Below are 53,889 nucleotides of genomic sequence, written 5' to 3' on the forward strand. Positions count from 1 at the left end.
GCCAAGTATCATGAATGATACTTGGCCACACGTTTTTGGATGGAAGTCAACAAAAATAAGAAAATTATCTAAAAAAAGAGGGTACACTTTAAAATGTATCCTCTAAGACTGCCATTTCTTAACTAAATGACATTGCGCTGCTCGGCTCTTTTTTTTATTTGGCAAACAAAAAGGTGAAGCGTTATTTTGCTTCACCTTTTTTGCATGAAAGAGCGGAAATAAAAAAGCCGATGGGAACCCATCAGCTCATAGAGATTTCCAGCACGTGTTTTGACCATTGCTCAAGACTTTCTTTCGTATCGGGCCAGACAATCAATCCGGTTTCCTCGCACAAATCAAAAAAATCTTGCGAATGCTGGTTGAAGTTGACTAGAACCGCTTGCACGCCCGAAGCGTGAAGCTGATCCACGACTTGAGCCAAATCCTCGAAATTTGCCTCCTTGTCCGCTGTTTTTCCATCCGCCGGCAGTTTTAAGCCTTTTAAAGCCGTTGGCTGACCATTCAAAAACACTCCGAGATCCGGATGGAACGATAGATCCTTGATTCCAATCGTCGCTTCTTTGGCGGCGATCACGTTGCCGCCTTCCACCAGTCTCGCTTCCACGATATATAAATAAGGGTCGGCGATCCCGTTCCATAAATTTGGACGCTCGAGAGTCAGCGACAGCTTTGGCGACGCGCTGCACACGCTTGACACAATGCGGTTTTCATCGTCAAACAAGCGGACTTCGATCATGTGGTTTGACGTGTTGGCTGTCCACCCTGTTTCAATGGATAAAACCGCGTGATCCCCTTGCAAAACAGATGAAACTTCAAGACGGTTATTTTTCATACTCTTAAGAACTCCTTAATTAATCTAAAAACCATTGTAGAGGAAGCGGAGAGGATTCGACATTGCGAAAATTGAGATAGAGATTGTTGAAATTGCTATTCAGATAGAAAAATAACATCTTTTCACACAGTTTTGATTCTTTCTAAATCTTGCTTTAGCTTATAATAAAGAGGAATGGGGAATCGCGTTTTTATCAAAGCGACTTTCGCAAAAAACGCAATGTTCTCCACAAATTAAACAATTTTAAGAAATTGGCTTGCGACCTATACTAACAGTGTAATGAAAGCGCAACCAACAGGAGGTTTAAAAAGAATATTATGGAAATGACATTAAGATGGTATGGACCTGGACACGACACGATTTCGCTGGAGCAAATTCGACAGATTCCAGGCGTAACGGGCGTTATCACAACGCTGTATGATAAAATGCCAGGTGAACTGTGGACGCAAGAAGAAATTCACGACTTGAAACGTTATGTAGAAGAGCATGGACTGAATTTGTCAGGAATTGAATCGGTCAACGTGCATGATTCAATCAAAACCGGCGCACCGGACCGCGATAAATACATCGACGCCTACATTGAAACGTTGGAAAACTTAGGAAAAGAAGACATTCATTTGGTTTGCTACAACTTTATGCCTGTTTTCGACTGGACGCGTACCGAGCTTGCCCGGGTGTTGCCGGACGGTTCGACGGCGCTGGCCTATAACCAGACGACGGTTGACAACATGGATCCAGCCAACATGTTTGACTCGATTGCCGGGGATATGAATGGAACGGTTATGCCAGGATGGGAACCGGAACGGATGGAGAAAATCAAGGAACTCTTTGAAATGTACAAAGACATCGACGAGGAAAAACTGTTTGAAAATCTCGTTTACTTCCTTGAACGCATCATGCCGGTTTGCGACAAATACGACATCAACATGGCGATCCACCCGGATGATCCAGCTTGGCCGGTATTCGGACTGCCACGCATCATCACGAGCAAGGAAAAAATTCTTCGCGTGATGAAGGCGGTCGACAACAAGCACAACGGTGTGACATTCTGCGCGGGCTCGTACGGAACGAACATCAAAAACGATTTGCCGGAAATGATTCGCGCGCTCCCTGGCCGTATTCACTTCGCACACGTGCGCAACTTGAAATTCAACAGCTTCTCGCCGCTTGATTTCGAAGAAGCACCGCACCCAAGCCAATGCGGAACGTTCGACATGTATGAAATCGTCAAAGCGCTGCATGACATCAACTTTGACGGTCCGATCCGTCCAGACCATGGACGCATGATCTGGGGCGAAGTCGGCATGCCAGGATACGGATTGTACGACCGGGCGCTGGGCGCGACGTACATTCTCGGATTGTGGGAAGCCATTGAAAAAAACCAGAAATAATTGATCAAAAGCATTGAGTAAGAAAGAAGGCAAAATACGATGAAATTATCAAATACAGGATTAAAAGACCGTCAGCCTTGGATCGAAGCCGGATACGATCTTCCGACTTACGACCGCGAAGCGATGATCGCCAAAACAAAAGCGGAGCCAACCTGGATTCATTTTGGCGCCGGAAACTTGTTTAAAGCCTACCAGGCCAACGTAGTGGAAACCCTTTTGAACGAAGGCGTTTTGGACCGCGGACTGATCGCGGTGGAAGGATTTGACGAAGCGATTCTGCAAAACTTCCGCGACCACGACACGCTCGCGCTGCTCGCCACGCTCAAATCCGATGGAAACGTGCAAAAGACGGTCATCGGCTCGATTGCCGAGTCCGTTTTCCTCGATCCGAAAAACGAGGCGGAATTCGCCCGGATGAAGGAAATCTTCCGCGCTCCAAGCTTGCAGATGGCGTCGTTCACGATTACGGAAAAAGGCTACGCCCTCACCAACGCGGCAGGCGAAACGCTCGAACCAGTCAAAACCGATTTCGAGCAAGGACCAGCCATGCCGGTTTCCTACCTGGGAAAAGTGTGCGCTCTGCTTCTGGAACGCTACAACAACGGCAAGCTGCCAATCGCGATGGTCAGCATGGACAACTGCTCGCACAATGGCGAGAAACTGAAAAACGCGATCATGGCTTACGTCAAAGCATGGAACGAAAACGGCTTTGTCTCCGATGAATTCGTACAATATGTCGACGACGAGAACCAGGTAAGCTTCCCATGGTCGATGATTGACAAAATCACGCCTAGACCGGATGACAAAGTGAGCGAAATCTTCAAAAAAGACGGAGTCGAGGACATGGATCCAGTCAAGACATCGCGCGGATCATTTGTCGCGCCGTTTGTCAACGCGGAAGAAACCGAATACCTCGTCATCGAAGACCAGTTCCCGAACGGTCGTCCGGCGCTCGAAAAAGGCGGGCTGATTTTCACGGATCGCGAAACCGTCAACAAAGTGGAAACGATGAAAGTCACGACATGCTTGAATCCGCTGCATACGGCTCTGGCCGTGTTTGGATGCCTGCTCGACTACACGCTCATCAGCGCGGAAATGCAGGACGCCGATCTGGTTGGCTTGATCAAAGCCATCGGCTACAAAGAAGGACTGCCGGTTGTCATCAACCCGGGCATCCTGGATCCAAAAGAATTTATCGACACAGTCATCAACGTGCGGTTCCCGAACCCGTTCATGCCGGACGCTCCACAGCGAATCGCAACCGACACGTCGCAGAAATTAAGCGTTCGCTTTGGTGAAACAATCAAATCGTACGCGCAGGACGAAACGCTCGATCCAGCGAACCTGGAAGCCATTCCACTGGTGTTTGCGGGCTGGCTGCGCTACCTGATGCAAATCAACGACAACGGAAACCGGTTCGAAGCCAGCGCGGATCCGCTGCTTGACGAGCTGTATCCACTCGTATCCGGCATCCAGCTTGGCGATGTGGTCACCGTCGAAGATCTCAAGCCGATTTTGACGAACGCCAAAGTGTTTGGCATCGACTTGATCGAATACGGCATGGCCGACAAAGTCGTTGCACTGTTCAATCAAATGAACGCAAAAGAAGGCGCGATTCGTTCGACGCTCCACGAAGTGGTGGAAAAGGTGAGCAAATAATGAATAAAACTTTACAGCGATTCAACGAAATCGGGATCATCCCGGTCGTCGTTCTCGACCATAAGGAAGACGCCGCGCCACTAGCCAACGCCCTGTGCGAAGGCGGTCTTCCCGCCGCGGAAGTGACATTCCGCACCCGTGAAGCCGCCGCCTGCATCGAGGCGATGAAAGCCGCCCGTCCCGACATGCTCGTCGGCGCAGGTACGGTTTTGACGACAAAACAAGTCGACGAAGCCATCAACGCGGGCGCGCAGTTCATCGTTTCCCCCGGATTCGATGAGGAAGTTGTCAAATACTGCATCGAAAAAGACATTCCGGTCACACCGGGAACGTGCACGCCAACCGATGTCCAAAGAGCGTACCGCCTTGGACTCGATGTCGTGAAGTTCTTCCCGGCCGAGCCGGCAGGCGGTCTGGCGATGATCAAAGCGATCGCGGCGCCTTACAACATGATGAAATTCATGCCGACCGGCGGCATTTCCGAAAAGAACATGGATGCGTATTTGAAAGAGGACGTCATCCTGTGCATCGGCGGCAGCTGGATGGTGAAAAAGGACTTGATCGAGGCGAAAGCGTTCGATCAGATCGAAGAAATGACGCGGCAGGCAGTCAAAAAATTGAATGAGGTAAGAGGATAAAATGAAAAAAGTCATTACATTCGGAGAATTGATGCTCCGGCTCGCGCCGGCAGGCTACACGCGTTTCGTGCAGGCCGATAGCTTTGGCGCGACCTACGGCGGCGGCGAAGCCAACGTCGCGGTATCGCTGGCCAACTACGGCCACGACGCGCATTTCGTCAGCAAACTGCCAGCCCATGAAATCGGGCAGGCGGCGCTGAACTCACTGCGCAAATACGGCGTGAACACAAGCGACATCGTGCGCGGCGGCGAGCGTGTCGGCATTTACTACTTGGAAAAAGGCGCCAGCCAGCGTCCAAGCAAGGTCATTTACGACCGCAAAGACAGCGCGATCGCGAAAGCGAACCCGGAAGACTTCGACTGGGATCAAATTCTGGACGGGGCTGAATGGTTCCATACGACGGGCATCACGCCGGCGCTCAACGACGAGGTGGCGGCCATCACGTTGGAAGCGATGAAGAAATGCCATGAAAAAGGCATTCCGGTATCGTGCGACTTGAACTACCGCAACAAGCTGTGGAGCAAGGAAAAAGCCAACAAAGTGATGAGCGAGCTGGCGAAGTACATCGACGTGTGCATCGCCAACGAGGAGGACGCCAAAGACGTGTTTGGCATCGAAGCGGCGAACACGGACATCCATGGCGGCCAAATCAACCACGAAGGCTACAAAGACGTGGCCAAACAGCTGATGGACACGTTCGGCTTCCAGAAAGTGGCGATCACGCTGCGGGAAAGCATTAGCGCGAACCGGAACTTGTGGAGCGCGATGCTGTATGATGGCAACGAGTACTGCTTCTCGAAAAAATACGATTTGAACATCGTGGACCGCGTAGGCGGCGGGGACTCGTTTGGCGGCGGATTGATCCACGCCTTGATGGAAGGCAAAAACAGCCAGGACGCGATCGAGTTCGCGGTGGCGGCCAGCGCGCTGAAGCACTCGGTGGAAGGCGACTACAACCTGGTGTCGGTGGACGAGGTCGAAAAGCTCGCCCAGGGCGATGGTTCGGGACGCGTTCAGCGATAAGAAAACCGAAAAAAAACAAAAATACCAGCTCTAACGAGCTGGTTCTATTCTATGTTTTTCCCGGAACTCTTTCGGGGACATTCCATATTCTTTCACAAAGGCCCGGTAAAAGTTGGAGTAGTTTTTAAAACCGGCCTGTTCGCATGCTTTAGTGATGTCGGTGTCGGAAAGAATGGCGCCACACACTAAATCCAATCGTTTCTTAATGATATACTGATGAACCGACATCCCCACGTGGGACTTGAATAAATGCGAGATGTAGTATTTTGAAATATAAAAGGTTTGCGCCAGCGACTCGAGCGAGATGTCTTCGTCGATGTGCATTTTAATGTAGTTGAACAAGCTTTCCGCCAAACTTTGTCCTTCTTTTAATTCATAAGGATGGTCTTGTTCGTACAGCATTTGATTGATGGTGAGCAGCACGTCGCAGCAGCAAAGACGCTCCTGCACATGTTTGCCGAACTCGTCGTAATGCATGCTTTCCAAAAGGCGCAAGATCTTGGACTGGATGTTGTACGAAGTGATTCGGTCGAGGTGGTAATGGTAGCGTTTCTCGTGAACGACCGGTTTTTCCAAATAGCCAAAGCTTTGATCCAAGCCGACCATGCGTTTAAAAAACGGCTCGGAAATCCAAAGCGTGAAGCGACGATACGGGGTTTTGCTCGTGTCGATGTGGGAATAATGGAAAATTCCGGGAGGGACGATGACCAAATCCCCCGGCTCGAGTCGATACGTCGAATCGCCGACAACGGTCGTTACGCTCCCTTCCAGAAAAAAAAGAATCTCGTAATAATCATGTTTATGCGTGCTAACCCGGTGAAGATTGTTGTCCGTATAGTAATACAATTCAAAATCCGGCTCGATCATATTTTGCCGCTGGTTAAATTCAGTTCGAAGTTTTTCTTTCATAACCCTATCTTATCAAAAAGACGGGATGAATATCATTAAGGTGCACACATGAGGTAAAAAAGTGAAAAAAGCAAGTGAAGAAATCAAAATATACCACAACGAGAACGGGCCGACGATCACGACGGTCGACCAGCCGGTTCTTGAAGCCGACGGGTTGTTTTTTAAAGACCTGGACGGCAGCGGCGAGTTAAAAGTCTTTTCCGACTGGCGCAAAAGCCCGGAAGAAAGAGCGCAGGCGCTCGTTGACGACATGTCCGTAGAGGAAAAGATCGGCCAGTTGTTCGTGACGAGCCGCAACCCGTTCACAAAGGAAATCGGCCAGCTGGAAAAAAGAATGGCCAAAGAAAAAGGCGTTGATCCGGAAAGCATCGTGAAGGTATCCGATGAAACAGGTCTGCTTGATGAGAACACGCTGGAAAACGCGTCGATTTTCGCCGGATACACGATTCCGGGCACGACGCAGTCGATCCGGGAAGACAAGATGCGCAACTACATTTTGCGTGACAACCCGCAGCCGGACCACTTGACGGACTGGTTGAACGAGCTGCAAAAAACAGCCGAAAACAACGGGCATTTCATCCCGGTTATGGTAACGACCAACTCCCGTAACGAAAACGGAAAAGTCGTGTTCGGTATGAACGACGCGGTTGGCGTGTTCCCGGCATGGCCTGGCACGCTTGGTATCGCGGCGGCGGTGCTTGGCGCCAACGACACGGGCATCGTCAAGGAATTTGGCGAGGCAATCCGCCACGAATGGAACGCGGCCGGTTTGCGTAAAGGCTACATGTACATGGCCGATGTTGTGACGGACCCAAGATGGCAGCGAATTTACGGTACATTTGGCGAAAATCCGGAACTGATCGCGAAGATTTTCGAAGCCCTTGTACCAGCGGTGCAGGGCGGCGAGAACGGCGTGACGACGGATGGCGTGGCGCTGACGGTAAAACACTGGCCGGGTGGCGGCGCGCGTGAAAACGGCTTCGACCCGCACTACAAAGAAGGGCAGTGGAACGTGTACGCGACGGAAGACTCGCTGACAAACTACCACACGAAAGGGTTCATTCCGGCCATCGCGCACAACGTGGCGTCGATCATGCCATACTACGCGAAGCCGTGCAAGGAGAAATCGGCGGCGCAGCATGGATTGAACGGCGAGGAGATCACATGGACTCCGGTTGGATTCGCGTTCAACCACTATATGATCCAGGAGCTTTTGCGCGATCAGTTTGGTTTCAAAGGCTACATCAACTCGGATTCGGGTATCATTGACAACATGAGCTGGGGCGTGGAAGCGCTCGACCGGCCGGAGCGGGTGGCGCTGGCCATCAACAACGGCGTCGACTTGATTTCGGAATCATATGGTGTTGAACTGGCAAAAGAGGCATACGCCCGCCGCACAAACGGCTACTACGACACGCACGCCATTCCGGAAGGCTACACGCTCAAGCAAATCACGCTGGATGACGCGGCTATTTCCAGAGCGGCAAAGCGCACGCTGACGGAGAAGTTCGCGTTGGGCATGTTCGAAGATTCGTACCGCGATCCGAAAGAGTCGAAGGCGGCCATTTCGGAAAGCGAGGACTGGGAAAAGGCGATGGAAGTACACCGCCAGTCGGTTGTCCTTCTGAAAAACAACGGCGTCCTGCCGCTGGAAACGGAAGGCAAGAGCGTCTATGTCGAAGGCTTCGACCAGACGGAAAAAGCGAGCGAGGCGTGGACGAAGGCTCTGCGCGAAGAGCTGGCCAAGGAAAACGTGACGCTGACAGACGACTATACGAAAGCGGACGTGGCGATCCTTATGGTTTCGCCACAGTCCGGAAACTACTTTACGGCGACGAAAGGCTTGCTGGAAATCGACCTTTGCGAAAACAAAGTCGTAGCCGACTTTAGCGAGGAAGGTTTGCCTCTGGAAACGACGCACGAGGAAACGACGGCGGCCGGCATCGGACGCGTGAAGGAAATCAGCGAGAACATCCACGCGCGCGGCGGAAAAGTCGTGGGAACGATCAACATCACGATGCCTTGGATCGTACAAAACCTCGAGCCGTATTGCGATGTGCTGATGGCTGGTTTCGACACGTACACGAAAGCGTACTACGACGTGCTGTTCGGCCGGTTCGCGCCGGTTGGCAAGCTGCCGATGACGCTGCCGAAAAACGACGAAGTCATCGCGGTCAATGAAAAAGGCGTATGCATCACGCCAAACGACTTGCCAGGCTACGAGAAGGACAAGTACCTTCCGGATGCCTTGAAAGACGAAAACGGCAAAGGCTACGCCTACAAGGACGCGGCCGGAAACTACTACGAGTACGGTTTCGGTTTGACGCTGTAGTCGATACAATACAACAAAATAAGCAAAGAAATGGTGGATAGACAATCCACCTTTTTTTGTTAATTAGCCACAGTTATATACTGATGCAATAATCGTTGCAAATTTATGACATATATAAAAAGTTAAAAAAGAATTGACAAAATAAAACAAAGACAGTTAAAATTACGGTATAAAATTAAATGAATTGTAGGAAACCTACAATCAGAAAGGAAAATTGAGTATGGGAAACATGAAAAAACTGACCGGCGCGGCCCTGGCGCTGACGATGTTGTTGGGAGGCACGCCGATCTGGGCGCAGACCGATGACAGCTCGACAAGTACGGATGTGGACAAATCCCCGACCATTACCGATTTGAAGCAGAACACGCCATACGGAACCGGAACTACAGTAGTGGATGCCGATGGAATGGAAACAACGACTCTTTTATTCAAAAAAGATGTTTCTGAAAAGATGTATGAGGAGTTACAAAAGCCAAACGCGGTAAGAGACATTATCGAAAAGGCGGGATTTGATGTCCCGAAAGACGCGAATGTTGTTTTGCTTGGCGCCGGAGACTATGAGAGTTATGTTCAGAAACTTCCTGCAAATCGTCCTGTCGGCGTTGGATCGACCAGTGCCGAAAAAGTGGATCTTCCGGAAGGCGGCATGGACTTCGAGTTTAACGTATGGCCGCAATATCAGGAACTTTGGAAAGGCTTGAAGGCCGGTGACACCATTTATGTCATGCACCAGTTGAAGAACGGCGCCTGGGAAGTCATGGAAGCCACACTGGAAGAAACTGAAGGAGAAGCGGCCATTGATACGTAAAAAGGCTTGAAGTTCAAACTTCATTTAGATAGTCTTTCCCCGATCGCGTTCGTCAAAGTCATGTCCGATGGCACCGTTGTGAAACTTGACAAAGATGAAGTGGAAAAACCAGCGGATTCGTTGGCCGGTTCCACAAAAACCACGGGTGCCAAAAAACTTGTTTCTGTGAAGAAATCGCCAAATACCGGTTTCTAAAATCAATGTTCGAAATCATCTACCGTTAAGACCTTGGTTGTCGTCAAGGTCTTTTTGGTTGCTTGTTGTGTGAAGAAAGAAAGGGAAGAGAACGATGTTGTTTCCAAGTGAGATTTTTTTGTTTCTTTTTCTGCCGCTTGTTCTCGTCCTGTACTTTGGACCGCTGCGAAACAAGCCGCAAGGAAAGAACTGGCTTTTGTTGGCGGCCAGTTTGCTGTTTTACGCGTACGGCGAACCCGTGTTCGTGCTGTTGATGCTCGTCATGATCGGGATTCATTACGGGGCTGGCTGGCTCGTATGGAAGATCCGGACCCGACGGTTGAATCTTTCGCCGCGTCTTGTCATCTTTTTGACTGTCGTGCTTGACCTGCTTATTTTAGGCTACTTTAAATACGCGGATTTTCTCATCGGCAATTTGAACAATGCGCTTGGATGGAATTTGGAATTGACCGGCAACCGTATTCCGGTCGGGATCTCCTTTTTCACGTTTCAAGCCATTTCGTTTGTCGTAGACATGGCGAGGGATCCCAAGCCGAAAAAGCCGCTCATCCAGGATACGGCGCTGTACATCTCGTTTTTTCCTCAGCTCATCGCCGGGCCAATCGTGCGCTACAACACGGTCGCCGAAGAAATTCGCAAACGCCATGAAAACCTCGACGACTTCGCCCGCGGCGTGAACCGCTTCATCATCGGCTTGGGGAAAAAGGTGCTGCTCGCCAACCAGTTCGCCGTCGTCGCCGATGCCGCGTTCACAACCAACGCCGTCAATTCCGTTTTGATGTTCTGGCTAGGCGCGTTTTCCTATACCCTCCAAATCTTTTACGACTTTGCCGGGTATTCGGACATGGCTATCGGACTGGGCTGGATGTTTGGCTTCCACTTTGAGGAAAACTTCAACTATCCGTACTTGTCCCGCTCGGTTTCGGAGTTCTGGCGCCGCTGGCACATGTCGCTCCAGACGTGGTTTCGCGACTACGTGTACATTCCGCTAGGGGGCTCGCGCGTCAAGACCCGCTCCCGGCTCGTGTTCAACTTATTTGTCGTCTGGCTGCTCACCGGCATCTGGCATGGCGCCAACTGGACCTTCATTTGCTGGGGACTCATGTACTTCCTGCTTTTGCTGCTGGAACGCTTTACGAACATCCAGCAGCGGCTCGGCAAGTTTTCCTGGCTGTACACGTTTTTGTTCGTCATGCTCGGCTGGGTGCTTTTTCGAAGCGACTCCATCACCCAGGCCATCCACTATTTAGGCGGGATGGTCGGCATCGGCGCGAAAGGCTTTATGGGCGAGGCGTTCGTGCAGTATTTGCGCCAGTACGGCATTTGGTACGTGGCCGGCATCGTGTGCTGCTGTCCGGTCTTTCCTGTTATTGAACGGGCGTTCCGCAAAAAGCCGGCCTACCAGCTCGTCGCGGGACTGGCCACGCTGGCCATTTTCGCCGTCAGTGTCCTGTACATCTTTTCCAACGCGTACAACCCGTTTATATACTTTAACTTTTAGAAGGGAAAACAGAAAATGAATCCAACGAAGAAAAAGAAACTCCGAAAACGAAGCACACCGGGCGAGCGCATCGTCAGCCTTTGTTTTTGCGTGTCCATCGTGTCGCTTGGCGCGTTCACCCTCGTCAAACAGGGCCTTTCCATCTTCGCGCCCGCGGCGGAAAAGAGCGCGGTCGTCGCCGGACACGAGATGGAACAAGCCAAAAAGGAGGAAGAGAAGGGAGAAGGCGCCAACGGCATGCAAAAGTTTTTAAACGGCTTTTCCGAAAACATTCCCGGCAAAGAGGAGGGCGCCAAATTCACGACGAAGCTGACGAATGCCTTTTCCGGCAACACATTCATCGAATCGACCCGCGTACTCCTTGGCAAGGACGGCTGGCTTTTCTACAAAGCGACCGACGACGGCGATCCGGTCTCAGATTTTCAAGGTGTCAACCGGTATGCCGAAAGCGACATGGCCGCCATCGCCGCCAAGCTGTGCGCCGAACGCGACGCCATCGAAGCCAAAGGCGTGCAGTTCGGTATCCTGTCCATTCCGAACAAAGCCAGCGTGTATCCTGAACTCATGCCCGCCACGATCATGCGCGACAACGACGTTTCGCGCACCGACGAGCTGTTCGACTATTTGGCAAAAAACACCGACTTGCGCGTCGTCAACGCCAAAAATTCGCTGATGGACGAGCGACAAAACCATCAGCTTTACTACTCGACCGACACGCATTTTAACGCCATTGGCGAGTTTGTGACCGCCATGGATGTCCTGAAACTGTTCGGCCAGCCCGCCGACTCGCTCAAAAACGTGAAGTTCAACGAGCTCTACAACAACTACGCCGGCGATCTCGCTCTGCTTTGCGACATGCAGTCCGAATTTGCCCAGGACACGTTTTACGAGCTTGATCCGTCCAGTGAAAATCCCGAAGTCAAGTCCACGAAAAACGTTTTGATTATCGGGGACTCGTTTGGCGAACGGCTTGTCAACACGCTCGACGAGTATTATGGCGACGTGACGTACGTGAACATCTGGTCGTTCACCCCGGATATGATCGACGAGCTGCATCCCGACATCGTGCTGTGGGAGTGCGCCGAACGCTACACCGACCGCTTGAACTGGGTATCGCTGATTTAACCATCCATTCGACTTTGGCTTCGCCAAGGTCGTTTTTTCTTTTTCGATCGAGTGAATATAATGTTATACTGAAAGATAAGAAAGAAAGTTTCACCCATAGAAAGAGAGAAACCAGTGATGAGAGTGATGCCTTATTCTTTATATGACCGCCTGCTTCCATGTTTGACGCGAAACGCCGATTCCAATCAGGCCATCGCGATGTACGTGCTCAAGCATTTGTCCGAAATTCCGACGTGCTCGATTTTTCAGCTCGCCAAACAAAGCCACGTGTCGCCATCGTCCGTATCGCGATTCGTGCAAAAGATCGGCTTCGAGGACTACACTGAATTTCGCGACTACGTGGAAGAGGAACTTGGACGCAACGATGTTTACAGCTTCAGCCATCCTGTCGAGAACCGGCCGTTTTCGCCTCCCTATTCGCGAGAGCAGCTCACCGCGTTTTTTCAAACGCTTCCCGCCATGCTGGAACACGCGTTTTCCACCCAAACGTGCCGGATGATCGAAACGTTGTGCCAGACGATGAAAGCGAAGCCAAACGTGTACTTTCTTGGGTTGCGCAGCATGCGGATGGTGATGGAGCACATCGCCAACGAGCTCATGCCCTTCGGGCTGGTTGTCACGATGATTGGCGAACCCGGGGAAATCACGACGCCAAGGGAAACGAACGCGCTTGTGCTCTTCTCCATGCACGGCCACTATTTCCGGCTCAAGCCGCCCCAAAAGAAGCAAGAGCTGATCGAAAAAAGCGACGCGGTCTTTGTGATTTCGCAAACCGGAAACGCCCAGGGGCTGCCGCTCATCCGGCTTGGCAAGTGCGCGACGTCGTGGGCGGACTCGATTGTTTGGACCTTGCTTGCCGAACAAGTCGTTTACACGTATAAATTTCTGACATAATATTCTATTTCAACTTATGAAACATGGCTGATTTTCCGCTTTTTTCCTCTATAATGAAGGCGTGAAAGCGCTAACACGTAATAAAGGGAGAAAGAGGATAAAACTATGAATGCTCGATTTTTTAAGCTGCTGGCAAGCGCCGCGCTGGCCTTGTCTTTGACGGCTTGTTCGAACACGGCCGAAACGCCGAAAGAGGAAGCGCCAAAAGCCGAGGAGCTTGTGCGCGCCACCGAGTACGGCAAGGTCAAAGGCGTCGAGGAAAACGGCGTCGAAGCGTATTACGGCATCCCGTATGGAAAGGAACCGGTCGGCGACTTGCGATGGAAAGCGCCACAGGATCCGGACAAATGGGACGATGTGAAAGACGCGACGCAAAAAGAGGAGGTGGCGATGCAGTCGGCCGCCACGACCAATGAAAAGGGAGAAACCGTTGTGGAGGCGACCGGCTCAACCGACTGCCTGAATTTGGATGTCTACACTACAGAAGACGCCAAAGACAAGCCGGTACTCGTATACATCCATGGCGGCAATAACCAGACTGGCAGCTCGTTTGAAATCCCGGGCTTCGACATGGTCGAAACCGACGATCTTGTGTATGTTTCCGTCAACTACCGGCTTGGATTGCTTGGGTTCAACAACCTGCCGGCGCTGCTGGACGACGAAAACAACACCGGCAACTTCACGATGCTCGATTTGGCCAAGGCGCTTGCCTGGGTCAAGGACAACATCGCCAACTTTGGCGGCGATCCAAACAACGTGACCGTGTCGGGATTTAGCGCGGGCGGCCGCGACGTCATGGCCATGCTCATTTCGCCAACGTTCGAAGGCTTGTTCGATAAAGCCATCGCGTTCTCGGGCGGCATGACGATTGCCGAGGAAGACGCGTCCATCCAAAAAATCGCCGAGACGATCGCGCCGCTCGTTGTCGAGGACAAGGAAGCCGACAATGAGGAAGAGGCGGCGAAGTGGCTCATGAGCGATGACGAGAAAGTCCGCGACTACTTGTATTCGATTGATTCCGAACGACTCGTGAAGCTGTTTCCGAACGCCGGCATCCGCATGGCGAAGTTCCCGCACTTGTACAACGATGGCGTCGTCATTCCGAAGGAAGGCTTCGACAGCGACTACGTCAACGACGTGCCGGTCATGATGGTTACCGGTTCCGAGGAGTTTACGATGTTTGGCGGCTTCGATCCATCCATCGAAAAAATGAAGGATCCAAACGCGGCGCGTGCGTTTATCGCGCAGTATGGCGGTGACTTCTACCGGATTTTCAACACGCAGCTGTCGGCCGAAAAGATGAGCGATACGTACAAGTCGAACATCTACTTGTGCCAGATCAACTATGGCGACCGCAACTCGGATCATCCGATCGAGGCACTCGGCTCGTTCCACGGCATTTTCGTGCCGGCCATCTCGCCGACCCAAAACAACTACGCGGAAAGCTACGATTTCACCGAAGCGGGCTATGTGGCGATGGCCAAGGACTTCAACGAGTATTTGGCAAGCTTCGTCAAAGACGGCACGCCGGTGAGCGCAAACGCGGGCGTGGAATGGACTCCATGGACCGCCAAAGATCCGATGACGCTCGTGCTCGACGCCAAAGGGGACAAAGCGGTTGTGAAGATGGAAGACGTGTCGACGACCAACGAGGAAATCATCGAGGCAATCGAGAGCGACAAGCTGGATGACGCCGACAAACAAACGATCGTTTCCACGATTATGAACGGCCGCTGGTTCTCGAGTGATCTCGACGAACATTTTAAAACACCAAGTCTTTGGTAAATCAAATTTGTGTTAGCGCGAAAGATGCCGAACGGCATCTTTTTTCTTATAATGAGAAAAAACGGAGGAGATCTATGCATTTCATAACAATTATGGGCCTGTTGTGGCTCGTCTCCATCGGGGTGTTTTGGGGTGTCATGAAATACAAGCCCCGGACATTGTGGAGCGGTTTTTCCTTTTTTTGGATGCTCGTATTTAGCGGGCTGCTCGTGGTGACCATCGGATTCCGGTATTCGGATTGGATCGTACGCCACCAGGTGCTGTTTATGGCGTTGAGCGTTTTGCTTGGTGTCGTCGTGCTCGGACTGCTGTTTTTTCCATTCGCGGTCATTCTCACCTTTTTTGTCCAAGGCATCCGCATTTTGTTTAAAGAAGGATTTCGATGGAGCAACTTTCTGTCGCTGGCGTTCGCGTTCGGACTTCTTGTTTACGTCGTCGCGTTTCCATTGGCTTTTTCCGGCGCGAGCAGTCCGGCCGGCGTCCTGGTTTACGGGGCGGTTGGCATGGCTGTCACGTATTTGCTCAGCGTGCTGACGATTTTTTGTTTTTCCGCGATGCTCAATCTCATCCATTGGAAAAAGCGGCACGATCTGGATGCGATCATCGTGCTTGGCGCGGGCATTTTGCAGGAAAAAGTGACGCCGCTTTTAGCGAGCCGCATCGACCTGGGCATCAAGCTGCTTTACGAAAATCCCCATGCCGTTTTGATTTTGTCGGGCGGACAGGGCGAGGGGGAAACGATTTCCGAAAGCGAGGCGATGTATGCTTATTGCGTGGAACGAGGCGTCGATCCCAACCGGATGCGCCAGGAGTCAAATTCCAGAAACACCGAACAAAATCTGGCGTTTTCCTACGCGCTCATCGACGATCCGAAGGCGAACATCGCGATTGTGACAACCCGCTACCATGTGTTCCGCGCCCTCGCCCTTGCCCGCAGAGCCGGTGTCGACTGCGTGGGATACGGTTCGAAGACGAAGTGGTATTTTACGTTGAACGCCTTGCTTCGCGAATTCGTCGGGTATTTGGCCCTGACGTGGCGCAGCCATTTGCGCATGCTGGCCGTTTTGGAAATCCCGTTTCTTCTTGTGTTTTTGATGGCGGGACTCTTCAACTGAGCCGCACAAGAGATTTCGCTCCAACGAGGGGATCTCTTTTTTTTTTGCGTCAATTTTTGCACATTATAAAAATTGTTTTACAATCACTTAACTAAACGGACAAAAGCCGCTTTAAACCGCTTACATTGCGTTTGTTTATGTACTTATATTGCAAAACATGTGCACAATTTTTGCAATATGCATGACAAAAAACGCAGTATTCAATTCGGGCAAATTCTAGTATTGTATCTCATGTGCTCGTCGTGTTAGCGCTTTCAAAAGGGACGCGAAGTCTGGCTTTCTTTTGAAGACGTTAACCAAAGCGGGCCGGGAAACATAGAAAAGGAGATTCAAAATATGATCAATGTTTCAGATGCGAAAGCAAAAGCGGCGCTTCGTCAGGAAGAAGAGCGCGCCGCGCATAGACCTTTTGGCTGGAAAGATAAAATCGCCTACATGTGCGGGGATTTCGGAAACGATTTCTTCTTCATTTTGGCATCCAGCTTCTTGATGGTGTTTTATACAAACGTTCTTGGAATTCCGGGCGCTTTAGTCGGTACGCTGTTTTTGGTGAGCCGCTGCGTGGACGCCTTCACCGACATCGGGATGGGACGGATCGTGGACCGCAGCCAGCCAACGGCCGCAGGGCGGTATCGTCCATGGATCAAACGGATGATGATTCCTGTCGTGACGGCCGGCGTTTTGATGTTCGTGCCTTGGGTGGCCAACCTGCCTTACGGCGTGCGTGTCGCCTACATCTTTATTACTTACATTCTTTGGGGAAGTTTCTGCTATACGGGTATCAACATTCCGTACGGCTCGATGGCTTCGGCCATTACCGACAAACCGGGTGAGCGCGCGATGCTTTCGACATTCCGTTCGATTGGCGCGTCCCTGGCGGGTATGTTTGTCGGATCGCTGACGCCGTTGTTCGTGTATACGACGGATGCGGCTGGCAACCAGGTGCTGCAAGGCAACCGCGTCTTCATCGTGGCGTGCGTATTCGCCCTTCTGGCGCTCATCTGCTATACGATTTGCTATAAGTGGTCGACCGAGCGAATTATCGTGGACAATTCGAGCCAGAAACAGCTGTCCGCAAAAGACCTTGTGAAGGCTCTCGCAACGAACCGCGCCCTGCTTTCCATGATCGCGGCTGCCATCGTTTCGCTGCTTTCCATGCTTTTGGCGCAGTCGATGAATATGTACTTGTACATGGATTACTTTAAAAACATCGGCGCGATGTCCGTTGCCGGTATGATGATGACGGTTTGCACGCTTTTGCTTGCGCCATTCTCCGGAAAGATCGCCGCGAAATTTGGCAAGAAGGAAGCGTCCGCGGTCGGACTGCTGTTCTCGGCTGCCATTTACGCCTTCTTGTTTATCGCCCGCATTCAAAACGCGTGGGTATACTGTGGAATTCTGCTGTTCGCCAATTTGGGATCGGGAATTTTCAACTTGATGCTGTGGGCGTTCATTTCCGACGTCATCGACTACCAGACGGTGCAGACAGGTTCTTGCGATGGCGGAACGGTGTATGGTGTATACTCGTTCTCGCGTAAGATCGGCCAGGCGCTTGCCGGCGGATTGGGCGGTTTTGTGATCAGCGCGATTGGCTATCAGGTAAGCACAGGACAAGCCATCGTGCAAAGCGCCTCGGTAACGAACGCGATTTACTCGGTCACGACGGGCGTACCAGCCATTGGCTTTGTGATCATTGCACTGATTTTGATCTTCTGGTACCCGCTTTCGAAAAAGAAAATGGCGGAAATCAAAACTAAGCTTGACGCGATGAATAAGGAAGTTTAAGGAAGTCATTTATAAATGCCGCGGATCCTCATACAAGGGTCCGCTTTTTTTACAGATTGTTAAAATTGTTTTAGATCGCTTAAAGTAAAAAGATAAACAAATATAAAAACCACGAAGAAAAGGCGGGATTCAACGTATAAGTATATATATTTAATAATTACTTAATGAACAAGAAACGCAAACAGAATCGCAAGAAACGTAGTATGTTTAAAGTTTCACAAGTGATATTCTAAATGTGTTAACGATGTTAGGGCTTTCACAAAGAGAAAGAGGGGTTCCTTTGTGAATTTGCTTCAATTAAAAATGAAAAGGAGAATATAAATTATGCTGAATGTTTCAGATGCGAAAACAAAAGCTGTGCTCCAGCAGGAAGAAGAAGCGGCTCAAAAGCCATTCGGATTGAAAGACAAAATCGCCTACATGTGTGGAGATTTCGGAAACGATTTCTTCTTCATTATGGCGTCCAGCTTTTTGATGGTATTTTACACTAACGTATTGGGAATTCCGGGCGCGCTGGTCGGAACGCTGTTTTTAGTAAGCCGGTGTGTGGACGCGTTCACCGACATCGGTATGGGCCGTATCGTCGACCGCAGCAAGCCGACAGCGGAAGGACGCTACCGTCCGTGGATCAAGCGCATGATGCTGCCAGTCGTGACAGCGGGCGTGCTGCTGTTCGTGCCTTGGGTGGCGGAACTGCCATATGGCGTGCGCGTAGCGTACATCTTCATCACATACATTCTTTGGGGAAGCTTCTGCTATACAGGCATCAACATTCCGTATGGTTCGATGGCTTCGGCAATCACCGACAAGCCGGCAGAGCGTACGATGCTTTCGACATTCCGCTCGATTGGAGCCGCGCTGGCCGGTATGATCGTCGGTTCGGTGACGCCGCTCTTTATTTACACGACGGACGCGGCTGGCAACCAGATCCTGCAAGGCGACCGCGTGTTCATGGTGGCTTGCGTATTCGCCATCCTGGCGCTGATCTGCTACATGATTTGCTACAAGTGGTCGACTGAGCGAATCATCGTGGACAACGCGGATCAAAAACAGCTGTCCGCGAAAGAGCTTGTCAAAGCGCTTGCGACAAACCGCGCGCTTGTTTCGATTATCGTGGCGGCAATCGCGTTGCTGCTCGCGATGCTCATGACGCAGTCGATGAACATGTACTTGTACATGGACTACTTCAAAAACATCGGCGCGATGTCCGTTGCCGGCTTGCTCGGAACGGCGTGCACGCTGCTGCTCGCTCCGTTTTCCGGCTGGATCACGGTAAAATTTGGCAAGAAAGAAGCGTCCGCAGCCGGACTGCTGTTCTCGGCCGCGATTTACGCCATCTTGTTTTTCTCGAAAATCACGAACGCCTGGGTATACTGCGCGTTCCTGCTGCTGGCCAACCTGGGCTCCGGTTTGTTCAACCTGATGATTTGGGCGTTCATCTCCGACATCATCGACTACCAGACGGTACAGACCGGCTCTTGCGATGGCGGTACGATTTACGGTGTATACTCGTTCTCGCGTAAAATCGGGCAGGCGCTTGCCGGCGGACTGGGCGGATTTGTGATCAGCGCCATCGGTTATCAGGTCAGCACGGGCGGACAGGCCATCGTGCAAACCAAGGAAGTCACAGACGCGATCTACGCCGTGACAACCGGCGTGCCAGCCGTTGGATACGCCTTGATCGCATTGATTTTGATCTTCTGGTACCCGCTTTCGAAAAAGAAAGTGGCCGAAGTCAAAGCGAAACTTGACGAAATGAACAAGGAAGTCGAAGAAAGCCTTTCTTAATCCAAATGAATTTGCACCCGCTTCGGCGGGTGTTTTTTATATATACTTATAATATTTATGGATAAAACGATGAATTCGAACAATTTTTCTGTGTTTTGCGATATGATTGTTTCAACAAGGAAGAGATAGGAGGGGATTCTTTATGAACAAACACAAACCAAGCAGGAACAGGATGAGGAAAGGACGGGATGGATGATGGCATTTCCGTTTGCGGCAACATCAAGACCATCCTTTATTCGCGAGGATGTGGTATTGTATGGATGGAAGAAAAACTCGCTTTCCGAAAGTCTGGATAGCACCGAGTACCGGGCGGCGTACGACGCGGCGTGCAAGCGGTTGTTGTCGGAAAAACCGGTTTTGGCCCGGATCGTGAAAGCGTGTATTCCGGAATTTAAGGACATTGATGTCAAGGACATCGAGTCGTTCTATATCGAAGGGACGCCCTATGTAAGCGCCGTCCCTTTGCGTCGGGACACGTCGCGGATCGTTGGGATGAACACGGAAGACGCGAGCGTTTTGGAAGGAACGGCCGCTTTCGATATTTTGTTTCATGTGCTGCTTCCAAAAAGCCGAGAGAGAGTCAAGGTCTTTGTCGATCTGGAAGCGCAAAACAAGTTTTATCCGGGCTATCCGCTGGAATCGCGGATGGTGTACAACATGTGCCGGATGGTTTCGCGTCAGTATGGCACGGAGTTCAAAAACTCGCGCTATGGAGAGATCAAAAAATGCTATTCGATTTGGATCTGCAACGATCCGGCGCAGGAATGTGCGAACAGTATGAACCATTACCATATAACGGAAGAACGCGTGGCTGGGAACATGAAAAGAAACCCGGAAAACTACGATTTGATTTCGGGAATCCTGATTACGCTGGGCGGTGAAAAGCGGGAAAGGTACGAAGGGATTTTCAAGATGCTGGATGTTTTATTGTCGAACACGATGGAAGCAGCCGACAAGAAAAGGATCCTGGAGGAAGAGTACAAGATCCCAATGACGGAGAAATTCAATAAGGAGGTAGAGGATATGTGCAATTTGAGCATGGGCGTGTATGAGTCTGGGCATGTGGATGGATATGAGAAAGCTATGTTCGCCACAGCTCGCCGGATGTTAAAGCGCAATCGGTTGACGATTGAAGAAATCGCGGAAGATACCGGGCTTTCAGTCGAGAAGGTCCAGGCTTTGAAGAAAGAAATGGAGCAATCGGAATATCACAGCAAAGCAATCCAATAAGAAGGGGAAAGATATGTGCAATTTGAGCATGGGCGTGTATGAGTCCGGACATGTGGATGGGTATGAAGAATGCGCGTTAGCCATAGCTCGCCGGATGTTAAAGCGCAATCGGTTGACGATTGAAGAAATCGCGGAAGATACCGGACTTTCGATCGAGGTTGTGCAGGCTTTGAAAAAAGAAATAGAATAAGGAGTATCGAATCGCTCGTCGCTTGGCGGGCGATTTTTTACGTCATCAAAAAAGACCGTCGTCTTAACGGTCTTATCGCCGGGGAGGTTGTGGATTTCCAAAACCGCCTTGCGGTCCCGGTCCTTCCTGCACGTTTCCAATCGTGTTGACGCCTTGCGACAACGTCACCGATTCACCAAGCACCGAAAGCGAGTCGCCAGTCTGGAACTGTCCATCGTATACGAGCAGCACTTCGAAAGCGTGCGTCGGCGTAAACGAAAGCAGGGATTTTCCGTTTTGCTCAATTTGCACGTTCGAACCCGCGTTTTGCGGCAAGCCGGCCATCAGCGAAGGGAATTCGCTATTCAGTGTTTCCACCATGCCCGCATATCCGGTCGCGACTAGCGTGCCGCCCGTAAACGAGCCTTCCTGGTCGAAGTCGAGCGCGAAATCGCCGCCGCTTTCTGGGCCATACACGAAGGTCGTGCCACCCGATACCCGCAGCGAGCCATTTGAATCCAGACCATCACCATTGGCCGTCACGCTCGTCTGTCCGCCCGTGATTTCAATGAGACAATCCGAAGACGACTGGGAAAACGGATCCATGCCACCTGTATCTTTTCCGTCTGGATCGCTGGCGTTGATGCCATCGTCTGCGGCCGTGATCGTCGTGTTGCCGCCATGGATCGACACCGTCTGGCCTTCGATGCCTTCCTGCGCGCTGTCAATCGTCAGCGTGCCACCGTTTACGACGACCGGGCCAGTCGCGTGCAAGCCGTCACCTTGCGCGTTCAGCGTCAGCGTCCCGCCCTCGATCGAGATGGAGCCAAGCTCGCCATCCTTGTTTTTCGTGGACGCGATGGCGTGGTCGCCCGATTCCACGTTGATTGCGCCATCCTGGACCGTTACGCCATCCTTTCCCTTGATGCCGTCATTGGCGCACGAAATGGCGTACGTCCCCGACTCAATTGTGATCGTGTCTTTGGAAAACACGCCATGATCGGCCGCGCCCTCGATCGCCAGCGATCCTTCTCCCTTCAACACAAGCGGGCAGTCCGCATAAATGGCCGCCTTCGCGTCCTCCTCTGAACTGGATCCGCCCGTCGCGGAACGCACGATCGAATCGCTCTTTAAGACGATGGTCGCGCTTTTCGCGTTTTGGATCGTAATCGAATCCACATCCGCGTCCTCCAGCGTGACCGTCACATCGCCCTCGCTGTCGATAACGACCGGTTCTTCCACGATGCCGGAAAGGGTGCGGCTGTTCGCGGATGCGGTTTCGTTCGATGAGGGTTGTTCCGCCGTTGTCTGGCTTTCGGTTGCCGGCGCGGCGCATCCAGCCAGGGCGAGCAGCGCGATCAACCCGAACTTTTTCATAGCGATTCCTCCATCGCCACGGCGGTGTACAAGGAAATCGGCAGGTTGCCGTTGCATACGCGCAAGTCGTCGATCAGCGCTTTGGACGCCACGTTCTTTTTTAAATCGACTTCGTATTCCGCCTCGAACAACGAGCCCAGGTTGCTCGTCTTCAGGCGCCGCAAGGAAAACGACGTCGTGTACTCGCGCAGCACCGAATCGAACACGTCCACCGACTCGATCGTTTCCGGCATTGTGATTTTCAGCGTTTTACGCCTTGCCGGCGTTTCGCCAAAGCGGGAAAGATGGAGGACAACGGACAGCGCGCTCATCGCGGCCGTAAAAAACAAGGCGAAGCCGATTTGTCCCATACCGGTCGCCAGGCCAACCGCCATCGCTAAAAAGATCGTCGACATTTCCTTGCTTGTGCCCGGGGTGCTGCGAAAGCGGACGAGCGAGAACGCCCCCATGATCGCAACACCCGTGCCAAGATTTCCGTTGACGAGTAGGATAATCGTCTGGATGATGGCCGGCAACAGGACGATGGACGAAATGAAACTTTTCGAATACGTGTTTTTAATCGTATACGCGCCGGCAATCACGAAGCCGCAAAACAAAGACGCGGCCAGACACGTCGCGAACTGTGTGACAGTCAGCGCGTTGGAATCAATGAAACTGGTGAACATACACCCTCCTTTGCTAAATAACGGGAATAAATCATGCCATATTTGGAGCATGAACATGGAAAGATTTTCAGCGCGCTTAGAATTTGGCCAAGCCACAACGGAATGGCGTTCTTTGTTTTGATTTCCATAATGATTTTTTCCTGTTCAAACAAAAGCCGTTCCGTGTCGTGAGGAAGAAAATCAAGCGCGTCGCATTGAAACCGGACACGAGCGTCAAACGTGATGCGCAAGTTGGGGTCGTCCGTTGAAACGAACGCCTGCCGGTCGTAGCTGATCGCGACTTTTGGAAGCGCGTGCGTGGTGTTTAAAAACCACTCGATCTCGCGCTGGATTTGCCGGATGGGCGCGTGCGTAAGCATCCGCCGCTTGTACACGGTTTTTCCCACTTTCTTTTTCAGTTCGATGAATACGTACGGCGAGCCCTCGTATTGGCGCATCCGCAGCTTTTCCTTGTAGCCAGGCTTTGACAAAGAATGGCGGATCATCGCTATGTCGTCCGTATCGTAATACACGTTTCGCACGACATAGCGTCCGTACCGGTCTTCCTGCAGACGGCCGCGCAAAGCGTGCATGAGCTGCTGAAAGGCGTTTGGAGAAAGAATGTATTTTTGCTCGTAGCGCTGAAAAATCGTTTCCATGGCTGTACTGTAAGCCAAAAACCTTAAACGGAACTGAAAAAAGCGCCAGTTTTCAAAATTACTGACGCGTGGAGTTGACGATTTTACGGATCCGGGTAAAGTACTCCGGATTCGAATCGGTTTTGATGGCGTACAACGTGAACAGCGTGTCGATGAGCATGAGATGGGAAATGCTGCTCGAAATGGCTTCCGGCCGGTATTTCGTTTCCTCGCTGACGCAAAAGAGGAAGACATCGCATTTACGGGTGAGCGGCGCCGAGGCGCTGCTCGTCACGACGATCGTCGGCACTTTGTTTTCGCGCAAAATATCCGCGATGCGTAAAATATCCTTGTTGCGCCCCGTATGGGAAATGACAAGCGCGCAGTCTTGCGGCGTCAACGTGCCCGACAGCATCAGCTGCATGTGGTAGTCGGCGAAAAAACGGGTATCGAGCGATGTGCGCAAAAAACGCTGGCATGCCGCCTCGCCCATGATTTTGGAGGCGCCCAGTCCGAAGATGCCGCATTTTCTCGCGTTCGTCAAGATGGCGAGCGCCCGCGTCAAAGAGTCCTCGTTCAAAATGGCCAGCGTCGACGACAAGGAGCTGATGCCGTTTTGAAACGACGCCTTGGCGATGTTCATGATCGAGTCGGTTTCGTCGATTTCAGGAAAAAACACCTCTTTCGTATTTTCCTGCGTGTCGGCGAGCATCAGCCGCATTTCCTGATAGTTGTTGAAGCCGACGCGTTTGGTGAAACGCGAGATGGCGGAAGGGGAAACGTCGATGGCTTTGGCGAGCTCCTGAATGCTTAAATAGCACGTGTTGGCGTCGGCGTCTTTTAAATAGTCCGCGATTTTCCGCTCGGTCGGGGACATGTCTGGATAGATGGAATCGAGACGGCTGTAAAATTCTTTATTCATGATTTTGACTTCCTTTTCCGTTTTGAAAAATTTTTTCTTTTTTTTAATTCCATTGAATTATATTTTCGTCTTTTCATCGCAAAACGTTGAATATATGAAAATAATTTTTATATTAGAATTTTAACCCGAAAAACCCGTTTCGTCTATCGAAATAATTGAAAAAAATTTTTAGTCATATGAGTATACAACATAAAAACTTTTTTTATAATAAACAGTGTAAGCGGTACCACTGAATAAATGAAGGAGGGAGATCAATCATGAAAGTACGAATGATCGGTCTTGGAAAAATGGGGCTGAATATCAGCCGGAACATGTTGGAACACGGCATCGACGTCGTCGGATTCGATATCGACGCCCATTCGCGCGACGAAGCGAAAAAAGACGGGATTGCCGTGGCGGAAAGTGTCGAGGCGCTGCTGGACGGCAGCGAAAGAAACATCGTCTGGTCCATGCTGCCAGCTGGTGAAATCACCGACGACATGATGCGCAAGCTAGCCGAACTTTTGAAGCCGGGCGATATCGTCATCGACGGTGGCAATTCCAACTACAAGGATTCGCTAAAACATTACGATTTGCTGAAGGAGCACGGCATCTATTTCCTGGACGCCGGGACTTCGGGCGGCATGAGCGGGGCGCGCTATGGCGCCAACTACATGATCGGCGGCGATCCGGAAGCGTTTGAAGTGGTGGAAGACGTTTTCCGAAAGACCGCGGCGCCCGATGGCTACTTGTACACGGGCAAGCCGGGCAGCGGACATTATTTGAAAATGGTACACAACGGCATCGAATACGGCATGATGCAAGCCATCGCGGAAGGCTTCGACGTGCTCGAGCACTCGCGATACGACTACGACAACGCTAAAGTGGCGAAGCTGTGGAACCACGGCTCAGTCATCCGAAGCTGGCTCGTCGAGCTCATGGAAGAAGCGTTCCAGGAAGATCCGAATCTGGAAAGCGTCAAAGGCGTCATGTTCTCCAGCGGCGAAGGTCAGTGGACGATCGAGGAGGCGCTGGATTTGAAAGTGCCGGTTCCTGTCATCGCGATGGCGCAAATGATGCGCAACCGCAGTTTGGAAGACGACACGTTCACCGGCAAAGTCGTCGCGTCCATGCGCAAAGGATTTGGCGGGCATTCCATCGTCAAAGAGGAAAAGTGACATGACGAAGCCTCATAAAATCGCGCTCGTCAACTCGAGCAGCTTTGGACGAATCTTTCCCGAACACGTGAAGCGGCTGGAAAAAATTGGCGAAGTCAAGCGGTTCACCGTCGATCAAAACATTCCCGGCGAAGAACTCGCGCGGCTGCTGGACGGATACGACTTGATCATTTCCAGCGTCACCCCGTTTTTCGACAAGACGTTTTTCGAAAACAAGGACAAGCTGCTGTTGATTTCCCGTCACGGCATTGGCTACAACAACATTGACTTGGAGGCGGCCAAAGCCCACGACACGCTCGTTTCGATCGTTTCTGCCTTGGTCGAGCGGGACGCGGTCGCGGAAAACAACGTCGCCAACTTGCTGGCGCTGATGCGCAAGACGTGGCAGTCCGCCACCGCCGCCCGAAACGACCGCTGGAAAGAGCGGGCCCAATACGTCGGCCACTCGCTGCTCCATAAAAAAGCCGGCCTGATCGGGATCGGCAACACCGGCAGTCTGGTGGCGCAAATCTTGCGCGGCGGATTTTTGTGCGAGGTGTGCGCGTACGATCCCAACGTGGATCAGCTGACGATGGACACTTACGGCGTGAAAAAAGTGGAACTGGATGAATTGCTTCGAACATGCGACGTCATTTGCCTGTGCGCCAGCTTGAACGAAGACAACTATCATATGCTTTCTTTTGAAGAAGTGGAAAAAATGAAAAACGGCGTGTACATCTCCAACAGTGCCAGGGGGGCGCTTGTGGATGAACAAGCCGTCGTAGAAGGGTTGGAATCAGGAAAGATCGCGGGATTCGCGACGGATGTCCTCGAAGTGGAACCGGGACATGCCGACCATCCGTATTTGCGTTTCGACAATGTGATCGTGACGCCCCACACGTCTGCCTATACGATGGAGTGTCTGGAAAACATGGGCCTGAAATGCGTGGATGACATCGAAAAAGCGGTAAGGGGCGAATGCCCGGACCGCGCGGTCCAGCCTGTAAGCTCTTCTGTACTCCCACTATAGCATATTCATCGAAGAAACCCATCATAAAGAACCAAAGAAGGAAAAAAATATGCTGAACAATATGAAAATCAAATGCGGCCCTGAATACTACATGTATTGCGACAAGGCGATCGAAAACGAAGTGCCAAGTCTGCTGAAAGAACATCAGGCCAAAAACGTGCTCATCGTGCACGGAACGCGCTCCTGGCAAGTCGCCAAGCCGTTTCTCACCTTTTTGAACGATCCAAATTATCGTTTCGTCTATCACACCTACAGCGGTGAATGCAGCTACCAGGAAGCGGGCGTCCTCGACCAAATCATCCAAGACAACAACATCGACTTCGTCATCGGAGTCGGGGGCGGCAAGCTGTGCGACCTCGTCGGCGTCACCGGCCATCTGTCCAACGTGACGTATGGTGTGATCCCGACGCTGGCCAGCAACTGCGCGCCATGGACGCCGTTGTCCGTCATGTACAAGGAAAACGGGGAAGCCGAAGGCAAATCCGAACACTACAAGCGCCAGGCGGCGTTCCTGATTACCGATCCGAATCTTGTCATCGACTCGCCGGTTGAATACTTTATCGCCGGTCTGGCGGACACGCTGGCGAAATGGTACGAGTCGGTCGCCATCCTCGAGCAGTCGTCGCTGGAAAACGAGCCGTTCCTGCAAATGGCCAAAGCCGCCACCGAAGTGTGCCGGCAAGCCATTTTGAACGATGGCTCTAAAGCGATCGAGGACATGAAACACAAAGTCGTTTCCGACGAATTCGTCCGGTTGTCGGAAATCATCATTGCGGTGGCCGGACTGGTTGGCGGTCTGGGCGACAAGTACGCGCGCAACGCCGCGGCCCACGCCTTGCATGATGGCATGGGAAAATACATCCCGGCCAGCCACGAGTACTTGCATGGAGAAAAAGTGGCGTACGGCATTTTGTACCAGCTCGCCCTGGAAGACAAATGGGACGAAATCGACGCGCTGATGCCGATGTACAAAGAGCTGAAGCTGCCGCTTTCGATGCATCAAATGAACTTGTATCCGCAAGATGAGCAAGTCGTCGACCAAATCGTCGCGTTCATGGATGGCAAGGAAAAAGTCCACCTGATTCCAATCGAAATCAATCCAGCCATTTTAAAAGACAAGCTGTTGCGGCTGGAAGACTACATGACGCGCTATCAATAAGAACAATAGAGAAAAAACAAAATCATAGGTAAACACATATGGAAACACTTAGTATCACTCAAAGCTTGATTATCGCCCTCTGGGTCGCGGCGGTCATGTCCCGATGGCTGCTTGGAGGCGCCACTCTTACCCTTCGTTTTAGTCCGTTGATGACCGGTCTGATTTGCGGCGTCGTCATGAATCAGGTCAAAGACGCTATGATCGTCACGGCCGCTTTGCAGCTCATTTACATGGGCGTGTTCTCGCCAGGCGGCTCGATGCCAAGCGAGCCTTGCGTCGCGGCGGCCATCGCGGTGCCTGTCGCGCTGTTAGGCGATTTGGATGCCACCGAAGCCGTGGCCATCGCCGTGCCGGTTGGACTGCTTGGCGGCTACTTGTACCAGTTCCGCTTCTTCCTGAACACGTTTGTCGGCCAGGCGACGGACCGGGCCGTGGAGAAGATGGACGAGAAAGCCATTTCCCGCTCGATTATCACGTATCCGACGATCGTGTCGTTCGTGCTGTACGTTCCGCTGATCTTTATCGCCTTGTATTTGGGCGTTCCGTTGATCGCCAACGCGATCGCGGCGCTGGAAGGCACGGCGTTCATCCACATTTTGCAGGTGGTAGGAAACGGATTGGCCGCGATTGGTATCGCGACGACGATTTACGTCATCGGCCGCAAGGACTTGATGGTGTTCTTCTTTCTCGCCTACTTTATGTCGGTTATTTTCGCCTCGCTCAAGATCACGATGGTAACCTACGCCGTTCTAGGTGTCATTATCGCGGTGATCTACTCGCAGCTGAAACGTCAGCCGGCCGCCAAAGCGGCTACGGAAACGGTAGTCGAAGGCGTGATCGAAGACGATGACGACGACTACGACGATGGTTTTTAAGGAGCAAACGTATGAACACAAACAATAATATAGATCAAAAACCTGAAACATTGACGAAAAAGGATATCACCCGCACGTACGTGCGCTGGCACTTTGCCAACGAGATCCCGCACTCGTTTGAAAAATACGTCGCGCCATCGCTGCTGTACGCGATGATGCCGATTTTGAAAAAGCTGTATAAAGATCCGGAAGAGCTGAAAAAGGCGTACAAGCGCCAGCTGCTGTTCTTCAACACCCAGCTGTCGTGGGGCGGCGGCGTCATCACCGGATTGATGGCCAGCATGGAGGCGCAGCGCGCCGCCGAGCAATACAACCACGAGGACATCCTCATGTCCGACGACTTGCTTTATAACACCAAGGCGGGCTTGATGGGCGCTTTGGCCGGCATTGGCGACGCCATCGACTCGGGTACTGTGCAGTACATCTTTATCGCGATGGCCATTCCGTGGGCGCAGCAAGGCAGCCCGATGGGCGCCATCTTCCCGTTCATCTGTTTCGCGACGTACCAGCTGGCGCTTGGCTTGTTTTTGGCGCACCAGTCGTTCAACATGGGACGCAACGCGACCGGTTTGCTTCAAAGCTCGGCGATTCAGTCGGCGATCGAAATGCTGTCCGTGCTCGGTATGTTCATGATGGGTATTTTGGCGGGCAACTACGTCAAAGTCACGTCGTCGCTGGCGTTCAACTTGTCCGGACGTGAATTCGTGCTCCAGGAGCTACTGGACTCCATCATCCCGGGCATCCTGCCGCTTGCCGTCGTCATGGGCGTCTACTTCTTCTATCAGAAGAAAGGCTTGAAAGTCACGCACGGCTTGCTGTGGCTGACATTGATCCTGATCGTTTTAGCCGCGATTGGTATTTTGTAAAGAAGAAAAAAAAATAATAAAGGAGTGTATCATGGGAGAAATCAATTTGGCTCGGGTGGACGAGCGTTTAATTCACGGACAGGTTATGACGACACTGTCGCAGAAAGCGGGTGTCAATTCCATCTTCGTGGTGGACGAAGTCGTGGCGAAAGACAAATTTATGCGCGGCTTGTACAAGAGCGCTGGCGGACGGACCGGACAAAAGACGATCGTCATCACACCGGACAAGGCGAAATACTACTGGGACGAGTTCAACTTTAAAGATTATAGCTGTATTTTGATCGCCAAGACGGTTGGCGTCATGTACGAGCTTGTCAAGCACGGCGTGCCAATGAAGGAGCTAAACATCGGCGGCATCGCGAAAAAGGATCCGGCTACCGATTTGCAGGTCACCAAGGCGGTGTATTTGAACAAGAACGACGCGCTGCTGCTGAAGGAAATGAACGAGAAATACGGGGTGGAGGACATTTACTTCCAAGCCACGCCGTCTCTTCCAAGAACGGAATTGAAGGAAATTTTGAAGAAGTTCGACTTGTAGAAAGGAGCGCGTATGGAAGCGGAAAAACGATCCGAACGCTGGAACGACTGGCTGTTTCACTACCAGTACTTGTTTCGGCAACGGTACACGAAACGTCAAAAACGAAAATTCGTCCGGGCGCTGGCGACCGATTTGCAGGTGCTCGACGCCGATGTGCGCGTCGAGAACACCGGCACGAAAAAAGAGCCGGCATACCGTGTCGTCGTGCATGATCCGGCAAAGGCGGACCAAATCATCGTGACGTACTTCGAAGGCGCAAGACCCGTGCTTGGCGATTTGGACTTGCTCGACGTACAGGACGTGAAACGAAAGACGATGCGCAAACTAGGACTTGATATCGCGTGCTGGCTTGTCGCGACGATCGCGCTTGCCGGGATGTTCTTCCGTATGAAAGTCCAAGGCGTTGGCGTCGTGGTTTTCGGACTCGGCTTTCTGCTTCTGTTTGGATGGGCGCGGATGATCCGCGACGGATCGTCCGTCTCGCCTTCGCTTGTGCGTAACACATCCTCGATTTTGGCGATGCTCAACATGGTGGAATGCGCGCCAAAATCGACAGCGTTCGTCTTTGTGGAGAGGGCGCACGGCTCGTTTAAAGAATTGAAAAAAAGCCTGAACGCGAAAAAAGGATGCCGGCTCGTTTTTCTGGATTGCGTAGGAGCCGACGCGCCGCTGCATCGAGTCAGTCAGGAGGGCGTGGAGCGCGTGTTTGCCGCCAGCAAGCAGGCAGACCGCTACGTGTTGAGCTCAAAACAGCTTCACGCTAAAACAATCAACCAAAACAATATCGAGCAAGTCACGCGGTGGCTGGCTTGAACAGGAAAGGAATCGTATGTTAGGAATCGTACTTGCCGCTCATGGAAACTTGAGCGAAGGATTTAAAAGCGCGGCCCAGGTCATTTTCGGGGTCACAGACAATATGGAATGCGTCAACCTGAATTTAGGGGACGACGTGGAGGCGCTGGGCGCCAAAATCAACACGGCGGTCGACAAAGTCGACCAGGGCGACGGCGTCATCGTCATGACGGATTTGCTGAACGCGAGCCCTTACAACCAGTCTCTGCTGATCACGAATCAAATGGAGGAGACGCGCAAAGACAACGTGTATGTGTTAAGCGGATTGAACATGCCGATGGTGCTGGAAACGATCAACCATCAAATCATCGGCACGCCGTTTCACGACATTCCCGACCTCGTTTCGTACCAGGGCAAGGAGGGCGTCAACGTCTGGCACCACTCCCCGATGGATCTGGCCGAGGAAGATATGGATTTTTAAGGAGAAAGACAATGGGTAAACTGGAAACGATACAAACGTTAAAAAAGGAAAAGCTTGTCGCGGTCATCCGCGGCGCCGGCTTTGAGGAAGTAAACAAGATGGTGGACGCCATTTACAAGGGCGGGATCCACCTGATGGAAATCACGTTCACGATCCCGCACGCCGAGCAGGTCATCGCCAAAATCAAGGAGGCCAACAAGGACAAGCCGGACATGGTCGTCGGCGCCGGCACGGTGCTGGACATCGTGAGCGCCCGGCTCGCCATTTTGGCCGGGGCCGACTTTGTGGTGTGCCCGCATTTTGACAAGGACATCATGAAGCTGTGCAACTTGTACCAAATACCGTGCTTCCCGGGCGCGGTGACGGTCAAGGAAATCGCGGACGCGCTCCAATACGGGGCCGACATCATCAAGCTGTTTCCAGGCGAGCTGTATGGCGCCAAGGCGATCAAGGCGTTCCACGGCCCGCTGCCGCAGGCGCAGTTCATGCCGACTGGAGGCGTGAGCGCCGACAACTTGAAGGACTGGCTCGACCAGGGCGCCGTGGCGGTTGGCCTTGGCGGATCGCTGACGAAGGGCGCGAAAACAGGCGATTTCGACGCGGTGACGAACGAGGCGAAAAAACTGGTGGAGATCATTGCGGGTTATCGTGCGTGACAAATGTGGTATCCTTCAGGCGGGGAGGTTTGCTTGATGGAAAAAAACTGGAGAGAGGACTACGACACGTTCATTTTCGACATGGACGGGTTGCTTGTCAATAGCGAGGATATTTACCGGATTGGCTGGAAAAAGGCGTTCGAGGCGTATGGTTTGCATGTGGACGACGCCATTATCGCTTCGTGGAACGGGAAAAGCGCGATGTCGTGCGAGCAGTTCATTGTCGACCAGTTCCACGATCCGACGCTGTATGGCAAATTGTTTCAAGTGCGGGAGGATTTTATTTACGAATCGCTGGACAAAGGCGACTTGCACTTGCTGCCGTACGTCAAGGAAGTGCTTGAACAGCTGAAAAAAGATGGAAAGAAAATCGCGCTGGCGTCCAGCTGCCGTAAAAAACGTGCCACCGATATTTTGAAAAAGACCGGGGTCTTTGACTTGTTCGATGTCATGGTCAACGCCGACGATGTCGAGCATGTCAAACCGGCGCCCGACATTTATGAAAAGGCGCTCGCGCTCACCGGCACCCCGAAGGACAAGGCGCTCGTGCTCGAGGACTCGTCCATTGGCGTACAGGCGGCAAGGAACGCGGGACTGGATGTCGTGCAAGTCATCGAGGATCGACGGGTCGATCCAAGAATTGGGGAAAAAATCGAGAAGGATATGTCGTTTTTGCTGAAAAACGAATAAAACGGGAGCCCGCGTTTGGCGGGCTTTTGTTGTGCTTTTTGTTGAAATATTTTATGATGGACGTGAAAACAATATTCATGGGCTTGCTGGACATGAAATTTCGATACGGAGGCGGCAATGGAAAAAACGATAATGGACACGATTTGTTCAAGCTATGATTCTTTTTTCGAATCGGAGAAGAAGATCGCGAAATATATGATCAACCACTATGATAAAGTGGTTGATATGACGGTGGGAGAGCTGGCGCAAGCGTCCGGATCGAGCGAGGCGTCGGTTTCCCGGTTTTGCAGGAAGATCGGCGCCAAGGGATTTCATCATTTGAAAATATCAATAGCGAAGGAAATGGTGGACGCCCATCTGACCGATACGAATTTGTCGAATCGCATTTCGGCGCGCGAGATGGAGCAGTCGCTGCAAAATATTTTGGCGAATAAAACGGAAGAGCTCAAACAAACCGTTTCGATGATGGACCCAGCCGTGCTGGATGCGGTTCTTACGCGCGTCAATCAAGCGCGAATTGTGCAGTTTGTCGCGGCCGGCAACACGATTCCGGTCGCACTCGACGGCGCGTTTAAGCTGAATCAAATCGGCATTCTGGCGGTCGCGCAGACAATTTGGGAAGCCCAGGTCGGCTTTACGTACAATTTAGGGAAAGAGGATGTGGTGATCGCCATTTCCAATTCGGGAGAATCGCGCGAAGTCGTCATGACGATTGAGGCGGCGAAAGAAAAGGGAGCGACGGTGGTCGCGATTACGAACAACGAACAGTCGTCGGTCGCGAAACGCTGCGATTTTCATATCACGACGGCGACGCGTGAAAAAGTCTTTCTTGACGGATACTGCTTTTCGCGGGTATCAGCGACTCTGGTGGTGGAAATTCTCTATCTTTTCCTCACTTCGATGCGGCCGGACGCGTACGCTTCGATTGCCAGACATGAAAACGCGATCGCGGGCGATAAAAACTAGTCGGATTTTCCGGCTTTTTTTTGCTTTGAAAAGAAAATTAATTTCATTTAAAGATAATTGACGAAAAATATATGTCATGATATATTGTGTATGGAAATAAATTTCATGAAAGGAGATATCGTGAAAATGATATACACAGTAACGATGAATCCGGCGTTGGATTACGTCGTCACCGTCGAATCCTTTGCGGCGGGCGAAGTCAATCGGGTGAAGACGGAACATGTATATTTTGGCGGCAAGGGAATCAACGTTTCGAAAATTTTGAAGGAGCTTGGACTGGAAAGTCAATGCTTCGGCTTCGTAGCCGGCTTTACCGGGAAAGAGCTGGCGCGCGGAGTCGAGGAGGAACTGGGGCTTTGTTCAAGGTTTATCGAAGTGGCGGACGGGATGACGCGGATCAACGTGAAAATGCGCGGCGATCAGGAAACGGAAATCAACGGCATGGGGCCTGTCGTCAGGGATGGAGATGTTGAAAAACTGCAGACTCAGCTTGAGGCGTTAAACGATGGCGATGTCCTGATTTTATCGGGCAGCGTTCCGCAAACAATGGATGCGAAGATTTATGCGGGCATCATGAAACCACTGCAATCGAAAGAAATCAAAGTTGTTGTGGATGCGACAGGAGAACTGCTGTTGAGGACATTGTCGTACAGACCGTTTTTGATCAAGCCAAACAAGGACGAACTGGCGGATCTGTTCGAGGTGGAAATCCACACAATCGAGGAAGTCGAGCGATATGCCAGAAAGCTGCAGGATATGGGTGCGCAAAACGTGTTGATCTCGATGGCGAAAGACGGCTCGCTGCTGATTGATGAAGATGGCCAGTCGAATCGCATCGGTGTATGTCAGGGCGAGGTCGTCAACTCGGTTGGCGCGGGCGATTACATGGTCGCGGGTTTTGTGGCCGGGTGTTTATCCGGCAAATCTTACGCGGATACGTTGAAGCTGGCGACCGCGTGTGGCGGGGCGACCGCGTTTAGCCGGGATTTGGCCAAACGGGAAAAGATCGAAGAAATGGTAAAGCAATGGGCTTAGAAAGACAAAGGAAATTGAAAAATAGGTGCGCGAAAGAAGCGCTGGGCTTGATCGAGGACGGAATGATCGTTGGTCTTGGCGGCGGAGGCACCGTGCAGTGCCTGGTGGAGTTGATCGGGGAAAAGGGACTGGACATTCAAGTGGTGTCGCCTTCCTTTCAAACGGCAAGCCATTGTGTCGCGCGTGGCTTGACTGTGGTTCCGACCTGGTCGGTGGAAAATGTGGATATCGCCTTTGACGGGTGCGACGAGGTGGACATGCATTTGAACGCGCTTAAGTCGGGTGGCGCGATCCATACGAAGGAAAAAATCATCGCGTCCATGGCGAAGCGTTACGTGCTGCTGGTGGATGAGTCCAAGGTGTTCGAGCGGTTACCGTTTGCGCACAGCGTCACGATCGAAATCGTTCCGGAAAGTCTTGGTTACGTAAGGAAAGAGCTGGCAAAGCTTGGGGCCGACGTTTCCATGCGGACGAGCGCCGCCAAGGACGGGTATACGATGAGCGATCATGGCAATATGATCATGGAAGCGAAATTTGACGGAGTGGAAGATCCAAAGCGGCTAAATCGTCAACTTTGCGGGATAACGGGAATCGTGGACACTTCGCTGTTTGTCGGCAAAGTGGATCTGGTTTTGTGTGTGGATGAAAATGGAACGAGATGGATTCAAGAGGAGGTAAAATGAAAAAGCTAAACTGGGGAATTATCGGTACGGGATGGATCGCCACGGAGATGGCGGAAGCGTTGAACCGGGTCAACGGGGAAATTTTCGCGGTGTGCAGCGGGCGCGTGAAGTCCGCGCAGGCATACGCGAAACGGTACGGCGTGCAAAACGTATATGAAACCGCGGAGCAAATGCTGGCGGATGATCGTGTGGATATCGTGTATATCGCCACCCCGCACAATTTACATTACCGGTATTTGATCCAGGCGCTGAAGGCGGGAAAGCACGTGTTTTGCGAAAAGGCGATCACCGTCAACGAGGCGCAGCTGGAAGAGGCGGTTGCGATCGCCAAAGCGAAAAATCTTGTGATCATGGATGGAACGACTTTGTTCCATATGCCTTTATTTAAAAAGCTGAAACAAATCGTGGACGATGGAATCATCGGGGACGTGAAGATGGTGCAGGTCAACTTTGGCAGCTGCAAGGAGTACGACGTGACGAATCGCTTTTTTTCGAAGGAGCTGGCGGGAGGCGCGCTGCTCGATATTGGCGTGTACGCGACAAGCTTTGCCCGATACTTCATGTCGGGCAAGCCGAATCTCGTGTTGACGACGGCGAATTATTTTGAAACGGGCGTCGACGAAACCTCGGGAATCATTTTGCGCAATCCGGAAGGCCAGATGGCGGTGATGGCGCTGACGATGCGCGCCAAGCAGCCCAAACGCGGCGTGATCGCGGGCGAGCTTGGCTATATCGAGGTGAGCAACTACCCGCGAGGCGACAAGGCTACGATCACGTATACCGCCGATGGACATGTGGAAACGATCGAGCTTGGAGAAAGCGCGTACGCGCTCGACTACGAAGTGCGGGACATGCAGGAATACGTTCGCAATCGCGGGGGAGAGGAAAACCTGCGGTATATCCGGGACGTGATGGCGACGTTGACGGAAATTCGAAAACAATGGGGAATGATCTACCCGTTTGAATGATGATCCCCGGACGGAGCGTGAATGGATTGGATTCACGCTCCGTCTTTTCGATTCAAACGATTCACAAGGTCGCGCGTTTGGGCTTCGTAGTCGTCCCGGATCACATGCACCGTTTCGCCGGCTTCTTGAAATCGTTGGATGAATGCGGCGTTTTCGCGCATCAACGCGGTTTTTGTCAGGCCGGAATCGTCCAGGCGCGTCTCGATGTCGTTGGCGTGGCGGACGATGGCGTCAAAATGCATGTCGATGTACGCCGGATCGAGGGCGATGGCGAGCATGCGGATCGTTTTTTGCTCGTCGGGCGTGAAGTCGTTTCTCCATGTACACGGGAAGTAACACCCTTCGATGATAAGATCCTGGTCGTTTTCCAGGGCGGTTTTGGCGATTTCGCGCACGATCGGCCACAGGCATGCGGTGAGATTCTCGTCGTCCTCGACAGAAAACGGAATCGTCCGGGTGCGGATGAGGCCCATTTTGAGATGGTCGATGGACAAATACGGAATATGCAGGCGTTCCAGGAGCTTCTGGGCGAGTTTCGTTTTTCCGGTATGCGTCGGTCCGGTGATGAAAATGATCATACAGTCTCCTTTTTCTTTCCTATAAAGGTATCAAAAAAACTAGGTGAATGCTATAATCAAATGAAAAGGAGAGAAAGAAAATGAAAGATCTTGAAATGTTTTCAATCATTGAAAAAGAAGCGGGAAGACAAACGAAAAATGTCGAGCTGATCGCGTCGGAAAACTTCGTGTCGCACGAAGTGCGCGAGGCGCAAGGATCGGTTTTAACAAATAAATACGCGGAAGGCTATCCGGGCAAACGCTACTATGGCGGCTGCGTGTACGTCGACGAGGCGGAAACGCTGACGATCGAGCGGGCGAAAAAGCTGTTCGGCGCCGAATACGTCAACGTCCAGCCGCATTCGGGATCACAGGCGAATATGGCGGTATACAATACGATTTTGGAACCGGGTGACAAGGTGCTGGGCATGGATCTGGCGGCCGGCGGCCACTTGACGCACGGGCATCCGCTCAACTTCTCGGGCCGGACGTACGAGTTTATTCCGTATGGCGTCGACCGAGAAACGGAAACGATCGACTACGACGAGATCGAGCGGCTCGCGCTCGAGCATCATCCAAAGCTCATCGTGGCGGGCGCCAGCGCGTATCCGCGCGTCATCGACTTCGCACGGTTGCGCGAGATCGCCGACAAAGCGGGCTGTTATTTGATGGTCGACATGGCGCACATCGCCGGTCTTGTGGCGACTGGGCTGCATCCGTCGCCGATTCCCTACGCGGATTTCGTGACGACGACGACCCACAAGACGCTACGCGGTCCACGCGGGGGCATGGTGTTCTGCAAGGCGGAATTTGGCAAGAAGCTCGATTCCCGCGTGTTCCCGGGTATGCAGGGCGGTCCGCTCGAGCACGTCATCGCCGCCAAGGGCGTTTGCTTGTGGGAGGCGAGCCAGCCGGAATTTAAAACGTACATGGAGCAGGTGCTCAAAAACGTGCAGGTTCTTGTGAAAAAATTCAAGGACGCCGGATGGCGCGTGGTGTCGGATGGCAGTGACAACCATTTGATCTTGCTCGACACGATGTCGTCGCTTGGCATGACGGGAAAGGACGCCGAGAAGCTGCTGGACGAGGCGGGTATCACGTGCAACAAAAACACGATTCCGTTTGAAACGCAAAAACCGTTCGTGACTAGCGGCATCCGTCTGGGAACGGCGGCCATGACATCGCGCGGATTCAAGGAAGCCGAGTTCGAGCAGGTGGGCGACTGGATCGTCGACGTGCTGACCAACGGAACGGCTGAACATGCGCAGGCGGTTCGCAACGATGTGCAGGCGCTAACGGCCCGGTTCCCGGTGGAGGCGCAAATTTGAAGCTGATCGCCATCGGGCGCAACAAGGACAAAGCGCTACTGGCGCTCGAAAAGGAATACGTCAAGCGTCTGGGCGCGTTTACGAAAATGGAAGTCATCGAGGTGAAGGATGAAGCCAACGACCACATCGAGCGCGAAGCGGAAATGACGATCATCAAAGACAAAGAAGGAAAGCGGGTGCTGGAAAAGATCCGCGACCAGGATTTTGTGATTCTTCTGGATTTGCATGGCGCGATGGAGTCGAGCGAGAGCTTTGCCGCCAAGCTCGAACAGTGGCAGACGCGCTCAGGAAATTTAGTGTTCGTGATCGCGGGCAGCCTGGGACCTTCCAAAGCGCTTCTTTCCCGCGCCAACGCGCGCTGGAAGCTGTCGGATTTGACGTTTACGCATTTAATGACCCGTGTGCTTGTGCTCGAGCAGGTGTATCGGGCGTTCATGATCAACAACCACCGAAACTATCATAAATGAACCGCTTTTTCGCGGTTCTTTTTCGAAAGCGGAACAAGTGGTTGAAAATCCAGACCAAGTGGACAGGGAAACGTCTTATTTTTATTATCATGAAATGATATAATTTCTTTACTATAACAAAAGAGAATTGGGAGGAGATTATGATTCGCATTAGCAAAAACGACGTGTATATCGACCGGCCGAAGCGCAAAGTCGACTTACGCGATATTGAAAAAATCGAAGTGGTTGTTCCAGTGATCCGAAAAGGCGGCTCCAAAGTCACGGTGGACGCCATCACCCACATGCTTTCGTCCAGCGTGGCCCACGGCAACGAGATCGTCAATGTGCTTTTGAAGCTGACGATGCGATCGGGCGAAACGATTGAGGCGAAGGTGAACGACCGCATCCTGACGAAAAACTCGCTCGAGTACCACGCGTGCGTCAAGCGGGCGCGCGAACTGGAAAACGAGCTGCTCAAGGCGAAGCAGCGTTAGGGGAAAAGGGATGACGAAGAAAAAACAGAAAGTCAAATTCGGCTGCCTGCTGCTGGCTGTGCTGGCGGCGACGGGATGCTCGAAAACGGAGGTGGCCGAAAAGGAACCGCAGCCGCCAGTCGTGGAGGAAAAAAAGAAGATCGACCTCAACGACCCGGTCAACCGGAACGTGGATTTCGAGACGCTCAACGCCGCCAACGAGGACGTGTACGCCTGGATCTCGGTACCGGACACGAATGTGGACTATCCGATTTACCAAAGCAAGCCGGACATGGAGGAGGACTACTACTTGCTCCACAAGCCGGATGGCACGTATGACGAGGCGGGCTCGCTGTACACGCAAAAGGAAAACACGCGCGATTTCAGCGATCCGGTCACGGTCGTTTACGGCCATACCGCGTTCGCGCCAGGCTACGAGCCGATGTTCTCCGAGCTGCACAAGCTGGAGGATCTCGATTTTTTTCAAGCGCATCCAAACTTTTACGTGTACACCGAGGCGGGTAAAGGGCTTCGCTACGAGGTGTTCGCGGTGACCGAGTTTGACGACCGGCTCATTTTGGGCAGCGAGGATTTTAGCGATCCGGCCAAGTTGAAGGATTTGATTGCCGAGATGCAACAGTCGGCCGGCGAGCGGGTCCGCCCGGTGGAAGAAGACGATCCCGATGTGCTGATTTTGTCGACGTGCGTAGGCGTGGGTAGCAGCCGGCGCTTTCTTGTGGGCGCCCGGCTCGTGGAGCAAACGGACACCCCGTCCGAAATGTAAACGACGCGTATCCGCCTGAAAGGGCGGATCTTTTTGTTTTGGGGAAAAAGAAAGCTGTTCCATTGTGTGAAAAAATGCACAAATAAGGTAGTCACGATTTTTCGCAAGTGGTATAATATAGCCGATTGAAATTCATAGGAGGAATTGTTAATGGCTAAAAAGACTGTCAAAGACCTTGACGTTGCTGGAAAAAAGGTCATCGTTCGTTGTGATTTTAACGTGCCTCGCAAAGACGGCGTGATCACAAACGACAATCGAATCATTCAGGCGCTGCCAACAATCAAATACTTGTTGGAGAACAACGCGAAAGTAATTTTGATGTCGCACCTGGGCAAGGTGAAAACGGAAGAGGACAAGGCGAAAAACAACCTGGAGTGCGTTGCGGTTCGTCTGGCCGAGCTTCTGCCTGGAACAAAAGTGACATTCTGCCCGGTTACGCGCGGCGAAGAGCTTGAAAAAGACGTGGCGGACTTGAAAGATGGGGAAATCCTGCTCGTGCAAAACACGCGTTACGAAAAAGGCGAAAGCAAAAACGATCCGGAACTTGGAAAATACTGGGCGAGCCTGGGCGACGTGTTCGTGGAAGACGCGTTCGGTTCGGTTCACCGCGCCCACGCTTCAACGGTAGGCATCCCTTCGAACATCGCGGAAAACGCGCTTGGATTCCTGGTTGAAAAAGAAGTCGACATGCTTGGCAAAGCGGTTGACGAGCCGGCGCATCCGTTCGTGGCGATCATTGGCGGCGCGAAAGTATCCGACAAGATCGGCGTGATCGAAAACATGCTGGAAAAAGCCGACAAGGTCATCGTTGGCGGTGGTATGGCGTACACGTTTGAAAAAGCGCTTGGACACAAGATCGGAAACTCGCTGTGCGAGGACGACAAAGTGGAACTTGCCAAAGCGACGCTGGAAAAAGGCAAAGGCAAAATCGTTCTGCCAGTCGACACGGTGATCGCGGACAGCTTCTCGAACGACGCGAACACGGAAATCGTGGAAGGCGACATCCCGGATGGATGGATGGGTCTTGACATTGGACCAAAATCAATCGAATTGTTCAAGGAAACGCTCGACGGCGCGAAGACGGTCGTATGGAACGGCCCGATGGGCGTATTCGAAATGCCAAACTTCGCCAAAGGAACGCTTGCGGTATGCGAAGCGATCGCTGAACTTCCGGATGCCATCACGGTGATCGGCGGCGGCGACTCGGCAGCGGCAGCGATCCAGCTTGGATTCAAAGACAAGTTCTCCCACATCTCGACAGGTGGCGGTGCGTCGCTGGAATACATGGAAGGAAAAACCCTGCCAGGTATCGCGATCATTTCGGAAAAGTAGAAAGAGGAACAGAGCATGAGAGATATCATTATCGTTGGAAACTGGAAAATGAACAAAAACAACGCGGAGACGAAAGCGTTCTTTGAAGAAGTCGACGGCGTTGCGAAAACGGATAAAGGCTTGTATGGTGTCGGCGTTCCTTTTACGGATCTTCGCACGGCGCTTGACAACGCGGAAAACTTGATCGTTGCGGCGGAAAACTGCCACTTCGAAGATTCCGGCGCGTTCACAGGTGAAGTATCGGTTCCAATGCTCGAGGAGCTCGGTGTGAAATACTGCATCATCGGTCACTCGGAACGCCGCCAGATGTTTGGCGACACGGACGAAACCGTGAATAAAAAAGCGAAGAAGCTGCTCGACGCGGGCATCACGCCTATTCTTTGCATCGGCGAGACCGAAGCGGAATACGATGCCGGCAAGACAAAAGACGTCATCACGGCGCAGCTGAACGGCTCGCTCAAAGACATTCCGGCGGAAGCGTACGAAAACATCGTGATCGCCTACGAGCCAATCTGGGCGATCGGTACCGGCAAATCGGCTTCGGTTGAAATCGCGGAAGACTGCTGCAAGCTCGTTCGCGACGTTGTGCGCGACATGGTTGGCGACGAAGCGGCAGACAAGGTTCGCATCCAGTACGGCGGAAGCGTAAAACCTGGCAACATCGTCGAATACATGGCTCAGGAAGACATCGACGGCGCTTTGATTGGCGGGGCAAGCTTGAAGCCGGACAGCTTTATCGAAATCATCGAAAAAACAAAATAATTCCATTTATTTTTAAGAAGAAGCGACGGCTTCTTCTTTTTTTGTCGAAATCGTGTTATTTTTTGATTGGAAAATGCAAGAAAAAAAAGAGAAAGTTCGTTAAGATGGAGGAAAGAGTATGAAAATGCTGGCAAGCGACTACGATGGCACATTGCACTTTAAAGACGGCTACCATGCCGAAGATCTGGAAGCGATCCGCCGGTTTCAGGCGGCGGGAAACAAGTTCGGGTTGTGCTCGGGACGTCCGATGAAAAACCTGCTGGAACTGGAAACAAAAGACATCCGGTTCGATTTTGTGATTGGGGCCTCCGGCGCGGCCTTCGCCGACAAGGGGAAGATCGTGTACGAGAAAACCATTCCCTACCCGACATTTGAAAAGATCTATTCGTTGATGGACGGACACAACTTGTTTGTTTCGACAAAGACGGGCATGTACGGTTCGCTGGCGGACATCGGGTTTTTGACGGGCTGGTGCGAACTGGCAGACGATTTGGCTTCGCCCGACTTGGTGCAAGACCAGGACATCGTCCACGTGTCCATCGAGTACGAAACGCTGGAAGAAATCGAGGCGGTCCTGCCGCGGCTAGAGGCGTTGAGAAACGAAGTGGCGTTTTATCAAAACGGTCCATCGGTTGATTTTGTTCCGAAAGGATATTCGAAGAAGCGAGGAATCGACTTCGCGGCCTCGTTTTACGGGCTGGAAGCCGGGCAGGTCGCCTGCATTGGCGACAACTACAACGACTTGCCGATGATCGAAGGCGTGCCGGACAGCTACACGTTTGATTTCGCGCCGGCCGGGATCCAAAAAAAGGCGAAACATGTCGTTTCATCGCTGGCGCAATGCATTGCATACTTGATGGAGGAAGACAATGAAAATACTGGCGAGTGATTTTGATGGAACGTTTTATGTGGATTCCGCGTTTGATCCGGCGGATTTGGAGGCGGTCAAAGCCTTTCAAAAGGCGGGAAACTTATTTGGCTTTTGTACGGGTCGTCCGCTTAACGGCATCACGCCGTTTTTTGACCAGTGGGACTTCCGACCCGATTTTTACATTGTCAACACGGGATCGGTCGTTTTGGACAAAGAAATGCATTACTTGCTCCAAAACCGAATCGACACCGGTCTTGTCAAAGACCTTGTCCGGGAATACAAAGACGAGCATTTCTTCATCCACTCCAAAGACAACTACTTCACGACGCTGCCAAAGCGGCCCGGGGACAAGGATTCGATGATTACCCATATCGAGGACGTCCGCGCGCTGGACGGGGAGTGGATCAACAGCTTTTCGTTTTTTTTCGACACCGAGCAAAGCGCGCGGGCCCACAAACAAGAGGTGGAAGAAAAGACAGGGCTTTCGGTTTATATCAACAACACGATTTTGGACTGCATTCCGAAAGGCTGTTCCAAGGCGACCGGTCTGGATGTGCTTGTCCGCCATTTGGGCGTGTCTGCTGCCGATGTGTACACGATTGGCGACTCGTTTAACGACTTGCCTATGATCGTCTACAACGAAAACGGGGCGACGTTTCATCGTTCGCCGCAAGAAGTCCAGGCGCAAGCCGGCGCGGTGGTGGGTAGCGTGGCCGAGTGGATCCACCGGATTTTGGAAGCGGATTCATAGAGCGTATCGGTTTACTATCGTGACTGAAATGTGTATAATAGGCACCATGGAGTTTTGCGAATCGGGGACGGCGTCGTCCGAAAAAAATTTGATTCTACCTATCAAACGTGGTATTCTAAGTATGAATTAAGATTAGGTTGATTAGTGAATTGTATGTAGTATGTAGGGGAGGTCAGAACCGAAATGAACTTTGTTGAAAACAATGGTAAAAAAGTTGCCGCCGTGCTTTGCGTCGCTTCGTGTTTTCCGGTCGTTGCGACAGTGTACGCGATGGAAACGCAGCCAGGCTGGCATGGCGATAAATATGTGAACAACGATTCAACAGTAGCAAAAGGATGGCAGGAAATCGAAGGAAAGAGCTACTATTTTTCCGAAGAAGATGGAACAGTCGATGCGGATGCTACAGAGAAAGCAACCGCTGCTAGTGTTTCTTCCAACATTATGGGAAATGTGAAGGAAACAGTAACAGAAGTCAGCAAGGCTGCTGTTGAAGAGGAAATCAACAAACAGGCCGAGGAAACGCCGGCACCTGTCGAAGCCGCTCCAGTGGAGGTGGCAGTTGCCGCGCCGGTTGAAACGGCACCGGCTCCTGTAGAACAAACCCCAGCGCAGGAAGCCGCCGCGGAAGAAGCCGCACCGGTCGTTGAGGAAACGCCGGTTGTCGAAGAAACGATCACGACACCGGTTGTGGATGAAACGACACCGGAAGTGCCTGTGGAAAACGTGAATGTTGAAACCCCGGTTGTTGACAATACCGTTGTCGAGCAAGCGCCGGTTGAAGAAATTCCAGCGGATCAAAATGTCGTGGAAGAACCAGCACCGGAAGCCCCGGTGGTTGACGAAACACCAGTCGTAGACGCACCAGTGGTTGATGAAACGCCGGTCGTAGACGAGCCGGTTTATGAAGAACCAGTTGTAGACGAACCAGTGGTCGAAGAGCCGGTTGTCGACGAACCGGTTTACGAGGAACCAGTCGTGGACGAGCCAGTGTACGAGGCACCGGCGCCGGAAGCGCCAGTGGAAACGCCAACGGACAGCTACGCGGATTTGAACGCTTCGATCGCTGCCAACGCGCAGACGCTTGTTGGCGTGACGGATGGCTTGCAGTGCACGCAGGTCGTTCAGCAGGCTCTTGCGATGTCGGGCGTGAGCGACGCGTACCAGTTATGGCCGGATCAATACGCGGGTCAGTATGGATATTACACGGATACGCCAACGGCCGGAAACTTGATTTATTACGATAATGGCGGCCGTGGTGTCGACCATATCGCGATCTATATCGGAGATGGACAGGCGGTTCATGGCAATTACAACGGGCAGACTGTCATCGCTTCCGTATACGATGGCGGTGTTGGAGCGCCTCAGTACATTCAAGTGCAAAGATAAAACCATAAAAGCCTGACGGTATCGTCGGGCTTCTTTTTTTAAGGAGGAGTGGCAATGTTGCGAATTGGACAAGCGATCGACATTCACCCGCTGAAAGAAGGCCGGGACTTGATTTTAGGCGGGGTGAAAATCGACCATGAAAAAGGACTGGACGGGCATTCGGACGCGGATGTTCTCGTCCACGCGGTGGCGGAAAGCGTGCTCGGCGCGCTCGCCCTTGGGGATTTGGGAGCGCATTTTCCGGACACCGATCCGAAATACCGTGGCATATCCAGCTTGAAACTGCTGGAACACGTGTATACTTTAATGAGAGAAAACGGATACGAAATCGGCAATGTGGACGCGACGATTATGGCGGAACGGCCCAAGATGGCGCCGCACATCGCAACGATGCGAGAAAACCTCGCCAACGCCCTGCATTGCGAGATCCAAAAAATTTCCGTGAAAGCGACTCGGGGCGAAAAGCTCGGATTCGTTGGCCGCGAGGAAGGCATGACGGCGCTTTGCGTCTGCTTGCTGGAGGAACGGCGATGAAAGTTGTGCTTCAGCGGGTGAAGGAAGCCTCGTGTACGATTGATGGCGAAACGACAGGACGCATCGGAACCGGATATATGATTTTGGTCGGTTTTTGCGACACCGACACCCGGGAAACCGTGCGGCGGATGGCGGAAAAAATCGTCAAGCTGCGCGTGTTCGAGGATGAAGACGGAAAGATGAATCGCTCCTTGCTGGATGTGGAAGGCGAGATTCTCTCGATTTCCCAGTTCACGTTGTACGCCAACGCCAGAAAAGGAAACCGTCCCAGCTTTATCGAGGCGGCAAAGCCAGCCGTTTCGCAACCGCTTTACGACGACTTCAACGCCGCGCTTGGCCGTTATGTGCCCGTGCAAACCGGCGTTTTTGGAGCCGATATGAAAATTGCGCTCATCAACGATGGGCCTGTCACGATCGTTTTGGATAGTAAGGAGATGTTTGCATGACAGTATTGTATGGAAATCAGTTAGCAGATACAATCAAGCAGGAAATAAGAGGAAAAATCGACCAGCTGCGGGAGGATGGAAAACGGATCCCGATGCTGGCTGTCATTTTGGTCGGCGACGATCCAGCCAGCGCCACCTATGTGCGTTCCAAGGAAAAAGCGTGCAAAAGCGTGGGAATGGAAGCGGCGATGATCGAGATGGATCGGACGGCGACGACCGAGGACGTGCTGCGCGCCGTAAAAACATGCAACGAGGACGCCGATGTCGATGGCATTCTCGTGCAGCTTCCACTGCCCGCGCACATTGATCAAAACAAGGTCATCGCCGCGATTGACCCGAACAAGGATGTCGACGGTTTGACGCCGGTGAACGCGGGCAAGCTGCTGCTCGGGCAAAAAGGTCTTGTGCCTTGCACGCCGAAGGGCGTCATGGCGATGCTCGCTTCGATTGGATTGACGGATTTAAGCAAGAAGAGAGCCGTTGTGGTGGGGCGTTCGATTTTGGTCGGCAAACCGCTGGCTTTGCTTCTTCAGGCGAAAAACGCCACGGTGACCGTGGTGCATTCGCAAACCGTGGATCCGGAAAAGATTTGTCACGAGGCGGATATCGTCGTGGTCGCGATCGGCGTGCCGAACTTCATCACGAAGGGTTGGATCAAAAAAGGCGCGGTCGTTATTGACGTTGGAATCAACCGGGTGGATGGAAAGCTCGTTGGCGATGTCGATTTCGAGAGCGTCAAGGACAAGGCGTCCTACATCTCGCCGGTGCCAAAAGGGGTTGGTCCCATGACCGTATGTATGTTATTATCGAATACGCTGGAAGCGTATGAAAGGCGGGAAAAGGAAAATGACGGAGATCGAGTACGGTCTAAATGACATCGTGGAGATGAAAAAGGAGCATCCGTGTCATCTTTCCAAACAGTGGAAGATCATCCGGATGGGCGCGGACATTCGCATCAAGTGCCTGGGATGCGGAACGAGCGTTTTGATGCCACGCCAGAAATTTGAGAAAAAATTAAAAAAAGTCGTGGAAAAAGCGGCGGAATAAAAGGAAGGAATTGACATGCCATTAACAGCAGGAATTGTCGGGTTGCCAAACGTCGGAAAATCGACGTTGTTCAACGCGATCACAAAATCACAAGTCGAAGCGGCGAACTATCCGTTTGCGACGATCCAGCCCAATGTCGGCGTCGTGGAAGTGCCGGATCATCGAATCGACCGGCTCGTGGAGCTTTTTCACCCGAAAAAGACGATTTACACGACTTTCGAGTTTACCGATATCGCCGGCCTTGTCAAAGGGGCGTCCAAAGGAGAGGGGCTTGGAAATCAGTTTTTGAGCAACATTCGACTGACAGACGCCATTTGTCACGTCGTTCGCTGCTTCGACGATCCAAACATTACCCATGTGGAAAACACGATCGACCCGGTTCGCGACATCGAGATCATCAACCTTGAGCTTATTTTGGCTGACTTGCAGACGGTTGAAAACCGGATTTCAAAAGTGGAGCGCAAGTCGAAATCGACCGCTGACAAAGAGGCGAAAGCGGAAATGGCGCTGCTTTCCAAACTTAAGCCGCATTTGGAAGCGGGCGAACCTGCCCGTTCGCTGCAGCTTAGCGAAGAAGAGGCGCTGCTGGTCAAAAACTACAACCTTCTGTCGTCCAAGCCGGTCATTTATGTCGCCAATATGGACGAGGAAGGCGTGATGGATCCCGAATCGAATCCGTATTATCAAAAGGTGACAGCGTTCGCGGCCAAAGACCATAGCGAAGTGGTGGCGTTGTGCGCGAAAATGGAGGAAGAGCTTTCGTCTTTGGATGCCGAGGAAAAGGCGGTTTTCCTGGAAGAACTTGGTTTGCCGCAATCTGGTTTGGATCGGCTGATTCAAAAAGCGTATCGCGTGCTTGGTCTTTGCACGTTCCTGACGGCCGGCGAGGACGAATGCCGGGCGTGGACGTTTAAGGCCGGTATGAAGGCGCCGGATTGCGCGGGTGTCATCCATACCGACTTTAAGCGCGGATTTATCCGGGCCGAAGTGTACGCGTTCGAGGATATGGACGCGCTGGAAAGCGAGCACGCGATCAAGGAGGCCGGCAAACTGCGCCTGGAAGGAAAGGACTACGTCGTGCAGGACGGTGACGTGATGCATTTCCGGTTTAACGTCTAATGCGTTTGTTGAATATGTCGATCTCGTCGATCGTGATCATGGTGATTGCCGTAATTTTAAGTATGAGCGTGCATGAAGTGGCCCACGGTCTTGTTTCTTATTGGCTGGGCGATCCGAGCGCGAAATACGCGGGGCGGCTTTCGCTCAACCCGTTCCGGCACATTGACTGGCTTGGCTTGTTTTGCTTGCTGATGTTCGGCTTCGGGTGGGCCAAACCGGTTCCGATCGACTCCCGTTACTACAAGGATCCGAAGAGCGGCGTGATTTGGACGAGCTTCGCGGGACCGCTGGCAAATTTCATTTTGAGCTTCGTTTGCGTGCTTTTGTATTATTTCATGATCAAGGCCGCACCCGCGTTTTTTATTGGAACGGTTGGGCAATGGATCGCGCAGACGCTGGCGGTCACGGCGTCGATGTCGATTGGATTCGGGATTTTCAACTTGATCCCGATTCCGCCTTTGGATGGCGCGAAGATCTTATGGAGCTTTTTGCCGGACGAGCTGTATTATAAAATCAACAATGGCGCGTGGTGGGTGAACATCCTGTTTTTCGCGTTGCTGTTTAGCGGACTGATCAGCGGACCGATGGGAATGCTGCGTTCAACGATCATCGAGTGGTTTTCGACCGTGGCGATTCATTTATTTGGATTATAAGGCAGTCGAGGACTGCTTTTTTTATGGTTTCCTGATATTTAAGAAAAGCTTAAGGAAATAAATGTATCGTAGAGCCATGGAAAAGGAGAACAAAAATGAAAGATTTTTATTTGAAACATAAGAAACTCGTTTTGACAGGAGGATTTGCGCTGACATTTCTTGCGGGCGGGTTGTGCGGCGCCGGTGTTGAAAAACTGGAAGACCATAAAGAAAGCGGCTACGCGATGCATGAGGAGAGAAGAAGGCCGGAACGGGAACACCGACGCGACTTCGACAGGGACGTGGAATGGAAAAAGGAAGACGACGGTTCCAAAAAAGAAGAGAGCGAAAACAAAACGGAAAGCAGCACAAAAGAAGAAAGTGAATCAAAAAAAGAAAACGATGGATCCAAAGACGAAACGACGAAAAGCGGGGCGACGGTCTAGATGGAAGTCCATCTTTTTTTTGTTTGAAAATGGAAGTTGAAAGCGTTCAGGCGTATGATGAAAAAAAGGAGTTTTCTTTTGGAGGTAGTATTCATATGGCTTGTACGACAATTTTGGTCGGAAAAAACGCGTCTTACGACGGTTCTTGCATGATCGCGCGCAACGACGACTCGGGTGCCGGTAGCTTCACAGTAAAAAAGTTTGTGGTGGTCCAGCCGGATGCGCAGCCGCGCGAGTATAAATCTGTGCTTTCGGGCGTTTGCATTCCGCTTCCGGACGATCCGATGCGCTACACGGCGTGCCCGAACGTGATCGAAGGGAAGGGAATCTGGGCGGCTTGCGGCGTGAACGCCGCCAACGTCGGCATGAGCGCGACGGAAACGATCACATCCAATCCCCGGGTGCTTGGCGCCGATCCGCTCGTGGAAGGCGGCATTGGCGAGGAGGACATCGTGTCGATCACGCTGCCGTATATTCACACGGCCAGAGAAGGCGTCGAGCGGTTGGGTTGGCTGCTGGAAACGTATGGAACGTACGAAATGAATGGAATCGCCTTTTGCGATGGTAAGGAGATTTGGTGGCTGGAAACGATTGGAGGCCATCATTGGATGGCGCGGCGCGTACCGGACGACAGCTATGTTGTCATGCCAAACCAGCAAGGCATTGACGCGTTTGATTTCAAGGACGCGTATTCGAAGCAGAAAAACAATTTGTGCTCCAAAGATTTAAAGCAATTTGTCGAGGACAATTTTCTGGATTTGTCGATGGACGGAAAGTTTGATCCGCGGGCCGCGTTTGGCTCCCATGACGATGCCGACCATGTGTACAACACGCCGCGGGCGTGGTATATGCTGCGCTATTTCAATCCGAAAGCGGGATGCTGGGATGGCGAAAACGCGCGCTACACGCCGCGATCGGATGATTTGCCTTGGTGCATGGTCCCAGAAAAGAAAATCACGGTGGAAGATGTCAAATACATTTTGAGCGCGCATTTTCAAGGAACGCCTTACGATCCATATTTAAGCTACGGCGATCGTTCGATGGCGGGAGAGTTCCGCTCGATTGGTGTCAACCGCAACTGCGTTCTGGGGCTGATTCAGACGTTTGAAAACCGCGACGCGCTGGAGTGGATCGCGTTCGCGTCCAACGTGTTCAACGCGCTCGTGCCTTTTTATACGGATGTGGAACAAACGCCGGCGTATATGGCGGATACGACGCAGAAAGTGTCGACCAATAGTTTTTACTGGTGTTCGCGTTTGATCGCGGCGATGGCGGACGCCTCGTACAAAGAGTCGTTGATTTGGATTGAACGATACCAAAACAGCGTGGCGGCCAAGGCTCACGCTTTGTTAAAGGAGTATGGCCGTCAAATCGAGCAGGCGCCAGAAGAAGAGAAAACCGCGTTACGGCAAAAAGCCAACCAGGCGATAAGCGATATGGTGGAAGCCGCGACGGTCGATACGCTTGACCAAATTTTATTCGAATTAAGCAGCCGAATGAAAAACGCCTACGCCCGAAGCGACGCGTAGAGGAAGCGAGAGGATCCTGTGGGGTCCTTTTTTTATAAGAAATCGTGTATTGGATCCAGGCAAACCCCTTCTTGATCACCTCTTTTTCCTGTTTTATCTGTCATCTAAATTCCTTTAAAAAAGATATAAAAAGTAGTTGACAGTTGATGGGGAGTGCGGTATGATAAGTGAGCGTTAAGGAAACGCCTCCCGAAAACGAACCGCTTGTTAAAAAAGTCAAAACAAGGGTTGACGAACGGGAGAAAGAGAAGTAATATAAACAAGCTGTTTGCAAAACAAACAGCGGGACGATCTTTGAAAACCTGATAGAAACGAAAGAAACAAAAAATCAATCGTACAAGAACGAGAGAAAAGAAACAAACACGTCGATTTCTTGAGAAACACCTGAAAAGGAAAACGAACAAAAAGAAGAAGAAAATGTCAGCGAAAAGACATTGAAAAAAAAGAGTCGAATCAAATGGAGAGTTTGATCCTGGCTCAGGATGAACGCTGGCGGCATGCCTAATACATGCAAGTCGAACGAGGGTCCTTCGGGACTCGAGTGGCGAACGGGTGAGTAACACGTAGGGAACCTGCCCGTGCGACCGGGAGAACTTTCGGAAACGGAAGCTGATACCGGATAGGGACAGAGACGGCATCGACTCTGTGTTAAAGGAGCTGCAAGGCTCCGCGCACGGATGGACCTGCGGTGCATTAGCTGGTTGGTGAGGTAACGGCCCACCAAGGCGACGATGCATAGCCGGCCTGAGAGGGCGGACGGCCACACTGGGACTGAGACACGGCCCAGACTCCTACGGGAGGCAGCAGTAGGGAATTTTCGTCAATGGGCGCAAGCCTGAACGAGCAATGCCGCGTGAACGAGGAAGGTCTTCGGATCGTAAAGTTCTGTTGAAGGGGAAAAAGAGCGGAGAGAGGAAATGGTCTCCGATTGATATTACCCTTCGAGGAAGTCACGGCTAACTACGTGCCAGCAGCCGCGGTAATACGTAGGTGGCGAGCGTTATCCGGAATGATTGGGCGTAAAGGGTGCGCAGGCGGCCTGACAAGTCTGAAGTGAAAGGTACGGGCTCAACCTGTACAGGCTTTGGAAACTGTCACGCTAGAGGACAGGAGAGGGCGGTGGAACTCCATGTGTAGCGGTAAAATGCGTAGATATATGGAAGAACACCAGTGGCGAAGGCGGCCGCCTGGACTGTAACTGACGCTCAGGCACGAAAGCGTGGGGAGCAAATAGGATTAGATACCCTAGTAGTCCACGCCCTAAACGATGAGGAGCAGGTGCCGGGGGTAATACTTCGGTGCCGAAGCTAACGCAGTGACTCCTCCGCCTGGGGAGTATGCACGCAAGTGTGAAACTCAAAGGAATTGACGGGGGCCCGCACAAGCGGTGGAGTATGTGGTTTAATTCGAAGCAACGCGAAGAACCTTACCAGGCCTTGACATGGGATGCAAAGACTTAGAGATAAGTTGGAGGTTATCATCCATACAGGTGGTGCATGGTTGTCGTCAGCTCGTGTCGTGAGATGTTCAGTTAAGTCTGGCAACGAGCGCAACCCTCGTGATGTGTTACCAATATCGAGTTAGGGACTCACATCAGACTGCCGGTGAGAAACCGGAGGAAGGCGGGGATGACGTCAAATCATCATGCCCCTTATGGCCTGGGCTACACACGTACTACAATGGCGGCGACAGAGGGCAGCGAGCCTGCGAAGGCAAGCGAATCCCAAAAAAGCCGTCCCAGTTCGGATTGGAGTCTGCAACCCGACTCCATGAAGTTGGAATCGCTAGTAATCGCGGATCAGCATGCCGCGGTGAATACGTTCTCGGGCCTTGTACACACCGCCCGTCAAACCATGGGAGTGGGCAATGCCCGAAGCCGGTGGCGCAACCCTTAAAAGGGAGCGAGCCGTCGAAGGCAGGGCCGATGACTGGGGTTAAGTCGTAACAAGGTATCCCTACGGGAACGTGGGGATGGATCACCTCCTTTCTAAGGAGAAAGAAATTTGAAAAGGTGTAAAGACGTGGGAAGAGTTCTATCAGGTTTTGGAGGATCGTCCTCCAGAGTTCGATCTTTGAAAACCGGAGACACAAATTTGAAGAAAAGACACAACAAATAGAGAAGAGGTCTTGAAGCAAGTTGTGGAGAAAAAAAGACACTGAGAAAACAGTAAGAGAAAAACAGTTTTCGAAAGAAGAAAATCTTGAAGAAAGCACATTGAAGAAATAAAGAGAACCAACTGATCAAGTAGGCAAGGGCGTACGGAGGATGCCTGGCCACTCGAAACTGAAGAAGGACGCACCGAACTGCGAAAAGCGGCGCCGAGCTGTAAGGAAGCGAAGACACGCCGATATCCGAATGGGGAAACCCGGCATCTTGAAAGGGATGTCATCTCTAGGATGAATAAATAGTCGTAGAGAGAGGGACCCGGGGAACTGAAACATCTAAGTACCCGGAGGAAAAGAAAACAAGAGTGATTCCCCGAGTAGCGGCGAGCGAAAGGGGAGCAGCCCAAACCGTTCTGAGGGACGGGGTTGAAGGGGGTTCAGGAAAGCAGAGACAGACCATAGGCAAACGCGAACGGAAGCGCGGCCGAAGAGGGTGAAAGCCCCGTAGCCGAAATGGGAAGAGGAAGCGAGAACGACCCTGAGTACGACGAGACACGAGGAATCTTGTCGGAAGCAGGCGGGACCATCCGCCAAGGCTAAATATAAACGAGTGAGCGATAGAGAAAGAGTACCGTGAGGGAAAGGTGAAAAGAACCGCGGGAGCGGAGTGAAAGAGAACCTGAAACCGTATGCCTACAAGAAGT

The 53,889-nt window shown here is 52.0% G+C and carries 53 protein-coding genes and 2 rRNA genes; 48 read left to right on the top strand and 7 right to left on the bottom strand.

Annotation, left to right across the window (positions count from 1 at the left end):
- Positions 1–241: 241 nt before the first annotated feature.
- Entirely contained in the window at positions 242–832 is a 591-nt protein-coding gene (locus ABNS49_RS11450) for a hypothetical protein (protein WP_135980972.1), read from the bottom strand.
- A gap of 323 nt (positions 833–1,155) precedes the next feature.
- Here ABNS49_RS11450 and uxuA point away from each other — a divergent pair, with 323 nt between their 5' ends.
- From uxuA to ABNS49_RS11470, 4 genes are read left to right on the top strand one after another with little or no spacing between them, the layout of a single operon-like run.
- The gene (gene uxuA / locus ABNS49_RS11455) at positions 1,156–2,223 is read left to right on the top strand and encodes a mannonate dehydratase (RefSeq protein WP_277820850.1); all 1,068 of its coding nucleotides are present in this window, start codon (positions 1,156–1,158) and stop codon (positions 2,221–2,223) included.
- A gap of 39 nt (positions 2,224–2,262) precedes the next feature.
- Positions 2,263–3,882, top strand: a complete 1,620-nt coding sequence (locus ABNS49_RS11460; protein ID WP_288343612.1) for a mannitol dehydrogenase family protein — start codon at positions 2,263–2,265, stop codon at positions 3,880–3,882.
- Positions 3,882–4,520: a bifunctional 4-hydroxy-2-oxoglutarate aldolase/2-dehydro-3-deoxy-phosphogluconate aldolase gene (locus tag ABNS49_RS11465; RefSeq protein ID WP_348688195.1), complete on the top strand. Its 639-nt coding sequence runs from the start codon at positions 3,882–3,884 to the stop codon at positions 4,518–4,520. Before ABNS49_RS11460 ends, ABNS49_RS11465 begins: the two co-directional genes overlap by 1 nt.
- A 1-nt stretch (position 4,521) precedes the next feature.
- A complete protein-coding gene (locus tag ABNS49_RS11470; protein WP_135979796.1) occupies positions 4,522–5,544 on the top strand; it encodes a sugar kinase in 1,023 nt (340 codons plus the stop codon).
- Between the two features lie 30 nt (positions 5,545–5,574).
- On the opposite strand, the gene ABNS49_RS11475 is transcribed toward ABNS49_RS11470, so the two are convergent.
- A complete protein-coding gene (locus ABNS49_RS11475; RefSeq protein ID WP_135980967.1) occupies positions 5,575–6,453 on the bottom strand; it encodes an AraC family transcriptional regulator in 879 nt (292 codons plus the stop codon).
- Positions 6,454–6,514: 61 nt separating this feature from the next.
- Between ABNS49_RS11475 and ABNS49_RS11480 the strand changes: the two genes are divergently transcribed.
- The 11 genes from ABNS49_RS11480 (at position 6,515) to ABNS49_RS11530 (ending at position 21,201) form a co-directional block, all read left to right on the top strand.
- Complete coding sequence (locus ABNS49_RS11480; protein ID WP_135980966.1) at positions 6,515–8,785, top strand: glycoside hydrolase family 3 N-terminal domain-containing protein; 2,271 nt, start codon at positions 6,515–6,517, stop codon at positions 8,783–8,785.
- A gap of 220 nt (positions 8,786–9,005) precedes the next feature.
- Positions 9,006–9,593 carry a hypothetical protein gene (locus ABNS49_RS11485; RefSeq protein WP_348688196.1) on the top strand — a complete coding sequence of 196 codons (588 nt, stop codon included), beginning with the start codon at positions 9,006–9,008 and terminating at the stop codon, positions 9,591–9,593.
- A gap of 289 nt (positions 9,594–9,882) precedes the next feature.
- Entirely contained in the window at positions 9,883–11,289 is a 1,407-nt protein-coding gene (locus ABNS49_RS11490) for an MBOAT family O-acyltransferase (RefSeq protein ID WP_290092313.1), read from the top strand.
- A gap of 15 nt (positions 11,290–11,304) precedes the next feature.
- Positions 11,305–12,414 (top strand): hypothetical protein, encoded by a 1,110-nt coding sequence (locus ABNS49_RS11495; protein WP_290092314.1) that lies wholly within the window; start codon positions 11,305–11,307, stop codon positions 12,412–12,414.
- A gap of 117 nt (positions 12,415–12,531) precedes the next feature.
- Entirely contained in the window at positions 12,532–13,308 is a 777-nt protein-coding gene (locus ABNS49_RS11500) for a hypothetical protein (RefSeq protein ID WP_289197528.1), read from the top strand.
- 105 nt (positions 13,309–13,413) lie between these two features.
- A complete protein-coding gene (locus ABNS49_RS11505; protein WP_290092315.1) occupies positions 13,414–15,093 on the top strand; it encodes a carboxylesterase family protein in 1,680 nt (559 codons plus the stop codon).
- A gap of 74 nt (positions 15,094–15,167) precedes the next feature.
- A complete protein-coding gene (locus ABNS49_RS11510; RefSeq protein ID WP_290092316.1) occupies positions 15,168–16,208 on the top strand; it encodes an ElyC/SanA/YdcF family protein in 1,041 nt (346 codons plus the stop codon).
- 336 nt (positions 16,209–16,544) lie between these two features.
- Positions 16,545–17,993, top strand: coding sequence for a glycoside-pentoside-hexuronide (GPH):cation symporter (locus ABNS49_RS11515; RefSeq protein WP_289184016.1), 1,449 nt, complete (start codon positions 16,545–16,547; stop codon positions 17,991–17,993).
- A 324-nt stretch (positions 17,994–18,317) separates the two neighbouring features.
- Positions 18,318–19,781, top strand: coding sequence for a glycoside-pentoside-hexuronide (GPH):cation symporter (locus ABNS49_RS11520; RefSeq protein ID WP_290092317.1), 1,464 nt, complete (start codon positions 18,318–18,320; stop codon positions 19,779–19,781).
- 192 nt (positions 19,782–19,973) lie between these two features.
- The gene (locus tag ABNS49_RS11525) at positions 19,974–21,011 is read left to right on the top strand and encodes a hypothetical protein (RefSeq protein WP_304963905.1); all 1,038 of its coding nucleotides are present in this window, start codon (positions 19,974–19,976) and stop codon (positions 21,009–21,011) included.
- A 13-nt stretch (positions 21,012–21,024) separates the two neighbouring features.
- On the top strand, positions 21,025–21,201 hold the full coding sequence (locus ABNS49_RS11530; RefSeq protein WP_290092389.1) for a hypothetical protein: 177 nt from the start codon (positions 21,025–21,027) through the stop codon (positions 21,199–21,201).
- Between the two features lie 72 nt (positions 21,202–21,273).
- Here ABNS49_RS11530 and ABNS49_RS11535 read toward each other — a convergent pair whose 3' ends face one another.
- Genes ABNS49_RS11535 through ABNS49_RS11550 form a run of 4 tightly spaced genes read right to left on the bottom strand, consistent with a single transcriptional unit; the run spans position 21,274 to position 24,761 of the window.
- Positions 21,274–22,557: a carbohydrate-binding domain-containing protein gene (locus ABNS49_RS11535; protein WP_290092390.1), complete on the bottom strand. Its 1,284-nt coding sequence runs from the start codon at positions 22,555–22,557 to the stop codon at positions 21,274–21,276.
- Complete coding sequence (locus ABNS49_RS11540; RefSeq protein WP_289183345.1) at positions 22,554–23,222, bottom strand: DUF4956 domain-containing protein; 669 nt, start codon at positions 23,220–23,222, stop codon at positions 22,554–22,556. The genes ABNS49_RS11535 and ABNS49_RS11540 overlap by 4 nt, the downstream gene beginning before the upstream one ends.
- Complete coding sequence (locus tag ABNS49_RS11545; RefSeq protein WP_290092391.1) at positions 23,189–23,860, bottom strand: polyphosphate polymerase domain-containing protein; 672 nt, start codon at positions 23,858–23,860, stop codon at positions 23,189–23,191. The genes ABNS49_RS11540 and ABNS49_RS11545 overlap by 34 nt, the downstream gene beginning before the upstream one ends.
- A 58-nt stretch (positions 23,861–23,918) precedes the next feature.
- Positions 23,919–24,761 (bottom strand): MurR/RpiR family transcriptional regulator, encoded by an 843-nt coding sequence (locus ABNS49_RS11550; RefSeq protein WP_288342830.1) that lies wholly within the window; start codon positions 24,759–24,761, stop codon positions 23,919–23,921.
- Positions 24,762–25,018: 257 nt separating this feature from the next.
- Between ABNS49_RS11550 and gnd the strand changes: the two genes are divergently transcribed.
- The 14 genes from gnd (at position 25,019) to ABNS49_RS11620 (ending at position 36,636) form a co-directional block, all read left to right on the top strand.
- On the top strand, positions 25,019–25,918 hold the full coding sequence (gnd, locus tag ABNS49_RS11555; RefSeq protein ID WP_135980951.1) for a phosphogluconate dehydrogenase (NAD(+)-dependent, decarboxylating): 900 nt from the start codon (positions 25,019–25,021) through the stop codon (positions 25,916–25,918).
- 1 nt (position 25,919) lies between these two features.
- Positions 25,920–26,927, top strand: coding sequence for a D-isomer specific 2-hydroxyacid dehydrogenase family protein (locus ABNS49_RS11560; protein ID WP_289183347.1), 1,008 nt, complete (start codon positions 25,920–25,922; stop codon positions 26,925–26,927).
- A 49-nt stretch (positions 26,928–26,976) separates the two neighbouring features.
- The gene (locus tag ABNS49_RS11565; RefSeq protein ID WP_135980949.1) at positions 26,977–28,086 is read left to right on the top strand and encodes an iron-containing alcohol dehydrogenase family protein; all 1,110 of its coding nucleotides are present in this window, start codon (positions 26,977–26,979) and stop codon (positions 28,084–28,086) included.
- A 38-nt stretch (positions 28,087–28,124) separates the two neighbouring features.
- Positions 28,125–28,961, top strand: a complete 837-nt coding sequence (locus ABNS49_RS11570; RefSeq protein ID WP_288342179.1) for a PTS sugar transporter subunit IIC — start codon at positions 28,125–28,127, stop codon at positions 28,959–28,961.
- A gap of 11 nt (positions 28,962–28,972) precedes the next feature.
- A complete protein-coding gene (locus tag ABNS49_RS11575) occupies positions 28,973–29,827 on the top strand; it encodes a PTS system mannose/fructose/sorbose family transporter subunit IID (RefSeq protein ID WP_135980947.1) in 855 nt (284 codons plus the stop codon).
- A gap of 31 nt (positions 29,828–29,858) precedes the next feature.
- A complete protein-coding gene (locus ABNS49_RS11580) occupies positions 29,859–30,365 on the top strand; it encodes a PTS sugar transporter subunit IIB (RefSeq protein ID WP_288342181.1) in 507 nt (168 codons plus the stop codon).
- A gap of 12 nt (positions 30,366–30,377) precedes the next feature.
- Positions 30,378–31,178, top strand: coding sequence for a hypothetical protein (locus tag ABNS49_RS11585; RefSeq protein WP_288342183.1), 801 nt, complete (start codon positions 30,378–30,380; stop codon positions 31,176–31,178).
- 16 nt (positions 31,179–31,194) lie between these two features.
- Positions 31,195–31,638, top strand: coding sequence for a PTS sugar transporter subunit IIA (locus ABNS49_RS11590; RefSeq protein ID WP_135980944.1), 444 nt, complete (start codon positions 31,195–31,197; stop codon positions 31,636–31,638).
- 11 nt (positions 31,639–31,649) lie between these two features.
- Positions 31,650–32,294, top strand: a complete 645-nt coding sequence (locus ABNS49_RS11595) for a bifunctional 2-keto-4-hydroxyglutarate aldolase/2-keto-3-deoxy-6-phosphogluconate aldolase (RefSeq protein WP_135980943.1) — start codon at positions 31,650–31,652, stop codon at positions 32,292–32,294.
- A 36-nt stretch (positions 32,295–32,330) separates the two neighbouring features.
- Positions 32,331–32,984: an HAD family phosphatase gene (locus ABNS49_RS11600; protein WP_168353634.1), complete on the top strand. Its 654-nt coding sequence runs from the start codon at positions 32,331–32,333 to the stop codon at positions 32,982–32,984.
- Positions 32,985–33,101: 117 nt separating this feature from the next.
- The gene (locus tag ABNS49_RS11605; RefSeq protein ID WP_135980941.1) at positions 33,102–33,950 is read left to right on the top strand and encodes a MurR/RpiR family transcriptional regulator; all 849 of its coding nucleotides are present in this window, start codon (positions 33,102–33,104) and stop codon (positions 33,948–33,950) included.
- 126 nt (positions 33,951–34,076) lie between these two features.
- A complete protein-coding gene (pfkB, locus tag ABNS49_RS11610; protein WP_135980940.1) occupies positions 34,077–34,985 on the top strand; it encodes a 1-phosphofructokinase in 909 nt (302 codons plus the stop codon).
- Between the two features lie 14 nt (positions 34,986–34,999).
- Positions 35,000–35,668: a ribose 5-phosphate isomerase A gene (gene rpiA, locus ABNS49_RS11615; protein WP_277820848.1), complete on the top strand. Its 669-nt coding sequence runs from the start codon at positions 35,000–35,002 to the stop codon at positions 35,666–35,668.
- Positions 35,665–36,636, top strand: coding sequence for a Gfo/Idh/MocA family oxidoreductase (locus ABNS49_RS11620; RefSeq protein ID WP_135980938.1), 972 nt, complete (start codon positions 35,665–35,667; stop codon positions 36,634–36,636). Before rpiA ends, ABNS49_RS11620 begins: the two co-directional genes overlap by 4 nt.
- A 32-nt stretch (positions 36,637–36,668) precedes the next feature.
- Here ABNS49_RS11620 and ABNS49_RS11625 read toward each other — a convergent pair whose 3' ends face one another.
- Positions 36,669–37,214 carry an adenylate kinase gene (locus ABNS49_RS11625; protein ID WP_135980937.1) on the bottom strand — a complete coding sequence of 182 codons (546 nt, stop codon included), beginning with the start codon at positions 37,212–37,214 and terminating at the stop codon, positions 36,669–36,671.
- A gap of 80 nt (positions 37,215–37,294) precedes the next feature.
- On the opposite strand from ABNS49_RS11625, the gene glyA reads away from it, so the two are divergent.
- From glyA to ABNS49_RS11720, 19 genes are all read left to right on the top strand, one after another.
- A complete protein-coding gene (gene glyA, locus ABNS49_RS11630; RefSeq protein WP_135980936.1) occupies positions 37,295–38,521 on the top strand; it encodes a serine hydroxymethyltransferase in 1,227 nt (408 codons plus the stop codon).
- Positions 38,518–38,988 (top strand): 23S rRNA (pseudouridine(1915)-N(3))-methyltransferase RlmH, encoded by a 471-nt coding sequence (locus ABNS49_RS11635; protein WP_288342188.1) that lies wholly within the window; start codon positions 38,518–38,520, stop codon positions 38,986–38,988. Before glyA ends, ABNS49_RS11635 begins: the two co-directional genes overlap by 4 nt.
- Before the next feature lie 140 nt (positions 38,989–39,128).
- Positions 39,129–39,461 (top strand): hypothetical protein, encoded by a 333-nt coding sequence (locus ABNS49_RS11640; protein WP_135980934.1) that lies wholly within the window; start codon positions 39,129–39,131, stop codon positions 39,459–39,461.
- A gap of 10 nt (positions 39,462–39,471) precedes the next feature.
- Positions 39,472–40,224: a class B sortase gene (locus ABNS49_RS11645; protein ID WP_288342190.1), complete on the top strand. Its 753-nt coding sequence runs from the start codon at positions 39,472–39,474 to the stop codon at positions 40,222–40,224.
- Between the two features lie 150 nt (positions 40,225–40,374).
- The gene (locus ABNS49_RS11650) at positions 40,375–41,556 is read left to right on the top strand and encodes a phosphoglycerate kinase (RefSeq protein ID WP_135980932.1); all 1,182 of its coding nucleotides are present in this window, start codon (positions 40,375–40,377) and stop codon (positions 41,554–41,556) included.
- Positions 41,557–41,571: 15 nt separating this feature from the next.
- Positions 41,572–42,318: a triose-phosphate isomerase gene (gene tpiA, locus ABNS49_RS11655; protein WP_135980931.1), complete on the top strand. Its 747-nt coding sequence runs from the start codon at positions 41,572–41,574 to the stop codon at positions 42,316–42,318.
- Positions 42,319–42,436: 118 nt separating this feature from the next.
- Entirely contained in the window at positions 42,437–43,207 is a 771-nt protein-coding gene (locus ABNS49_RS11660; RefSeq protein WP_135980930.1) for an HAD-IIB family hydrolase, read from the top strand.
- Entirely contained in the window at positions 43,188–43,940 is a 753-nt protein-coding gene (locus tag ABNS49_RS11665; protein WP_135980929.1) for an HAD family hydrolase, read from the top strand. The genes ABNS49_RS11660 and ABNS49_RS11665 overlap by 20 nt, the downstream gene beginning before the upstream one ends.
- 183 nt (positions 43,941–44,123) lie before the next feature.
- Positions 44,124–45,326, top strand: a complete 1,203-nt coding sequence (locus ABNS49_RS11670; protein WP_135980928.1) for an NlpC/P60 family protein — start codon at positions 44,124–44,126, stop codon at positions 45,324–45,326.
- Between the two features lie 54 nt (positions 45,327–45,380).
- Positions 45,381–45,860 (top strand): 2-C-methyl-D-erythritol 2,4-cyclodiphosphate synthase, encoded by a 480-nt coding sequence (gene ispF, locus ABNS49_RS11675; protein WP_135980927.1) that lies wholly within the window; start codon positions 45,381–45,383, stop codon positions 45,858–45,860.
- The gene (gene dtd / locus ABNS49_RS11680; RefSeq protein WP_135980926.1) at positions 45,857–46,306 is read left to right on the top strand and encodes a D-aminoacyl-tRNA deacylase; all 450 of its coding nucleotides are present in this window, start codon (positions 45,857–45,859) and stop codon (positions 46,304–46,306) included. Before ispF ends, dtd begins: the two co-directional genes overlap by 4 nt.
- Positions 46,303–47,181: a bifunctional methylenetetrahydrofolate dehydrogenase/methenyltetrahydrofolate cyclohydrolase FolD gene (gene folD, locus ABNS49_RS11685; protein ID WP_135980925.1), complete on the top strand. Its 879-nt coding sequence runs from the start codon at positions 46,303–46,305 to the stop codon at positions 47,179–47,181. The genes dtd and folD overlap by 4 nt, the downstream gene beginning before the upstream one ends.
- A complete protein-coding gene (locus tag ABNS49_RS11690) occupies positions 47,153–47,353 on the top strand; it encodes a DUF951 domain-containing protein (protein WP_135980924.1) in 201 nt (66 codons plus the stop codon). The genes folD and ABNS49_RS11690 overlap by 29 nt, the downstream gene beginning before the upstream one ends.
- Before the next feature lie 15 nt (positions 47,354–47,368).
- Positions 47,369–48,472, top strand: coding sequence for a redox-regulated ATPase YchF (ychF, locus tag ABNS49_RS11695; RefSeq protein WP_135980923.1), 1,104 nt, complete (start codon positions 47,369–47,371; stop codon positions 48,470–48,472).
- Positions 48,472–49,125: a site-2 protease family protein gene (locus tag ABNS49_RS11700; RefSeq protein ID WP_289197155.1), complete on the top strand. Its 654-nt coding sequence runs from the start codon at positions 48,472–48,474 to the stop codon at positions 49,123–49,125. Before ychF ends, ABNS49_RS11700 begins: the two co-directional genes overlap by 1 nt.
- A 95-nt stretch (positions 49,126–49,220) precedes the next feature.
- On the top strand, positions 49,221–49,550 hold the full coding sequence (locus ABNS49_RS11705; RefSeq protein WP_135980922.1) for a hypothetical protein: 330 nt from the start codon (positions 49,221–49,223) through the stop codon (positions 49,548–49,550).
- Positions 49,551–49,645: 95 nt separating this feature from the next.
- A complete protein-coding gene (locus ABNS49_RS11710) occupies positions 49,646–51,079 on the top strand; it encodes a C69 family dipeptidase (protein ID WP_135980921.1) in 1,434 nt (477 codons plus the stop codon).
- A gap of 454 nt (positions 51,080–51,533) precedes the next feature.
- A 16S ribosomal RNA gene (locus ABNS49_RS11715) occupies positions 51,534–53,066 on the top strand.
- A 252-nt stretch (positions 53,067–53,318) separates the two neighbouring features.
- A 23S ribosomal RNA gene (locus ABNS49_RS11720) occupies positions 53,319–53,889 on the top strand; the annotation flags it as partial.

Source organism: uncultured Dubosiella sp., assembly GCF_964018005.1.
Classification (GTDB): domain Bacteria; phylum Bacillota_I; class Bacilli_A; order Erysipelotrichales; family Erysipelotrichaceae; genus Dubosiella; species Dubosiella muris.

What these genes read in the sequence shown, in the direction of transcription:
- ABNS49_RS11450 (WP_135980972.1), bottom strand. Translation starts at nt 832, where the DNA reads ATGAAAAATAACCGTCTTGAAGTTTCATCTGTTTTGCAAGGGGATCAC.
- ABNS49_RS11595 (WP_135980943.1), top strand. Translation starts at nt 31,650, where the DNA reads ATGGGTAAACTGGAAACGATACAAACGTTAAAAAAGGAAAAGCTTGTC.
- ychF (WP_135980923.1), top strand. Translation starts at nt 47,369, where the DNA reads ATGCCATTAACAGCAGGAATTGTCGGGTTGCCAAACGTCGGAAAATCG.
- ABNS49_RS11560 (WP_289183347.1), top strand. Translation starts at nt 25,920, where the DNA reads ATGACGAAGCCTCATAAAATCGCGCTCGTCAACTCGAGCAGCTTTGGA.
- ABNS49_RS11505 (WP_290092315.1), top strand. Translation starts at nt 13,414, where the DNA reads ATGAATGCTCGATTTTTTAAGCTGCTGGCAAGCGCCGCGCTGGCCTTG.
- ABNS49_RS11510 (WP_290092316.1), top strand. Translation starts at nt 15,168, where the DNA reads ATGCATTTCATAACAATTATGGGCCTGTTGTGGCTCGTCTCCATCGGG.
- ABNS49_RS11515 (WP_289184016.1), top strand. Translation starts at nt 16,545, where the DNA reads ATGATCAATGTTTCAGATGCGAAAGCAAAAGCGGCGCTTCGTCAGGAA.
- ABNS49_RS11660 (WP_135980930.1), top strand. Translation starts at nt 42,437, where the DNA reads ATGAAAATGCTGGCAAGCGACTACGATGGCACATTGCACTTTAAAGAC.
- ABNS49_RS11700 (WP_289197155.1), top strand. Translation starts at nt 48,472, where the DNA reads ATGCGTTTGTTGAATATGTCGATCTCGTCGATCGTGATCATGGTGATT.
- ABNS49_RS11640 (WP_135980934.1), top strand. Translation starts at nt 39,129, where the DNA reads ATGATTCGCATTAGCAAAAACGACGTGTATATCGACCGGCCGAAGCGC.
- ABNS49_RS11710 (WP_135980921.1), top strand. Translation starts at nt 49,646, where the DNA reads ATGGCTTGTACGACAATTTTGGTCGGAAAAAACGCGTCTTACGACGGT.
- ABNS49_RS11570 (WP_288342179.1), top strand. Translation starts at nt 28,125, where the DNA reads ATGGAAACACTTAGTATCACTCAAAGCTTGATTATCGCCCTCTGGGTC.
- ABNS49_RS11625 (WP_135980937.1), bottom strand. Translation starts at nt 37,214, where the DNA reads ATGATCATTTTCATCACCGGACCGACGCATACCGGAAAAACGAAACTC.
- ABNS49_RS11520 (WP_290092317.1), top strand. Translation starts at nt 18,318, where the DNA reads ATGCTGAATGTTTCAGATGCGAAAACAAAAGCTGTGCTCCAGCAGGAA.
- ABNS49_RS11585 (WP_288342183.1), top strand. Translation starts at nt 30,378, where the DNA reads ATGGAAGCGGAAAAACGATCCGAACGCTGGAACGACTGGCTGTTTCAC.
- ABNS49_RS11565 (WP_135980949.1), top strand. Translation starts at nt 26,977, where the DNA reads ATGCTGAACAATATGAAAATCAAATGCGGCCCTGAATACTACATGTAT.
- ABNS49_RS11600 (WP_168353634.1), top strand. Translation starts at nt 32,331, where the DNA reads ATGGAAAAAAACTGGAGAGAGGACTACGACACGTTCATTTTCGACATG.
- ABNS49_RS11525 (WP_304963905.1), top strand. Translation starts at nt 19,974, where the DNA reads ATGATGGCATTTCCGTTTGCGGCAACATCAAGACCATCCTTTATTCGC.
- ABNS49_RS11665 (WP_135980929.1), top strand. Translation starts at nt 43,188, where the DNA reads ATGAAAATACTGGCGAGTGATTTTGATGGAACGTTTTATGTGGATTCC.
- ABNS49_RS11645 (WP_288342190.1), top strand. Translation starts at nt 39,472, where the DNA reads ATGACGAAGAAAAAACAGAAAGTCAAATTCGGCTGCCTGCTGCTGGCT.
- ABNS49_RS11670 (WP_135980928.1), top strand. Translation starts at nt 44,124, where the DNA reads ATGAACTTTGTTGAAAACAATGGTAAAAAAGTTGCCGCCGTGCTTTGC.
- dtd (WP_135980926.1), top strand. Translation starts at nt 45,857, where the DNA reads ATGAAAGTTGTGCTTCAGCGGGTGAAGGAAGCCTCGTGTACGATTGAT.
- ABNS49_RS11530 (WP_290092389.1), top strand. Translation starts at nt 21,025, where the DNA reads ATGTGCAATTTGAGCATGGGCGTGTATGAGTCCGGACATGTGGATGGG.
- ABNS49_RS11575 (WP_135980947.1), top strand. Translation starts at nt 28,973, where the DNA reads ATGAACACAAACAATAATATAGATCAAAAACCTGAAACATTGACGAAA.
- ABNS49_RS11465 (WP_348688195.1), top strand. Translation starts at nt 3,882, where the DNA reads ATGAATAAAACTTTACAGCGATTCAACGAAATCGGGATCATCCCGGTC.
- ABNS49_RS11540 (WP_289183345.1), bottom strand. Translation starts at nt 23,222, where the DNA reads ATGTTCACCAGTTTCATTGATTCCAACGCGCTGACTGTCACACAGTTC.
- ABNS49_RS11620 (WP_135980938.1), top strand. Translation starts at nt 35,665, where the DNA reads ATGAAAAAGCTAAACTGGGGAATTATCGGTACGGGATGGATCGCCACG.
- tpiA (WP_135980931.1), top strand. Translation starts at nt 41,572, where the DNA reads ATGAGAGATATCATTATCGTTGGAAACTGGAAAATGAACAAAAACAAC.
- folD (WP_135980925.1), top strand. Translation starts at nt 46,303, where the DNA reads ATGACAGTATTGTATGGAAATCAGTTAGCAGATACAATCAAGCAGGAA.
- pfkB (WP_135980940.1), top strand. Translation starts at nt 34,077, where the DNA reads ATGATATACACAGTAACGATGAATCCGGCGTTGGATTACGTCGTCACC.
- ABNS49_RS11580 (WP_288342181.1), top strand. Translation starts at nt 29,859, where the DNA reads ATGGGAGAAATCAATTTGGCTCGGGTGGACGAGCGTTTAATTCACGGA.
- glyA (WP_135980936.1), top strand. Translation starts at nt 37,295, where the DNA reads ATGAAAGATCTTGAAATGTTTTCAATCATTGAAAAAGAAGCGGGAAGA.
- ABNS49_RS11460 (WP_288343612.1), top strand. Translation starts at nt 2,263, where the DNA reads ATGAAATTATCAAATACAGGATTAAAAGACCGTCAGCCTTGGATCGAA.
- ispF (WP_135980927.1), top strand. Translation starts at nt 45,381, where the DNA reads ATGTTGCGAATTGGACAAGCGATCGACATTCACCCGCTGAAAGAAGGC.
- ABNS49_RS11535 (WP_290092390.1), bottom strand. Translation starts at nt 22,557, where the DNA reads ATGAAAAAGTTCGGGTTGATCGCGCTGCTCGCCCTGGCTGGATGCGCC.
- ABNS49_RS11550 (WP_288342830.1), bottom strand. Translation starts at nt 24,761, where the DNA reads ATGAATAAAGAATTTTACAGCCGTCTCGATTCCATCTATCCAGACATG.
- gnd (WP_135980951.1), top strand. Translation starts at nt 25,019, where the DNA reads ATGAAAGTACGAATGATCGGTCTTGGAAAAATGGGGCTGAATATCAGC.
- ABNS49_RS11650 (WP_135980932.1), top strand. Translation starts at nt 40,375, where the DNA reads ATGGCTAAAAAGACTGTCAAAGACCTTGACGTTGCTGGAAAAAAGGTC.
- ABNS49_RS11490 (WP_290092313.1), top strand. Translation starts at nt 9,883, where the DNA reads ATGTTGTTTCCAAGTGAGATTTTTTTGTTTCTTTTTCTGCCGCTTGTT.
- ABNS49_RS11545 (WP_290092391.1), bottom strand. Translation starts at nt 23,860, where the DNA reads ATGGAAACGATTTTTCAGCGCTACGAGCAAAAATACATTCTTTCTCCA.
- ABNS49_RS11485 (WP_348688196.1), top strand. Translation starts at nt 9,006, where the DNA reads ATGGGAAACATGAAAAAACTGACCGGCGCGGCCCTGGCGCTGACGATG.
- ABNS49_RS11590 (WP_135980944.1), top strand. Translation starts at nt 31,195, where the DNA reads ATGTTAGGAATCGTACTTGCCGCTCATGGAAACTTGAGCGAAGGATTT.
- ABNS49_RS11690 (WP_135980924.1), top strand. Translation starts at nt 47,153, where the DNA reads ATGACGGAGATCGAGTACGGTCTAAATGACATCGTGGAGATGAAAAAG.
- ABNS49_RS11475 (WP_135980967.1), bottom strand. Translation starts at nt 6,453, where the DNA reads ATGAAAGAAAAACTTCGAACTGAATTTAACCAGCGGCAAAATATGATC.
- ABNS49_RS11470 (WP_135979796.1), top strand. Translation starts at nt 4,522, where the DNA reads ATGAAAAAAGTCATTACATTCGGAGAATTGATGCTCCGGCTCGCGCCG.
- ABNS49_RS11605 (WP_135980941.1), top strand. Translation starts at nt 33,102, where the DNA reads ATGGAAAAAACGATAATGGACACGATTTGTTCAAGCTATGATTCTTTT.
- uxuA (WP_277820850.1), top strand. Translation starts at nt 1,156, where the DNA reads ATGACATTAAGATGGTATGGACCTGGACACGACACGATTTCGCTGGAG.
- ABNS49_RS11705 (WP_135980922.1), top strand. Translation starts at nt 49,221, where the DNA reads ATGAAAGATTTTTATTTGAAACATAAGAAACTCGTTTTGACAGGAGGA.
- ABNS49_RS11500 (WP_289197528.1), top strand. Translation starts at nt 12,532, where the DNA reads ATGAGAGTGATGCCTTATTCTTTATATGACCGCCTGCTTCCATGTTTG.
- ABNS49_RS11495 (WP_290092314.1), top strand. Translation starts at nt 11,305, where the DNA reads ATGAATCCAACGAAGAAAAAGAAACTCCGAAAACGAAGCACACCGGGC.